At 64.3% G+C, this 55262-nt stretch carries 55 protein-coding genes, 1 tRNA gene and 1 pseudogene (1 of these 57 running past the window's edge); 22 read left to right on the forward strand and 35 right to left on the reverse strand.

The window, feature by feature from the left end:
* Positions 1-144 precede the first annotated feature (144 nt).
* Complete coding sequence (locus AC0L3S_RS21440) at positions 145-2010, forward strand: alkaline phosphatase family protein (RefSeq protein ID WP_473281130.1); 1866 nt, start codon at positions 145-147, stop codon at positions 2008-2010.
* Between the two features lie 56 nt (positions 2011-2066).
* Here AC0L3S_RS21440 and AC0L3S_RS21445 read toward each other — a convergent pair whose 3' ends face one another.
* Entirely contained in the window at positions 2067-2639 is a 573-nt protein-coding gene (locus tag AC0L3S_RS21445; RefSeq protein WP_473281132.1) for a hypothetical protein, read from the reverse strand.
* Between the two features lie 391 nt (positions 2640-3030).
* Between AC0L3S_RS21445 and AC0L3S_RS21450 the strand changes: the two genes are divergently transcribed.
* A complete protein-coding gene (locus AC0L3S_RS21450) occupies positions 3031-3690 on the forward strand; it encodes a peroxiredoxin (protein WP_473281134.1) in 660 nt (219 codons plus the stop codon).
* A 56-nt stretch (positions 3691-3746) separates the two neighbouring features.
* On the opposite strand, the gene AC0L3S_RS21455 is transcribed toward AC0L3S_RS21450, so the two are convergent.
* Positions 3747-5477: a methyl-accepting chemotaxis protein gene (locus AC0L3S_RS21455; RefSeq protein WP_473281136.1), complete on the reverse strand. Its 1731-nt coding sequence runs from the start codon at positions 5475-5477 to the stop codon at positions 3747-3749.
* A 193-nt stretch (positions 5478-5670) separates the two neighbouring features.
* Between AC0L3S_RS21455 and AC0L3S_RS21460 the strand changes: the two genes are divergently transcribed.
* Together AC0L3S_RS21460 and AC0L3S_RS21465 are read left to right on the forward strand one after the other, a co-directional pair.
* Entirely contained in the window at positions 5671-7074 is a 1404-nt protein-coding gene (locus AC0L3S_RS21460; RefSeq protein WP_473281211.1) for a cryptochrome/photolyase family protein, read from the forward strand.
* A 66-nt stretch (positions 7075-7140) separates the two neighbouring features.
* Entirely contained in the window at positions 7141-7461 is a 321-nt protein-coding gene (locus AC0L3S_RS21465; protein ID WP_473263917.1) for a histone, read from the forward strand.
* Between the two features lie 56 nt (positions 7462-7517).
* Here the strand turns inward: AC0L3S_RS21465 and AC0L3S_RS21470 are convergent.
* The 3 genes and pseudogenes from AC0L3S_RS21470 to AC0L3S_RS21480 form a co-directional block, all read right to left on the reverse strand.
* Positions 7518-8260: pseudogene (locus tag AC0L3S_RS21470) on the reverse strand (hypothetical protein).
* Positions 8261-8357: 97 nt separating this feature from the next.
* Positions 8358-9230, reverse strand: a complete 873-nt coding sequence (locus AC0L3S_RS21475; protein ID WP_473263918.1) for a DMT family transporter — start codon at positions 9228-9230, stop codon at positions 8358-8360.
* Positions 9231-9332: 102 nt separating this feature from the next.
* Positions 9333-9779, reverse strand: coding sequence for a hypothetical protein (locus AC0L3S_RS21480; RefSeq protein ID WP_007603109.1), 447 nt, complete (start codon positions 9777-9779; stop codon positions 9333-9335).
* A 289-nt stretch (positions 9780-10068) separates the two neighbouring features.
* Here AC0L3S_RS21480 and AC0L3S_RS21485 point away from each other — a divergent pair, with 289 nt between their 5' ends.
* Positions 10069-10332, forward strand: coding sequence for a hypothetical protein (locus AC0L3S_RS21485; RefSeq protein ID WP_473263920.1), 264 nt, complete (start codon positions 10069-10071; stop codon positions 10330-10332).
* Positions 10333-10365: 33 nt separating this feature from the next.
* Here the strand turns inward: AC0L3S_RS21485 and AC0L3S_RS21490 are convergent, their stop codons facing one another.
* On the reverse strand, positions 10366-10824 hold the full coding sequence (locus AC0L3S_RS21490) for a host attachment protein (protein WP_473281138.1): 459 nt from the start codon (positions 10822-10824) through the stop codon (positions 10366-10368).
* A 312-nt stretch (positions 10825-11136) separates the two neighbouring features.
* Between AC0L3S_RS21490 and AC0L3S_RS21495 the strand changes: the two genes are divergently transcribed.
* Complete coding sequence (locus AC0L3S_RS21495) at positions 11137-11409, forward strand: hypothetical protein (protein ID WP_473281140.1); 273 nt, start codon at positions 11137-11139, stop codon at positions 11407-11409.
* Between the two features lie 438 nt (positions 11410-11847).
* Positions 11848-12813 carry an AraC family transcriptional regulator gene (locus tag AC0L3S_RS21500; RefSeq protein ID WP_473281142.1) on the forward strand — a complete coding sequence of 322 codons (966 nt, stop codon included), beginning with the start codon at positions 11848-11850 and terminating at the stop codon, positions 12811-12813.
* Positions 12814-12865: 52 nt separating this feature from the next.
* Here AC0L3S_RS21500 and AC0L3S_RS21505 read toward each other — a convergent pair.
* The 3 genes from AC0L3S_RS21505 to AC0L3S_RS21515 all read right to left on the reverse strand — a co-directional run bounded on the left by AC0L3S_RS21505 (position 12866) and on the right by AC0L3S_RS21515 (position 14359).
* A tRNA-Arg gene (locus AC0L3S_RS21505) sits at positions 12866-12942 on the reverse strand.
* Positions 12943-13095: 153 nt separating this feature from the next.
* The gene (locus tag AC0L3S_RS21510) at positions 13096-13629 is read right to left on the reverse strand and encodes a hypothetical protein (protein ID WP_473281144.1); all 534 of its coding nucleotides are present in this window, start codon (positions 13627-13629) and stop codon (positions 13096-13098) included.
* A gap of 160 nt (positions 13630-13789) precedes the next feature.
* Positions 13790-14359, reverse strand: coding sequence for a hypothetical protein (locus AC0L3S_RS21515; RefSeq protein WP_473264022.1), 570 nt, complete (start codon positions 14357-14359; stop codon positions 13790-13792).
* 179 nt (positions 14360-14538) lie between these two features.
* Here AC0L3S_RS21515 and AC0L3S_RS21520 point away from each other — a divergent pair, with 179 nt between their 5' ends.
* Positions 14539-14922: a VOC family protein gene (locus AC0L3S_RS21520; RefSeq protein WP_007603095.1), complete on the forward strand. Its 384-nt coding sequence runs from the start codon at positions 14539-14541 to the stop codon at positions 14920-14922.
* A 48-nt stretch (positions 14923-14970) separates the two neighbouring features.
* On the opposite strand, the gene AC0L3S_RS21525 is transcribed toward AC0L3S_RS21520, so the two are convergent.
* Complete coding sequence (locus AC0L3S_RS21525; RefSeq protein ID WP_473281146.1) at positions 14971-15468, reverse strand: hypothetical protein; 498 nt, start codon at positions 15466-15468, stop codon at positions 14971-14973.
* A gap of 257 nt (positions 15469-15725) precedes the next feature.
* On the opposite strand from AC0L3S_RS21525, the gene AC0L3S_RS21530 reads away from it, so the two are divergent.
* Positions 15726-16076, forward strand: coding sequence for a GrlR family regulatory protein (locus AC0L3S_RS21530; protein ID WP_007603093.1), 351 nt, complete (start codon positions 15726-15728; stop codon positions 16074-16076).
* 100 nt (positions 16077-16176) lie between these two features.
* Here AC0L3S_RS21530 and AC0L3S_RS21535 read toward each other — a convergent pair whose 3' ends face one another.
* The 9 genes from AC0L3S_RS21535 to AC0L3S_RS21575 all read right to left on the reverse strand — a co-directional run bounded on the left by AC0L3S_RS21535 (position 16177) and on the right by AC0L3S_RS21575 (position 29474).
* Positions 16177-18864, reverse strand: coding sequence for a PAS domain S-box protein (locus AC0L3S_RS21535; protein ID WP_473281148.1), 2688 nt, complete (start codon positions 18862-18864; stop codon positions 16177-16179).
* A gap of 124 nt (positions 18865-18988) precedes the next feature.
* On the reverse strand, positions 18989-19915 hold the full coding sequence (locus AC0L3S_RS21540; RefSeq protein WP_473281150.1) for a DMT family transporter: 927 nt from the start codon (positions 19913-19915) through the stop codon (positions 18989-18991).
* An 80-nt stretch (positions 19916-19995) separates the two neighbouring features.
* A complete protein-coding gene (locus AC0L3S_RS21545) occupies positions 19996-20811 on the reverse strand; it encodes an NUDIX hydrolase (protein WP_473281152.1) in 816 nt (271 codons plus the stop codon).
* Positions 20812-20815: 4 nt separating this feature from the next.
* Complete coding sequence (locus AC0L3S_RS21550; RefSeq protein ID WP_473263928.1) at positions 20816-21769, reverse strand: dihydrodipicolinate synthase family protein; 954 nt, start codon at positions 21767-21769, stop codon at positions 20816-20818.
* 124 nt (positions 21770-21893) lie between these two features.
* A complete protein-coding gene (locus AC0L3S_RS21555; RefSeq protein WP_473263929.1) occupies positions 21894-22772 on the reverse strand; it encodes an SDR family oxidoreductase in 879 nt (292 codons plus the stop codon).
* Between the two features lie 181 nt (positions 22773-22953).
* Positions 22954-23814: a MaoC family dehydratase gene (locus tag AC0L3S_RS21560; RefSeq protein ID WP_473263930.1), complete on the reverse strand. Its 861-nt coding sequence runs from the start codon at positions 23812-23814 to the stop codon at positions 22954-22956.
* A 231-nt stretch (positions 23815-24045) separates the two neighbouring features.
* Positions 24046-24435 (reverse strand): Zn-ribbon domain-containing OB-fold protein, encoded by a 390-nt coding sequence (locus tag AC0L3S_RS21565; RefSeq protein WP_007611535.1) that lies wholly within the window; start codon positions 24433-24435, stop codon positions 24046-24048.
* The gene (locus AC0L3S_RS21570; RefSeq protein ID WP_473250638.1) at positions 24435-25592 is read right to left on the reverse strand and encodes a thiolase domain-containing protein; all 1158 of its coding nucleotides are present in this window, start codon (positions 25590-25592) and stop codon (positions 24435-24437) included. Before AC0L3S_RS21570 ends, AC0L3S_RS21565 begins: the two co-directional genes overlap by 1 nt.
* Before the next feature lie 390 nt (positions 25593-25982).
* A complete protein-coding gene (locus AC0L3S_RS21575) occupies positions 25983-29474 on the reverse strand; it encodes an indolepyruvate ferredoxin oxidoreductase family protein (RefSeq protein WP_473281154.1) in 3492 nt (1163 codons plus the stop codon).
* A gap of 280 nt (positions 29475-29754) precedes the next feature.
* Between AC0L3S_RS21575 and AC0L3S_RS21580 the strand changes: the two genes are divergently transcribed.
* On the forward strand, positions 29755-30981 hold the full coding sequence (locus tag AC0L3S_RS21580; RefSeq protein ID WP_473281156.1) for a cytochrome c: 1227 nt from the start codon (positions 29755-29757) through the stop codon (positions 30979-30981).
* 1 nt (position 30982) lies between these two features.
* Here the strand turns inward: AC0L3S_RS21580 and AC0L3S_RS21585 are convergent, their stop codons facing one another.
* Positions 30983-31633, reverse strand: a complete 651-nt coding sequence (locus AC0L3S_RS21585) for a trimeric intracellular cation channel family protein (RefSeq protein WP_473263935.1) — start codon at positions 31631-31633, stop codon at positions 30983-30985.
* A 163-nt stretch (positions 31634-31796) separates the two neighbouring features.
* Between AC0L3S_RS21585 and AC0L3S_RS21590 the strand changes: the two genes are divergently transcribed.
* On the forward strand, positions 31797-32189 hold the full coding sequence (locus AC0L3S_RS21590) for a hypothetical protein (RefSeq protein ID WP_473281158.1): 393 nt from the start codon (positions 31797-31799) through the stop codon (positions 32187-32189).
* 59 nt (positions 32190-32248) lie between these two features.
* Here AC0L3S_RS21590 and AC0L3S_RS21595 read toward each other — a convergent pair whose 3' ends face one another.
* From AC0L3S_RS21595 to AC0L3S_RS21605, 3 genes are read right to left on the reverse strand one after another with little or no spacing between them, the layout of a single operon-like run.
* Complete coding sequence (locus tag AC0L3S_RS21595) at positions 32249-33058, reverse strand: isocitrate lyase/PEP mutase family protein (RefSeq protein WP_473263938.1); 810 nt, start codon at positions 33056-33058, stop codon at positions 32249-32251.
* 51 nt (positions 33059-33109) lie between these two features.
* Positions 33110-33460: an antibiotic biosynthesis monooxygenase family protein gene (locus tag AC0L3S_RS21600; RefSeq protein WP_473281160.1), complete on the reverse strand. Its 351-nt coding sequence runs from the start codon at positions 33458-33460 to the stop codon at positions 33110-33112.
* A 37-nt stretch (positions 33461-33497) separates the two neighbouring features.
* On the reverse strand, positions 33498-33806 hold the full coding sequence (locus AC0L3S_RS21605; RefSeq protein WP_063995954.1) for an NIPSNAP family protein: 309 nt from the start codon (positions 33804-33806) through the stop codon (positions 33498-33500).
* Between the two features lie 147 nt (positions 33807-33953).
* Between AC0L3S_RS21605 and AC0L3S_RS21610 the strand changes: the two genes are divergently transcribed.
* From AC0L3S_RS21610 to AC0L3S_RS21620, 3 genes are all read left to right on the forward strand, one after another.
* A complete protein-coding gene (locus AC0L3S_RS21610; protein WP_473281162.1) occupies positions 33954-34652 on the forward strand; it encodes an ArsR/SmtB family transcription factor in 699 nt (232 codons plus the stop codon).
* A gap of 158 nt (positions 34653-34810) precedes the next feature.
* The gene (locus AC0L3S_RS21615; protein WP_473263944.1) at positions 34811-35818 is read left to right on the forward strand and encodes an alpha/beta fold hydrolase; all 1008 of its coding nucleotides are present in this window, start codon (positions 34811-34813) and stop codon (positions 35816-35818) included.
* A gap of 230 nt (positions 35819-36048) precedes the next feature.
* Entirely contained in the window at positions 36049-36300 is a 252-nt protein-coding gene (locus tag AC0L3S_RS21620; RefSeq protein ID WP_007603074.1) for a GCG_CRPN prefix-to-repeats domain-containing protein, read from the forward strand.
* Between the two features lie 144 nt (positions 36301-36444).
* Here the strand turns inward: AC0L3S_RS21620 and AC0L3S_RS21625 are convergent, their stop codons facing one another.
* Complete coding sequence (locus tag AC0L3S_RS21625) at positions 36445-36723, reverse strand: twin-arginine translocation signal domain-containing protein (protein WP_473281164.1); 279 nt, start codon at positions 36721-36723, stop codon at positions 36445-36447.
* 137 nt (positions 36724-36860) lie between these two features.
* Positions 36861-37175, reverse strand: coding sequence for a hypothetical protein (locus AC0L3S_RS21630; RefSeq protein WP_473263947.1), 315 nt, complete (start codon positions 37173-37175; stop codon positions 36861-36863).
* 128 nt (positions 37176-37303) lie between these two features.
* Between AC0L3S_RS21630 and AC0L3S_RS21635 the strand changes: the two genes are divergently transcribed.
* Positions 37304-37951 carry a glutathione S-transferase family protein gene (locus AC0L3S_RS21635; RefSeq protein ID WP_473263948.1) on the forward strand — a complete coding sequence of 216 codons (648 nt, stop codon included), beginning with the start codon at positions 37304-37306 and terminating at the stop codon, positions 37949-37951.
* 91 nt (positions 37952-38042) lie between these two features.
* Positions 38043-38195, forward strand: a complete 153-nt coding sequence (locus tag AC0L3S_RS21640; protein WP_473263950.1) for a hypothetical protein — start codon at positions 38043-38045, stop codon at positions 38193-38195.
* Between the two features lie 10 nt (positions 38196-38205).
* Here the strand turns inward: AC0L3S_RS21640 and AC0L3S_RS21645 are convergent, their stop codons facing one another.
* On the reverse strand, positions 38206-38553 hold the full coding sequence (locus AC0L3S_RS21645; protein ID WP_473263951.1) for a hypothetical protein: 348 nt from the start codon (positions 38551-38553) through the stop codon (positions 38206-38208).
* A 120-nt stretch (positions 38554-38673) separates the two neighbouring features.
* Positions 38674-40206: an acyl-CoA carboxylase subunit beta gene (locus AC0L3S_RS21650; RefSeq protein WP_007603066.1), complete on the reverse strand. Its 1533-nt coding sequence runs from the start codon at positions 40204-40206 to the stop codon at positions 38674-38676.
* 148 nt (positions 40207-40354) lie between these two features.
* Between AC0L3S_RS21650 and AC0L3S_RS21655 the strand changes: the two genes are divergently transcribed.
* From AC0L3S_RS21655 to AC0L3S_RS21665, 3 genes are all read left to right on the forward strand, one after another.
* Positions 40355-40759 (forward strand): DUF4260 domain-containing protein, encoded by a 405-nt coding sequence (locus AC0L3S_RS21655; RefSeq protein ID WP_473263953.1) that lies wholly within the window; start codon positions 40355-40357, stop codon positions 40757-40759.
* 151 nt (positions 40760-40910) lie between these two features.
* Positions 40911-41504 carry a hypothetical protein gene (locus AC0L3S_RS21660; protein ID WP_473263954.1) on the forward strand — a complete coding sequence of 198 codons (594 nt, stop codon included), beginning with the start codon at positions 40911-40913 and terminating at the stop codon, positions 41502-41504.
* A 79-nt stretch (positions 41505-41583) separates the two neighbouring features.
* The gene (locus tag AC0L3S_RS21665) at positions 41584-42579 is read left to right on the forward strand and encodes a dienelactone hydrolase family protein (RefSeq protein WP_473263955.1); all 996 of its coding nucleotides are present in this window, start codon (positions 41584-41586) and stop codon (positions 42577-42579) included.
* 144 nt (positions 42580-42723) lie between these two features.
* On the opposite strand, the gene AC0L3S_RS21670 is transcribed toward AC0L3S_RS21665, so the two are convergent.
* The 5 genes from AC0L3S_RS21670 to AC0L3S_RS21690 form a co-directional block, all read right to left on the reverse strand.
* On the reverse strand, positions 42724-43380 hold the full coding sequence (locus AC0L3S_RS21670) for a carboxymuconolactone decarboxylase family protein (RefSeq protein ID WP_473263956.1): 657 nt from the start codon (positions 43378-43380) through the stop codon (positions 42724-42726).
* A gap of 63 nt (positions 43381-43443) precedes the next feature.
* Positions 43444-44262, reverse strand: coding sequence for a penicillin-binding transpeptidase domain-containing protein (locus tag AC0L3S_RS21675; protein ID WP_473263958.1), 819 nt, complete (start codon positions 44260-44262; stop codon positions 43444-43446).
* Positions 44263-44330: 68 nt separating this feature from the next.
* Positions 44331-44591, reverse strand: a complete 261-nt coding sequence (locus tag AC0L3S_RS21680; RefSeq protein WP_007603059.1) for an EscU/YscU/HrcU family type III secretion system export apparatus switch protein — start codon at positions 44589-44591, stop codon at positions 44331-44333.
* Positions 44588-46195 (reverse strand): flagellar hook-length control protein FliK, encoded by a 1608-nt coding sequence (gene fliK, locus AC0L3S_RS21685; protein WP_473263960.1) that lies wholly within the window; start codon positions 46193-46195, stop codon positions 44588-44590. Before fliK ends, AC0L3S_RS21680 begins: the two co-directional genes overlap by 4 nt.
* Before the next feature lie 56 nt (positions 46196-46251).
* Positions 46252-47046, reverse strand: a complete 795-nt coding sequence (locus AC0L3S_RS21690; RefSeq protein ID WP_473263962.1) for an ATP12 family chaperone protein — start codon at positions 47044-47046, stop codon at positions 46252-46254.
* Between the two features lie 74 nt (positions 47047-47120).
* Here AC0L3S_RS21690 and AC0L3S_RS21695 point away from each other — a divergent pair, with 74 nt between their 5' ends.
* Positions 47121-47567 (forward strand): hypothetical protein, encoded by a 447-nt coding sequence (locus tag AC0L3S_RS21695; protein ID WP_473263964.1) that lies wholly within the window; start codon positions 47121-47123, stop codon positions 47565-47567.
* A 375-nt stretch (positions 47568-47942) separates the two neighbouring features.
* Complete coding sequence (locus AC0L3S_RS21700) at positions 47943-49265, forward strand: collagen-like triple helix repeat-containing protein (protein ID WP_473281166.1); 1323 nt, start codon at positions 47943-47945, stop codon at positions 49263-49265.
* Between the two features lie 71 nt (positions 49266-49336).
* Here the strand turns inward: AC0L3S_RS21700 and AC0L3S_RS21705 are convergent, their stop codons facing one another.
* Genes AC0L3S_RS21705 through AC0L3S_RS21715 form a run of 3 tightly spaced genes read right to left on the reverse strand, consistent with a single transcriptional unit; the run spans position 49337 to position 53342 of the window.
* Positions 49337-50551, reverse strand: a complete 1215-nt coding sequence (locus tag AC0L3S_RS21705; protein ID WP_473263968.1) for an RluA family pseudouridine synthase — start codon at positions 50549-50551, stop codon at positions 49337-49339.
* A gap of 56 nt (positions 50552-50607) precedes the next feature.
* Positions 50608-51939, reverse strand: a complete 1332-nt coding sequence (locus AC0L3S_RS21710) for a replication-associated recombination protein A (protein WP_473263971.1) — start codon at positions 51937-51939, stop codon at positions 50608-50610.
* The gene (locus AC0L3S_RS21715) at positions 51936-53342 is read right to left on the reverse strand and encodes a DegQ family serine endoprotease (RefSeq protein WP_473263973.1); all 1407 of its coding nucleotides are present in this window, start codon (positions 53340-53342) and stop codon (positions 51936-51938) included. The genes AC0L3S_RS21710 and AC0L3S_RS21715 overlap by 4 nt, the downstream gene beginning before the upstream one ends.
* Before the next feature lie 310 nt (positions 53343-53652).
* Here AC0L3S_RS21715 and AC0L3S_RS21720 point away from each other — a divergent pair, with 310 nt between their 5' ends.
* A protein-coding gene (locus AC0L3S_RS21720; RefSeq protein ID WP_473281168.1) for an OprO/OprP family phosphate-selective porin crosses the window boundary here: on the forward strand, positions 53653-55262 show its 5' portion. The gene runs 4 nt beyond the window's last position; 1610 of the gene's 1614 nt are visible here — the first part of the coding sequence; the start codon lies at positions 53653-53655; the stop codon falls past the right edge of the window.

Raw genomic sequence — 55262 nt, forward strand, 5'->3', positions numbered from 1 at the left:
GCTGCAGCGCGTCCGGGACACGCGAGCGGCCGCCACCCTTCTTTGCGTGCCGCTCCGCTCTTGTAACAAAACCGTCATGCAGCGAAACTAAACGAACCGGGGGCCGCGGTTGGCGGCCAAGCCGCCTCGCAGGGAGAGATTTTGATGCGCCGTTCACTGGTGTTGCTGTCAGCCGGACTGACAGTGTTGTCCGCCGGACTTTCGACCGGACCTGCCTCCGCCGAGAACAACACGCCCCGTAACCTGATCCTGTTCATTCCGGACGGTCTACGCGCGCTGAAGGTCACACCCGAGACTGCCCCCGCAATGGCCGAAATCCGCGACAAGGGCGTCAATTTCAAGAATTCGCACTCGCTATTCCCGACCTTCACCATGGCCAACGGCTCGGCGATGTCGACCGGCCATTATCTCGGCGACACCGGCGTGTTCTCCAACACGATCTGGACCAACTATACCTCGGTGCCCGCCGGCGAGACCGTCGTCCCCTTCATCGAGAACGACGCCGTGCTCGGCGACATCGACGAGCATTTCAAGGGCGACTATCTCAATGAAGACACGATCCTGAAGCTGGCCCGCGACAAGGGCTACAGCACCGCCGCGCTCGGCAAGCATGGGCCGACCTATCAGTTCGACCACACCGACAAGCCCGAAAAGGCCGGCCTGCATTCGGTCGTGTTCGACGATGCCACCGGCGGCAAAAATGGCGTGGCGCTGTCGGACGAGGTCAAGGCCGCTCTCACCAAGGCCGGCCTGCCCCTCGCAACGCCGCCGCGCGGCGACAACTCCAAGGCGGGCGATGCCAAGACGCCGGGCACCACGGTCGCCAATGTCGCGCAGCAGGCCTATTTCGCCGACGTCGCGGCCAAGGTCGTGCTGCCGATGTTCAAGGCGCGCAACAAGCCGTTCGTGCTGGTGTTCTGGTCGCGCGACCCGGACGGCAGTCAGCACAACACCGGCGACAGCCTCAACCAGATCATGCCCGGCATCAACGGGCCGACCTCGATGGCCGGCATCAAGAATGCCGACAACAACCTCGCCCAGCTCCGCAAGGCGCTGGACGAGCTCGGCCTTGCCGCCAACACCAACATCATGGTCCAGGCCGACCACGGCTTCTCGACCATCTCCAAGGAAAGCAAAACCAGCCCCTCGGCCAAGCTCAGCTATGACGACACGCCGAAGGACTTTTTGCCAATGGGCTTTCTGGCGCTCGACCTTGCCAAGGCGCTCGACCTGCCGCTGTTCGATCCCAACGACAAGAACGCCAAGGTCGAGGGCAACAAGCATCCCAAGGCCGGCAACGGCGTGCTCGGCAAGGATCCGGAAAAGCCCGATCTCGTCGTCGCCACCAATGGCGGCTCCGACCTGATCTATTTGCCGAACAAGGACAAGAAGCTGGCGGCCAGGACCATCAAGACGCTGCTCGAGCAAGACTACGTCTCGGGCCTGTTCGTCGACGACTCGCTAGGCCGCTTCCCCGGCACCCTGCCGCTGTCGAGCATCAATCTGCGCGGCAAGGCGGCGACGCCGACGCCGGCGATCGTCGTCAACTTCCGCTCCTACGCCAGCGATTGCGGCGAGGCGCCGACCAACTGCTCGGTGCAGGTCGCCGACTCCGTGCTGCGCCAGGGCCAGGGCATGCATGGCAGCTTCAGCCGCGGCGACACCATGAACTTCATGGCCGCGATCGGGCCGGACTTCAAAGCCGGCTATGTCAGCGATATTCCGGTCAGCAATGCCGATGTCGGCATGACCGCCGCCCAGCTGCTCGGCCTGCGCGCATCGCAGAACGGCGGCCTCCTCGGCCGCGTGATGTCGGAAGCGTTGCCCAATGGCATCGTGCCGAAGGCGTACAAGGGGGTCGAGAAGTCGAAGAAGTCCGAGAACGGCCTGCAGACCGTGCTGAACTTCCAGCGCGTCGGCAGCCAGCGCTATTTCGACACTGCCGGCTTCCCGGGCCGCACGCTTGGGCTGGAGCCGGACGCCGGCAAACAAAAAACGGCGGGGAAATAACCCCGCCGTTCAAATGCGTCCTCGTGAGAGGCGCAGAATCTTACATGCCCAAAATCTTACATGCCTATGTCGAACACGTTCGGCAGCTGGCCCGCCAGAGGCAGCGCGGTGGCGCCCAGGAAGGTCGCCACCATCGCCATCAGGCGACGGTTGTTGTGGCGTTTGCCGCGCATCTGGCCGGCGATCCACTCGAGCATTTCGCTGTTGACCTTGGAGGCATAGGACGGCGCCCAGCTCTCGATGTCGGACTCGGCCGACAGCGCCACGCTACGCGGCGGCACCTTCAGGCCAGACGCGCTGGCGGCATAGTGGGCCACAGCCTTAGCAAGCAAATCGTCGAACCGGCCGCCATCGGTGCGCTCGGTTGCGGCTTCATTGATCTCGAACAGCACTTCGGCCTCAGTGCGGCTGATCGGCTGGTCGTTGACGGCTGTGGCGGTCAGGATGCGGGCGCACCAGGCGGTGTCATCGGCATCGAGCGAGCGGGAGAAGTGCACCCTTCCCTTGGTGGTCGGGCCTTCGCCCGTGATCACGCCGTCGCGCACGATGGTCAGTGCATGGGCCGAGGTATCGCGGCAGGACGGTTCGAGGGACGGCGACTCAACAGACTTATGCGCAGCGGCAGACATAGTTCACTTCCAGATTTCTTCTGATCGGCCAGCATTTTCATGCCGGCGTAAAGGGGTGGTTAATGATTCGGTACGGGGATCGCGACTTTTCTCAATGGTTGCCAATTGGTCGCTGTCAGGACCAGTTTGGTTCTGGCAAGCGCCGGGCGAGCGTGATGGGAGTCATAAAAGGCTTTCTCGGGGCAATCGCGCCCGTATAGCCCGGTGGAGATGTTTCGCCGCAGGCGCGGCTGTAACAAAAAGGTGCTAGGAAATCAGGCCTTCGAAGAAGGAATTCACATTTTACTTGAAGCGGTTCAGTTAGCGTTCACTTGAGGTCGTGGAGCCCCTATACTGGCCCCGACGGTCAAAGATGAATTCATAAGCAAATTCAATAGCATGAGGTAGAACCATGACGCTTCCGATCGGCACCACCGCCCCCGACTTCGAAGCCGAGACCACCGAAGGGAAGATCAAGTTCCACGACTGGATCGGCAATAGCTGGGCGCTGCTGTTCTCGCACCCCAAGGACTTCACGCCGGTTTGCACGACCGAGCTCGGCGCGCTCGCCAAGCTGAAGCCGGAATTCGACAAGCGTGGCGTCAAGCTGATGGGCCTCTCGGTTGATCCGGTCGACCGCCATGCCAAATGGTCCGAGGACATCAAGGAGACGCAAGGCGCGGCCCCGAACTATCCGATGATCGGCGACACCGATTACAACGTCTCCAAGCTGTACGGCATGCTGCCGGCCGCCATCTCAGGCGATCCCCTTGTCCGCACCGCCGCCGACAACCAGACTGTTCGGAATGTCTTCGTCATCGGGCCGGACAAGAAGATCAAGCTGGTGCTGGTCTATCCGATGACGACGGGCCGGAACTTCCAGGAGATCCTCCGCGTGATCGACTCGCTCCAGCTCACCGCCAAGCACCGCGTCGCGACCCCGGCCGACTGGTCGCAGGGTGACGACGTCATCATCGCGGGCTCGGTCTCCAATGACGAGGCCAAGACGATCTACCCGCAAGGCTGGAAGGAGCCGAAGCCCTACATCCGGATCGTGCCGCAGCCGAAATAACCCAACTGTCATTCCGGGCGATGCGTCAGCGCCGCCCGGGATGACGATGTTAGCTCTTACGCCGCGCGCACGCGTTCGAGGAAGCCCTCGACCTCGGCCTTCAGATGCAGGCTCTCGCCCGACAACGCCTGGGCGGAGGCAAACATCCGGCTGGACGTCTCACCCGTCTCGTTCGCACCCTCGGCGGCCTGACGGACGTTGACGGCGACATCGGCCGTGCCCGATACCGCCGCGCGAACACTGGCGACGATGTTTTGGGTCGCGCTCTTCTGCTGCTCGACCGCAGCCGAAATCGAGCCGGCGATGCCGCTGATGCGCTCGATGGTCTGGCTGATCGCCTTGATGGCGACAACCGATTCCTCGGTCGCAAGCTGCATGCTGGCGATCTGGTTCGAGATCTCGTCGGTCGCCTTGGCGGTCTGGCCGGCGAGCGTCTTGACCTCCTGGGCCACCACCGCAAAACCGCGGCCGGCATCGCCCGCGCGCGCGGCCTCGATGGTCGCGTTCAGTGCCAGCAGGTTGGTCTGCTCGGCGATCGAGGTGATCAGCTTGACGACATCGCCGATGCGCGCGCCCGCCTCGGAGAGCTGCGCGATGCGCTGATCGGTCGCCTCGGCCTGCCGCACGGCCTCAGCGGAAATGACGTTCGATTCCTGCACGCGCCGGGTGATTTCAGAGATCGATTGAGACAGCTCGTCCGAGGCCGACGCCGCCGAACGCACGTGCTCGGAGGCGTTTTCGGAAGCTCCGGCCGAGCGCGCCGACAGATCGGCGGTCGAGCGCGCGGTGTCGGTGAGCTGCCGCGCAGTCCGCTCGAATTCGCCTGACGATGTCAGCACCTTGTCGAGAATGCCGCCGACACCGCCGCGGAACTCTTCGACGAAATTGCGCAGGTCGGATTTGCGCTGCTCGGCGGCTGCAGCCGAAGCGGCCGCCTGCTCGCCGCGCATCCGCGCCCGCTCCTGCGAATTGCTCCTGAACACCGCGACCGTGCGGGCGATCTCGCCGATCTCGTCGCCTCGATCCTCGCAATCGATCTCGACGTCGCTCTGGCCTTCGGCGAGCGCGGTCAGCGAGCGCGTCACGGAGGTGAGCGGCTTGGTGACGCGGCGGACGACCAGCAAGGTCAGGACCAGCACCAGCAGCGCGGCGAGCCCGGCGGCGATCGCCATGCTTTCGATCGTGTGGGCCAGCATGCTCTCGAACTGGGCCATCGGGATGCCGACATAGAGGATGCCGGCGACCTTGCCGCTGGCGTCGGCGATCGGGAAATAGGCGGTCATGAAGGTCTTGCCGAACAGCGTGGCCGGGCCCTTGTAGGCCTCGCCACGACGCAGCAGCGCCTGCGCCGGATGATCGGCGGCAAGCTGGGTCCCGACGGCGCGGTCGCCATTTTCCTTCTTCACGTTGGTCGAGCGCCGCACGAACTGCCCGCTCGCATCGTCGAATACGAACAGGGTGGCGTTGCCGCCGACATAGGACACCGCGCGATCGACGATGGCGTGATCCCTAAATTCCGGCATCTTGGGAATCTCGGCGCGCGCGACCGCGCCATCCCGCATCGTGATCTTCGCATCCGGAACGATTTCGGCAAAGGCCAGCGCCAGCGTGCGCAAACTCACTTCGATGTCGCGGAGCGCACGATCGTTGAAAGCGGAGCTGAGCGACCAATAGCCGGCGCCGACCACGAGCGCCGTATTCATGGCGATCAGCAGCACCGCGCAGAGGAGCGCCTTGGTGCCAAGTTTGAATTGCGGCAGAAACTTTGCCGTTGCAAGGTCGGACATGAATGGAATGACTCCTGTAATTCCTGCATATTCATGCAATCGGCTTACGGTCACATTAACGGCGGTTCCAATCGACGCCCCGCGACATGCTTTCGAAATTGTTAACGAGGACATCCTGACCACGCCCAGAACTACGCAAAGGACTACGCCAAGCGCTCCGCCCATCATCGTCTGGTTTCGCGATGACCTCCGCCTGTCCGACCATCCCGCTCTCCACGCTGCCGCCAAGGCGGCTCTGAAGACCGGCGCGCCGGTGATCTGCCTCTATGTGCTGGACGACGCGGCCGGGCGAGCGCCGGGCGCCGCGGCTCGCTGGTGGCTGGCGCAGTCGCTGCGGGCGCTCGGCGCCGAGATTGCTACCCGCGGCGGATCTCTGATCCTGCGCAAGGGGCCGGCGGTCAGGGTGATCGCGGAGGTGGTCCGCGACAGCGAAGCCCGCACCGTCTACTGGAACGGCATCGCACAGGCGCCGCATCAGGCGATCGAGCGGCAGCTCGAAGCAGCGCTGGCAAAGCTCGGCGTGGACTCGCAAAGTTTCCCGGGCGACTTGCTCGTCCCGCCCGCGGCAATCCGCAACAAGGAAGGCCGCGGCTTGCGCGTGTTCACACCATTCTGGCGGCGCGTGCTGGCGCTCGGCGATCCGCCGAAGCCCCTGCCGGCGCCGAAGGAGCTGCGTCCGGCGCCGACGGTCGCCAGCGACGCGCTGGAGACCTGGAAGCTCGAGCCCGGCAAGCCCGACTGGGCCGGCGGCCTGCGCGAGACATGGACCCCCGGCGAAGCCTCCGCCCGCGCCCGCCTGCGCGACTTCCTCAAGCACACCGCACGCGGCTATGTCGGCGACCGCGACCACCCGGACCGGGAGGGCACCTCACATTTGTCACCGCATTTGAGGTTCGGCGAGCTCAGCCCGCGCCAGGTCTGGCACGCCGCGCGGTTCGCCGCGGCAGAAAATCCCGCGATCGGATCCGGCATCGACAAGTTCCTGAGCGAGCTCGGCTGGCGTGAGTTCTGCCGGCACCTGCTGCACGACCATCCCAACCTTGCCACCGAAAACCTGCAAACGAATTTCGACGGCTTCCCATGGAAGCCCGACGCCAAGGCGCTCGCCGCCTGGCAGCACGGCCGCACCGGCTATCCCATCGTCGACGCCGGCCTGCGCGAGCTCTGGCACACTGGCGTGATGCACAACCGGGTGCGAATGGTCGTCGCCTCGTTCCTGGTCAAGCACCTCCTGATCGACTGGCGCGCCGGCGAGAGCTGGTTTTGGGACACGCTGGTCGATGCGGATGCCGGCAGCAATCCCGCCAACTGGCAGTGGGTCGCCGGCTGCGGCGCCGACGCGGCGCCCTATTTCCGCGTGTTCAATCCGGTGCTCCAGGGCGAGAAGTTCGACCCGGATGGAGCCTATGTGCGACGGTGGGTGCCCGAGTTGAAGGATGCGCCAGCCAAGCTCATCCACCAGCCCTGGCAGACGACGCCGATCGAGCTTGCGAGCGCCGGCGTCACGCTCGGCAAGAGCTATCCGCAGCCGATCGTCGATCATTCCAAGGGACGAGAGCGCGCGCTCGCCGCCTACGCAAAGATCCGCAAAGGTTGAGCGTTGCTTTGACACAATTATGAAACGCGCTATCGTCATCGCTCCATGCAAACCGTGGGGGACGATATGGACGACGACAAGCCGATCACCGAACAGGCGATGGACACGATCACCACCGCCGTGGAAGCGACCAAGGACGCCGCTGTCACTGCGGTGAAGAAGGTCAGGAAAGCCGCCAAGAAGGCTGCGAAGAAAGTAGCGCCGAAGAAGGCTTCCAAGAAGAAAGCCAAAAAGGCTGCGAAGAAGGCTCCGAAGAAAACTTCGAAGAAGGCGGCCAAGAAGAGTTCGAAGAAAGCTGCAAAGAAGTCGTCGAAGAAGGCGGCCAAGAAGACAGCAAAGAAGGCCACCAAGAAAGCTGCCAAGTCGAAAAAGAAGGCCAAGCGCTGATCGCAACGCTGAAGTCTCCGGGGGCGGACGCGCCCGGAGACGGCTCCAGCGATACCCTACCCTCGCCGCTTGGCTGCGCGCCGGCCCGGGTGATGCTCGCCTTGCGGATCGCGAAATTCGCTGCGATGGCCGCGCCGGTCCTCGGCGTTGAAGCGCCGCCGTTTCTCGGGTGAGCCGAACTGCTTGATCAATCTCCTGCCGTTCACCTTCTTGATGACGTGGCCGCCCTCGGTCATCGAGAACGGCTCCTTGAGCGATCCCATGTGGTCGAACTCGTGCCGCGGGGATGCTTGAAGGGTACGAACCAGGAGGGATAGACGAAGTTCGACATCGGGAAGCCGATGACGACGAAGGCGTCCTCTTCGACTGCGTCGCAGACCTCGTAGGCATATTGGGTGTGCCGGGTCTTGTCGGCCCACAGATTGGCCATGGGGTCGAGCACCGTCTCGAACAGCTCATGCGAGGCTGCCACGCTGACGGGCTCGTCGCCCAGCGCCTTGACGAAGATCTTCGAGATCGGCTGTCCCCGATGCGTCAATTCATGCCGCCCGAGGAAATTCTTGTGGGTCGCATCGTTGAAATAGACCAGCTGCCAGTCGGCGGGCTTCGGCTTGCGGGTAACGTCGAGATCGACGGGGTAGGCCCAGACCGGCAGGAAGTGCTCGTCATAGCATTTCTACAGCGCGGCCGTGAGCCGCGCCATCATCCGCTCGCTCATCATCTCCTATGCATAATTGATGCAGGCAATGCGGACTGGCTTCAGAGATCTGCCGAGCGGTGCACGACGCGCATTCTTCATGGAAATCACCGCGTGAAAGGAGGCTGAAATGCCCCAAGCCTAACACGAACGCACCCCACACGTCAGGGATGTATTCCGGCGGCCCGGCTCGCCGGTCCTAAAAGCGTCGGTTGACCACGAACACCGCGGCTGCGCACATCACCATGCCCGTGATCGCCAGCGCATCGAGCATTTCTCCGAACAGCAGATAAGCCATCAGCGCCGTCACGGCGGGCACCAGATAGAACAGGCTTGCAACAGACGTGGCGGCGGCGTGGCGGATCAGCCAGTACAGCAGCCCGATCGACCCGATCGAAAGCGCCACGGCGAGCCAGGCCAGCGCGAGCATGAACTCGCGCGTCCAGTGCACCACGCGGTCCTCGAACAGGAACGCGCCGATCGCGAAGAAGATCGTGACGGACACGTACTGCACGAGATTGCCGGCGCGCCAGTCGATGTGGTTGCAGTAGCGGCGCTGATAGAGCGTGCCGAGCGTGATGCTGATCAGCGAGACCACGGAGGCGAGCCAGCCGAGCCCGGCTTCGCCGGTCATGGGACGGCCGTGCAGGATCAGCACCACGCCGCCGAGGCCAAGCACGAGCCCCGCCCATTGCACCGGCGTCACCTTCTCCCCGAGCCATCGGTTGGCGATGGTCGAGGTCAGGATCGGCTGGAGGCCCGGAATGAGCGCGGAGAGCCCGGCCGGAATCGAGTGAGCAATCGCGATTGCGGTGCCGCCGAGATAGAAGCCATGGACGAGAATGCCGGCGACCGCGCTGTGCGCGATGCCGATACGGTCCGGCCATTTCGGTCGCGCAATCGCGACGATGATTGCCATCAGACCAACCACGAACGCCATGCGGATGGCGAGGTAGGTCAAGGGATCGGCATTGTTGACGACGTATTTGGTGCCGATGAAGCCCGTGCTCCAGAGCAGGACGAACAGGATCGGCGCGGCACGGGCGGTCAGGGCTTCTTGATTATGGTTCATTGCCGCCCTCATTGCCCCACCGGGGGCCAATGCGGCAATGCGAATTTCGGCCAGTGCCGTCCGGACGATGCTGCGCTGCGATGGACCGGACGGCTCAGCCGCTCACCATTCGTCCGGACAGGGATCGATGATCTTCCAGAGCTCGACGCCGTTCTTGATCTTTTTCATGTCGGTGGTGAGCCCGCCATTGCGGCGGATCCAGTCCTTCACCGTGTCGGGGTAATAGGCCATCAGGTCGGACGTCCCCTCCGCGCTGGTGACCTTGATGCCGAAGGTGAAGGCCTTGTCGTAGTAGGCCTGGTGGAAGCCGAGGCTGGCGCGCGGCGTCACGCAGATCTTGTTCATCGGCACGATGCCGAGCACCAGGGTGCAGGCCGAGTTGCAGATGCCGTCGATGATGACGCGCTCGCCCTTCTCGCGGACGCGCTTGTACTTGGCCTTGTACTCCTCGACATAGCCGCCGTGGTCGCGGGTGATGTGCAGTTCGGCCCGCGCCGGCGTGGCGGCGACGACCGAGAGCAACAGCAGGCTCAGAAGCGTGATGCGCATGGCGAGGTGACGGCGAAAGCCTTCAGGAATGGACCGGCCTATGGACCCCACGAAGCCGGCAACAGGAGTCTTGAGCTAATTCTCTTTGGTCACACTTGTGTGGGGAATTCGTTAAGCATCTCGAAAAGGCCAAAAATGGGCAAGTCTGGGCCACAGAACCGGCAATTCTGTCACACCCACCCGGAAATCTGCGGGATTGGCCCCGATTTCCGGGCTGCAGACGGGTGTTCCGGCCGCTCGAACTGGCTATAAACGGCTGACCTATTCGTGCGGGTTCCGGAGATTCGAGATGAGCAAGTTGAAGCTTGTAGCCGCGATTGCTGCCCTGTCGGCCGCAATCCTTGCCCCTAGCCTCGCAGAGGCGCGGGGACATCACCGGTATCACCGCCACTACACGAACCCGCTGCCCTACCCGATCAGCTATCTGCACAATTACGGGCCCGGCATCACGCCCGGGACGTTCGCCTTTTACGACGGCCCATCGACCAACCATTGCTACCAGAGCGCAGCCGCCTATGTCGGCCAGGACCGCCGCCGGCACCCCTGCTTCTGAGGGGCGCAGGCGCGTCCTCTGCGGGAGGGGCGGCTATTTGGCGGTGCCCGACAGCAGCAATTGCTTCTCGATCTCGTAGACCGGCAGTTTGACGAGGTCCTTGCCGACCTCGCCCTGGAGAGCCTTGCGCACCACGTCCGAATAATCGGCGCGAATCATCCCGAGGGCTCGCGGCGAGGCCACCATGGTCAAGGCCGAGGTCTCGCCTGAGCTGACGGCGGCATCGAGCCGTCCGGCCAGGCCGCGCAGGAAGGCGCGCTCGGCCTCGTCGTGCCAATCCGTCTGCTCCACCGAGCTGCGCGTGCCGGCCGCGCCATGAAGCCTGCCCGGCGCGTCGGTCCCTTGTGCACCGGTCGAGGGATTGGGCTGCTCGTGCACCTCCCTGATGTGGAGGTTCGGAAACATCCCGTCGCCGAGGTTTTCCAGAATGAGCGCCTTGCGCCCGTCGCACACGACCAGCCAGTCACCCTTGTCGATTCTCATTTTGTCCATTGCACAGCTCCAAAGCGACCTCGCGAGCCTGCTCTTCGAAATGCTCGAAAGGCTGGCCACGACGCCAAGCTTAGGGACGAAGCTGCACCGATGAGTTGCGCGCGATCAAGGATGGCGGCCATGTCCTGCGGAGCGCAACGCAAGCACAGCATTGGTCAAGAGCGCGAACCTGCGATAGTCTGGCGGAGCTAAAGGTCAGGCCTGCGGCGGGCTGGCTGAAGACCTGTTCATCAGCATTACATTTCGGTCCCGCCACAATTTGATCAGAACAAACTTCGATATCCCTGTATTGCGTAAGCGGAGAAAGACATCATGAAGCTTAGAATTGGCCTCGTCGCCGCGACCCTGCTGGGTGCGATGGTCGCATCACCGGCGGCGTCCGCCATGCCCATCGCGCCTGCTCCTGCGACGCCGCAGGTTTCCGACGTCGAGCAGGTCCGCATGGTCTGTGACGCCTGGGGACGCTGTTTCTGGCGTCCGAACTACTATGGATATTACGCGCCGCGGCCCTACTACGGTCCCCGATATGCACCGCGCTTTTATGGCGGCCCTCGCTATTACGGACCTCGCTACCGCCGCTGGTGATTCTAAAGGGGCCCTCCGGGGCCCCTTCGCTTTTTGCGAGATCAAGGATGCTGGTCTGGAGTCATTCCAAAACTGATCTAGATCAAAGACGAAATCCGCGACGCCGTCATTCTCCGACGATGGTCGATTTGATCGTTTTTCGATGTCCCCAGACGGGCATGAACGTGCAGACACATCTTGAGAAGCAACAGAGACAGGAGGCCCAGAGCTTTGCCTCCTTCGCCTGTCCCGCCTGCACGCGGCTGCATTTCATCGACCTCGCTTCCGGCCAGCCGATGACTCGGGACCGTTGACGGCGACATCGATCCGCCGGGCTCATGCCATGATGTCCGCAATACTACGGCCTGGAATCCGGTTTACTGAAGCGCGATGTTTCGCCATTGATGGCGATGTACTGACGTTCATTTGATTGTCACATTGCGACAGCGGGCCATACGCATGTTGTTCGACGCCCTCGCCCCATCCTCGGCGCTTCAATTGATTGGCTTTGCCGACGTCGATGCGTTTCGGCCGGTCGAGTCGATGGAGGATGCGAGAAGCATTCCGCTCGACGTTCGGAGTTTCGCAGCGGCTCGCGCTGTCGTCTCCCTGCCCGGCTGCCGCATCGTCATGATGCGCTCGTTCGCGCGCATCCTCGACGCCGCCTATCGGATGCCCGGCGGGATGGTGATCCTGCCCATGACGGACGACCTTCAGGTCAATTCCAAGGGCATGGATCTGGACGCGCGTTTCTTCATCGCGCTCCGAGGCAGCGATGAATGCCATTTCGTCGAGCGCCGGACCAATCATCATGCGATGATCATCTTCTCACTCGGCCTGAGTGACCGGGGCTGGTTCGATCAGGCGGACGAGTTGCGGGCCTATAGCGCGAACCGCCCCGCTTTGCTTCACATACGCCAGCTCCTGTTCGACATTCTGCGTACCGCGTCGGTGCAGCCGGCCCTGTTCGAAACGACCGAGGTCGCCGCCCATCTCCAGGAAGGCCTGCTGCTCGCGCTCGACGATCTGTTTCGCATCGATTCGCTCTCGGACCGGAGTGCCTCCGTCCAGGGCGAGCGGTCGATCAAACTTGTGCAACGGATCGACGACTACGTCGCAGCACATCCGACTGCTCCGATCTATACCGCCGATCTCGCCGGCGAGTTTGGCGTCTCGATCCGGACGCTCGGCGGCGCCGTCAGCAAAGTGCGTGGCATGAGCCTGCACCAGTACATTCGCCTGAAAAAATTGTGGGCGACCCGGTCTCGCCTTCTCAAGGGCAGCGGCGCCACCGTCGCCACATGCGCGCGCGCCCAAGGCTTTCACCATTTGGGGGAGTTTTCCGCAGCTTACCGCGCGATCTTCCACGAAGCGCCGTCCGACACGCTGGCACGAGGCCGGCAAGCCGGTCCGACGGCTGGCTGACGGGGGCAGGCCGCCGCGGCGGTCGTCGTTGTGAGCGGAACATATCCGGAAGTGGCGCGCTCGGAGAGATTCGAACTCCCGACCCTCGGAATCGAAATCCGATGCTCTATCCAGCTGAGCTACGAGCGCCCTGGCCCCGACATTGGGCCGCAGCCGACACGCCTCAGATCGCTGCTGGCGAGCCAGCAGGCCGGACGACGTTCGGATGGGTTCGAATTAGCAGAGAGACCGGCCAATAAAAAGCCCTTCCCGCCCCGATTCGAGAGGGGGGCGGACCTGATCTTACCAAGTGCTGTTGAAGAAGCCGAAATGCGGCTGCTGGGCCATCACCATCATCGGGCGACCTTGCTGCGGCACCGGATGCGTCCTGGCGAGCTTGCGCTTGGGCTGCTGCGCCTGGCTCTGAGGGGGCTGAGCCTGAGGAAGCTGGGCCTGCGCCTGAATCTGCGTCTTGGCTTCGGTCTTCTTGGCCGCAGCGGTATCGGCCTTCGCGGCCGGCGTGAATTGAGCGAACGTCTCGCGGACCGGCGCCTTGGCTGATATCTCGGCCAAAGCCGGTGACATGCCCTCCACGGCCGGCTGGGGAGCCGCGACTGCGGCGATCCTCACCGCAGGGGCGGCAAGCGTCGGCTGACTGGTGTCGAGCACAATTCGCTCCGGCAGGTGGCGATCGGACCGGATCCGGATCAACGGCTGCTCGTTGCTTGCTGTTGCGATAGCCTGCGTCACAGGCGAAGTCGGCAGAACGTAGTTCGCCGCGAACAGCAGTGCCAGCAAGGCTCCACCGACAAAGAAGAAATACCGAAAGATGGGCATTGGCCACGCTCCGCCCCCCGCATCCCCGCGTGGGCTCTCCACCTTAACAGGCGATCATTTAATTGGTTCCTGGCCCAGCCGTTCGGTTCAAATGGCGACGCCAAGTTTCTTGGCCAAGTCCCCGGGACAGTAACTTTTCCGCTATCAGGCAATGCCGGCCTTATGTCCGACGTGCTGCCACAAGCGAACACTTTGCCTGATCGGCATTCACGTTGACGAAGCCGACGGGAATGCGCGCAAAAGTCTTGCGGCTCTTCATGCCGACCGTATCAGCCAGAACGCGGCTGCGGTCGGTGAGATGACTACCATCGCGCCGCGCAAAAGCGCAGACGATCTCGACATCCTTGACGGCATAGTCGTTGTCGTTGCGCAGCGTGAGCGTCACCAGCGCCTTGGAGCCAAGGCCGCCGCGGCGCCAGGTCTGGGATGAAATCCTGATCCGACCGAGTTCTGCCATTGTCGGAATCTGAGCTTCGGATGGCGACGACACGGCGGCCACATCGCGCGAAGGAGCCGTCTCGACGGCTGCCACGTCAGACCTCACCGGTTCGGCACTGTTGCCTCTGGAAACAGGGAGCAGCATCCAGGTGCCGCAACCGACGATGATGGCCGCCAACAGCCACAGCAGGCCTCGCCCAAATGAAACGCTCGCGATCGTCACCGCCCACACCAGTCGTTCGCCGGTCCCGGCGAAACGCCCTAACCCGATGCGGTCAAACCCAGCGTTCATGGCTGCCTCACCGATCCCCGCGGAAACACGTTCGACAACGGATTCGGCCACTGCTTACCTTAATCCGGAAGACGAACTAAGGTTCCCGCGCAGCTGTCGAGTCGGCAAGAGCGGTGGCGGTCACCGGCCGAGGCCGCTAACATGCGCTGCAACATCAAGACCCGTCGGGAGAACATGAAATGCCAGTCGTCACTTGGGACCACGTCCATCTGCGCAGCCCTGATCCGGAGGCCACGGCGGCCTGGCTGCGGGACATCCTTGGTGGCGAGATCGTGCAAGCACCCGGGCGGATCGACGTGAACCTTGGAGGCGCAAGGATCTTCATCGCGCCACTCGAGGGCGACAACGCGGTCAACCCGCCGCCGCCGCACCCGCATCAGGGCCTCGACCATTTCGGTCTCACGGTGAAGGACATCGACGCCGTCGCCGCCGAGATCAAGGCCAAGGGCGTCACCTTCACGCGCGAACCGACCACGATCCGCCCCGGCGTGCGCATCTGCTTCATCCGCGGCCCCGAAGGCATCTCCATCGAGCTGCTCGAGCGCGACAAGAAATATACCTGATACCGCGCGAGCCGCATCGGCTCACCGGTCATGTGCCGCCCGGTGCGCCTAAGTCATGCTACCGGGCATGAAGCAGCGAATGGCGACGCCCATGTAGCCGTAGATCGGCCAGACCATGGTGCGCCCCACCCGGTTCGGCTCCGAGATCACGGCCTCCTCGGGCACCTCGACCCAGACGAGCTCCTGCGGCCGGCCGTCGATCACGTAGCCATAGCGCGGGACGCGGACCCGATAGTGCCCGTCCTTGCTGTCCCAGTCGGTATCCGAGAGCGCCGAGCCGTCTGCGTCGGAGCAGCACGGCCCCTTGCCGCTTCGCAGTCCGTCGAACCAGGCCTTCAATTCGGCATTGGTGTTGACGAATTGGCCGCGGTCGCGCGCGTGCCCGATCGGGGCTGCGAGTGCTATCAGGGCCAGGACGCAAGCGAGGCTCGCCACGCTTCGCCAGCGTGCCGCGCCGCCAATCCGCCGTTGTCGTGTTTCGCAAATCGTGGGACGCACACTGTACAGACGCGGCTTCTCGCCGCCGGAATCGATCCAGTTGCTCACGTTTGTCTTGCTCCAGCACCCCGCGGCCAGTGCAACAATGGTTATGCATTTCGCGGGCCAACTTGATTCGCAACGACTGGCCTCGCTTCATGATCAGACGGTCATGGCGGTGTCATAGACAAGTCGGGACAACTACGGCTCACGGGCAGGCTCGCAAGGCCGGCGGCCAAACTCCCGCGTTGCGTGGGCGCATGCCCTTTGGCATAAATGCCCTACCGGTTACGCCATTGGGCGATGGCGGCCGGCCTCGGGACGTTATGAAGAACGGCCTCTATTCGATTCACGTGAACCTGCTCGATGGTCGGGTCGGCAAGGGCAGCGGCGTGATTCTTTTTCGCGACGGCAAGATTCTTGGCGGCGATGCCTACCTCTATTACACCGGCAGCTACACGGTGAAGGACAACACCTTCAAGGGCGAGGTGCTGGTCCAGCGTCACACCTCGCCGCGGGGTGACGACAATCCGCTGTTCGGCGGGCCTGCCGCGGTCGGCATCGGCGTCAGCGGCACCTTCACAGAGACGCGCGGGGACATGACGGGCACCGCGCTGGTCGGCAAGGCCAGCCAGATTTTCGGCGCAACGCTGCACAAGCTTGCGGAGGCCGACTAGAGCTTCGGTTCTGATTGAATCAGAACTGAATCTCTCAATTGTTGTTTCGACGGGTTTTCTTCACGCGGACCGGCATCTAGTTCGCTCGAAAATGCTCGAGCTATTCCGCGGCCTGCTCGAGCGGCGCCACGCGCGGCAGGATGATCTGGATGCGTGTGCCGCTGCCCGGTTCGGAATCCAGATCGAGCCGTCCGCCGAGCCTGTTCGTGACGATGCTGTAGACGATGTGCAGCCCGAGACCGGTGCCGCCCTGGTCGCGGCGCGTCGTGAAGAACGGATCGAAGGCACGGCGACGGACGTCGAGCGACATGCCGCAACCATTGTCAGAGAAGATGATCTCGACATTGTCCTTGCCGGACTCGCGCACCTGGATGTCGATGGTCCCCGGCCGGCCGTCCGGGAAGGCGTGCGCCACCGCGTTGAGAAACAGATTGGTCAGCACCTGGCCGTACGGTCCGGGATAGCTGTTCATGGTCAGATCAGGCTGGCACTCGACGTTGAGTGTCAGATTGTGCTTGCGCAGGCCCGGCCGCAGACTCATCACCACCTGCTCGGTGAGGTCACCGAGATCGAAGCTGCGCTGGTCCGAATAGTTGCGGTCGGCGGCGACCTGCTTGAACGACTGGATCAGCTCGGCGGCGCGGTTGAGATTGGAGACGAGCTGCGAGGACGCATCGCGGCTGGTGTGGAGGAAGTCGTTGAGCGCGGAGCGGCGCAGCTCGCCACGCTCGACCTCGGCGGTGAACATCGCGGTCTTGCGCTCCAGCGCGGAGGCGACCGTGAGGCTGATGCCGACGGGATTGTTGACTTCGTGCGCGACGCCGGCGACGAGGCGCCCGAGCGCCGCCAGCTTCTCCGCCTCGATCAGCGAGGCCTGGGTCTCGCGCAGATTGCGCAGCGCGGTCTCGGCGGATTCCTTGGCTTTCCGCATCTCCTGCTCGCCGCGCTTGCGCTCGCCGATGTCGAGCGCCACGGTGACGATCCGCTCGATCTCGCCTTCGGCATCGAGCAGCGGCAGCTTGTTGACGAGCCATTGCCGCATGTGGCCGGAAGAATCAATGTACTCCTCTTCGTAGAAGCCGAGACCTTTTCGCAGCGTCAGCACGCGCTTGTCGCTCTCGTCGGACTTGGCCGCGCCGTAGCGAGACATCAGGTCGGCCGTGGTGCGGCCGAGCGCATCGCCGGGCTCGATTCCGAAGATGCCGGCCATGTAGCGGTTCATCAGCACGTAGCGCAGGTCGCGGTCCTTGACGTTGATGACCGCGGGCACGGTGTCGATGACCTGCTGGAGCAGGCGCCGTCCTTCAGCGATGGCGTCTTCCGCGCGCTTCTGGTCGGTGATGTCGCGCAGCGTGCCCTCGTAGCGGACGATGTTGCCGGCGTCGTCGCGGACGCCGGTGGCACTGTCGGACAGCCACAGGATGTCGCCGCCGCGCTGACGCACCTGGTACTCGAACTCGCGCACCATGCCGTCGCGTGCCATCAACCGCTGATATTCGACGCGCGCCTCGGGATGGACGTAGATGGTGTGGGCGATGTCGTTGATGCTGTCGATCAGCTGCTGCGGGCTATCGTAGCCCATCATCCGCGCCAGCGCCGGATTGGCGTTGAGGAGGTCGCCGGCAGGCGTCGTGACATAGATGCCATCGACCGAGCCCTCGAACAGTTTCCGATAGCTCTCTTCGGCGAGGCGCTGCTCGGTCAGTGCGCGCACCGCCGCCTCGCGCGCCGTGTCGGCCTCTTCCAGCGCGCGGCGGAACACTTCGGCTGCCCGCGCAATGTCGCCGATCTCATTGTCGAGGTCGGCGGACGGGATCGAGGTGTTCTTCTCGCCAGCTGCGAGCGCGCGGATCGACCGCGCGATCTGGGCGAGCGGACGGACCGTCCGCCGCACCACGAAACCGGCCGCGAGAATGCCGATCAGCACGCCGATGGTACCGAGCACGATGCTCTGCCAGCGCGCCTCCGTCAGCGTGCGGGCGAAGTCGCGCGACAGCACGTGGCCGCGCCGGGCGCTGACCTCGCGCAGCAATTCGGTGACGCGGCCGATCAGCCGGCCCTCGGTTCCCAGCACCTCGCGGTCAATGTCGGCGATCTGCCGTTCGCGGACCGCGACCGCGATGATCGCCTCGGCGTAGTCGTTGACGGCCGATCTGAGCTTGGGATCAGCGACGCCCATCGCGCGCATGCTCTGCGCCGCCTGCTCGGCCGCGGACGGGTTGCGCGCAAGCAAACCGAGCGCGATCCGGCTCTGCGCTTCCGACAGGCGGGACGCCAGCTCCCGGTCCCCAGTGCCGGAGACAGCCGCGTCGAACTGATCGCGGAGCGGCGGCAGGCCGGCGAGCAGCTGGGCGCGGCGGTCGATCAAGGTCGAGATCCGCTCCAGGCCGCTGCGATAGGTCGCAAGCCGCTCGCTGACCCCGTCGATCATGTCCTGCTGCTCGGGCACGAGCTCGATGCGGGTCTTCTTCAGGATGTCACTGAGCGTCGAGGCCGCCTCGCCCACCTGCTTGAACTGGATGCCGGCGCCGGGATCGGTGACGAAGTCGCGCGCGGCGAGCCGCAGCTCGTTCATGCGGCGGTCGATGTCCTCGGCGAGATCGCCGACGCTCTGCAGCCGCTGCAGCTCGGCAAAGGTCGTGTCGATGTGCCGGATCGCGATCACGCTCGCGGTCGAGGTGACGATGATCACCGCCAGCACCAGAAGGAAGCTGCCGAAGGTAAGCTGGCCGATGGAGAGCGAGAATGTTCGCTTTTTCTCAGGGGTCGGCGTCAATTCGGCGGACATTGGTGATGTGAGGACCGGGCTATTGGAGCTCCAATATACGACGTATTGCGGTCCCGGGGGAACATGCGTCTGGCCGCCGAATATCCTTAATATTGAAGCCCTGCCGCCCTCCTTGGCCCCGGCTTTATGACGTTTTGACGCCGGCCGGCCGCCGGGCCGGGATGGTCATGGCGGCGACGCCGAGGATGACGCAGGCAAGGCCGATCCAGGCGGTCCGGCTCAGGCTCTCGCCGAGGAAGGCGACGCTGATGGCAACCCCGATCGGCACGCGGAGATAGGCCTGCGCGGTGGTGCCGACCGAGCCCAGGGTCTGGATCAGGCGGAAATAGATCGCGAAGGCCGCGGCGGTCGAGAAGGTCGCCAGCGCGACCAGCGCCAGCACGGAACTCAGCGAGGGCGACAGCGTCCAGGGCTGCTCGACGATCAGCGAAGCCGGGATCAGCGCCGCCGCCCCCGCCAGCAGCGAGCCGGCCGCGGGCGCCATGGGATCGAGGCCCTTGAAGCCGCGACCGAAGATGGCGGCGCAGGCGTAGCAGATGGTGGCGGCAACGATGGCGGCCTCCGCGACGAGGCCGCTTCCGACATCATGGAAGGCATCGACGCCGACGATCAGCAGGATGCCGGCCATGCCGGCAACGACGCCGACCAGCTTGCGCGGTGTCGTCGCCTCGTGACGCGTCACGACCGCCGTGAGCAGGAAGGTGAAGATCGGGCCTGCCGAGTTGAGAATGGTCGCAAGCGCGGCATCGACGTGGCGCTCGCCCCAAGCGATCAACGTCCAGGGGATCACGCTGTTGAGCACGGCCTGGAAGGCAAAGCGTTGCCAGGTCGCGGCATCCGTCGGCATCCTGATGCCCCGCGCCCACATGATCGCGAGCAGCAGCAGGCCCGCAATCGTGGTGCGCGCCGCGATCAGCGTGATCGGCGGAATGGTGGCGACGCCGAGCTTGATGAAGGTGTAGGAGCCGCCCCAGAGCGTCGCGAGCGCGAGCAGCAGCGCCAGCTCGACGGCGATGTTGTTGTTCTGCCGATTGTCCTGCCGGTTGGCCATATCGCGCGTCCCGTCCCGTTGTCAGGGACGCAACCTAGCGCGTCTGCCCTCGCCGATACTTCGCTTGGTGTCGAAGTGTCTTAGCCGATCGCCCCGACCTCGAACACCTCGCCGTCATAGCCGGCCTCGCGGGGAATGCGGAGCTGACGGCCGGTATCGGTCTTGGTCATGACAGGCATCACCGTCACGACAGACATCCCGCGGGCGTGCTCGAGCGCGGCGCTCACGCTGCCCTGTTTGGCGAGCCGGATCAAATTGCGCGTGGTCGGGAACGGCAGCTTGAAGCGGCCGCTCTCGCCGCCCTCCACCGCCTCCCGCGGCGAGACCCAGATCGAATCGGTCGACTCCCGGCCGTCATGCGCGCCGAGCTGGTCGGGCGGTGCCGCCGCAAGGAAGAACCAGGTGTCGAAACGTTTTGGCATGCCCTCGGGCGTGATCCAGTGCGCGTAAGGCACGAGCGTATCGAGAGCGAGCTGAAGTCCGTTGTCGGCCAGTATGCTCAGGAAGCTGATCTTGTGCTCGTTGAGCGCGACGCGATGCGCATCGGCGATCTCGCCGGCGCGCTTGGCGTCAACAGGTGTACCCGAGTCTTTCGAGCGCGCCAGCAGGATGCCGCTTTCCTCAAAGGTCTCGCGGATCGCGGCGATCCGAAAACCGCGGTCTGCTTCGTTCAAGCCCTCGCCGCCCGAATACAGGTCGGAGCGCTTGACGATCTCCTGATCGCCGGCATCGACGCTGCCGCCGGGAAACACCAGCGCGCCCGAATTGAACTCGATCTGATGATGGCGGACCATCATGAAGACTTCAATTTCGTCGCGGCTCTTGCCGTCGACCTTCACGCCGTCGCGCAGCAGGAGGATCGTCGACGCAGGGCGTGATGCTGATGCCTCGGCCATTCGACTAACCTGCCGCGCTGGATTGCGGACCGAGATTGGCGCGCTTGTCGATTCGGGCGACGCGCGACAGCAGGTACTCGACCTCTGCCTTCGCCGCAGGCGTAATGGTGGCGCCGGGCTTGCGCTGGGCGCTGGAGGCGATGATGCCGCGCTTCTGCAGCACGTATTTGCGCACGGCGAGGCCCGCGCCCGGCTGCTGCTCGTAGCGGATCAGCGGCAGATGTGCGTCGAACAGATCATGGGCGGCGTCGCGCTTGCCTTCCTTCGAAAGGCGCACGACGTCGATCAGAAGCTCGGGAAAAGCGTAGCCCGTCATGGCGCCGTCGGCGCCGCGCTCCATCTCGAAGTCGAGAAAGAGCCCGCCATTGCCGCAGAGGATCGAGAGCGGCCGCAGCGAGCCGTCCTTCTGGAAATTGCGCAGCGTCGAGATCTTTTCCAGCCCCGGCCAGTCCTCGTGCTTGAGCATGACGCAGTTCGGATTGTCCATGACGATCTTGCGGATCACGGCAGGGGTGAACACCACCGACAAGGTCAGCGGATAGTCCTGGAGCACCCAGGGCACGTCGGGGCCGATCGCCTCGGCCGCCTGCTTGTAATAACCGATGATCTGGTCGTCGGTCCTCAACGACGGCGGCGGCGCGATCATCACACCGGCTGCACCGGCCTCCATCGATGCCTTCGCCAGCGAGCGCATGGTGGCAAAACCCGGCGCGGAGACGCCGACGATCACCTGCATTGTCTTGGCGCGCTTGACGAAGCGTACCGCTACCCGCTCGGCCTCGGCGGCATCGAGCTTCGGCGCCTCACCGAGGATGCCCAGCACCGTGACGCCGTCGCAGCCGACCTCCTCGTAGAAATCGGTCAGGCGGTCGATGGAGCGCTCGTCGATCCGGCCGTCATCGTGGAACGGCGTCGGCGCGATTGCGAAGGTGCCCTTGGCGTCGGCGGTGAGTTTCATTGGGTCTCTCTTCCTCGGTCATTCCGGGGCGTGCAAAGCACGAGCCCGGAATCCATTTATCTGCTGCGCGTGCTGTACCATGGATCCCGGGCTCACGCTTCGTGTGCCCCGGGATGACGGCCTGTCAAAACCGCCGCGCCCCCATCTTGATCTGCTCTTCGGAGAAGAAGATCTCCTTGGCATGATCGGCGATGTCCTGGGCCTTCCAGGCCGTGTGCGGCGGCTTCCAGCCGTCCATTTCCATCATCCGCATTTCGCGCACGCCGCGGGGCCCGGACACGCCCAGCACCTTGCCGGTCTGGTCGCCCGACAAGTCGCTGACCATGTATAGCACGGCCGGCGCGATGCCGTCCGGCCCCAGCGCCGCACCGGGGTTCTCCTTATAGCGGGGCAGGTCTGCGGTCATGCGGGTCAGCGCGCCCGGCGCAAGCGTCCAGATCCGGATGTTGTATTTGCGCCCCTCGATCGCCAGCACGTTGGACAGGCCCCAGATGCCGCCCTTGGCCGCGCCGTAATTGCTCTGGCCGAAATTGCCGATCAGGCCCGAGGTCGAGGAGGTGTTGACGATGACGCCGCCGCCGTTTTCCCGCATCCAGCGAAACACCGGCATGGTGCAACAAAAGGTGCCCTTCAGATGCACCTTGATGACCTTGTCCCAGTCGGACTCAGAGGCCTTGGCGAAGGTCTGGTCGCGCAGAATGCCGGCATTGTTGACGAGGATGTCGGCACGGCCGAAATGCTTGATGGCGTCGTCGAACACCGACTGGCCGCCTTCCATGGTGGAGATGTCGGCGCCGTTGGCGACCGCCTTGCCGCCCTCGGCCTTGATCGCGTCTACCACGAGCTGCGCCATCGATGTGTCGGCGCCGGTGCCGTCACGAGGTCCGCCGAGGTCGTTGACGACGACGGAGGCCCCTTCCCGCGCGAACAGCTTTGCGTAGGCCTCACCGAGCCCCCCGCCCGCGCCGGTGATCAGCGCAACCTTGCCGTCGAGTAATCCCATGGTGGCGTCTCCCTGGTTTTGTTTTTCTTACCTCGCCCCGCTTGCGGGGAGAGGTCGGATCGCCCTTGCGATCCGGGTGAGGGGGTACAGGTCTCAACACCGTCTTGGCTCGCGGTGAGAGCCCCTCACCCCACCCTCTCCCCGCAAGAGCGGGGCGAGGGAGTGAAACGCCGGTGCCCGACTAACCCAGCACCGTCTTGCCGTTCTTGATCACGGTGACGCCGCGCGACTTCACCTTGGCTTCGAACGAGATCACGCTGCCGTCCTTCCAGAGGTCCATGGTCACGGTCTCGCCGGGATAGACCGGCGAGGAGAACCGCGCGACGTGCTGGCGGAAGGCGGAGGCGTCGTAGTCGGCATAGGTCTGCAGCACGCCGCGGCAGGTGATGCCGTAGGTGCACATGCCGTGCAGGATCGGACGCGGGAAGCCGGCCTTCTTTGCGAACTCGGGATCGGAGTGCAGCGGGTTGCGGTCGCCGCACAGACGATAGACGAGCGCCTGATCGGGGCGCGTGACGATGTCGATGGTCGTGTCGGGCGCGCGCGACGGGATCTTGTGCGGATCGGGCTGGGTCAGGTTCGGCCCGCCAAAGCCGCCATCGCCGCGGGCGAAGCGCGAAGCGACCAGCGTCGCAAGCTTCTCGCCCTTCTCGTTCTTGAGCACGGTCTGGTGGCTGATGACGACGCCCTTGTCCTTGCCCTTGTCGTAGACTTCGACGACGGAGGAGTCGGCGGTGATGTGCGCGGCGACCGGCAGCGGCTGGTGGAAGGTGATATCGCGCTCGCCGTCCACCACCATCACGCGGTTGAGGTTCATCTCGCCGGGCCCCGCGCCCCATGCCGCGACGGAGGCGAAGGTCGGCACCACCTTGAGCGGCCGCGGCGACAGCGTGCCCTCGTTGACGAAGGCGAGCTCGTTTTCGTCCATCGGATCGGCGCCGAGGCCGATACCGTAGGCATAGAGCATCACTTCACGGTCGGTGTAGGCATATTTCTGGCCGAGGTTCTTGAGGCCTTTGAGTTCGTCGTATCTGGCGGACATTTTATTGTTACTCCCCGGATTCTTATGCGCCGCTGCCAGTCGAAGTGCCCTCTCCCCTTGTGGGAGAGGGCTGCACGAGTCGTGCGGCAAACTCGTTTGGGTGAGGGTTGCTTCCGCAGTGAAAGCTTTCTCCGCGGAGCGATACCCCTCATCCGGCGCTTCGCGCCACCTTCTCCCACATCCGCCTTCGCCAAGGCTTCGGCGGACATGAGGGGAGAAGGAAGAAGCAAACTACGCCGGCGTAAAAAACGGCAGCGGCGCGCCATCGGTCGGCTTGAACACCACCTTCACCTTCTGGCCGATCTTCAACGTCGTCAGATCGCAATCGACGAAATTGGTCTGGAGCGATGGGCCTTCCTTCAGCGTGACGTAGCCGATCGCGTAAGGACCGGTCGGCGACTTTCGCATCAAGCTGTACGTGTAGATCGTGCCTTCGCCCGAAGACTCCTCCCACACCGTCTTGTCGGAGTAGCAGAACGGGCAGATCGCGCGCGGGAAGTAATGCGCCTCGCCGCAGGCGGTGCAGCGCTTGATCATGAACTTGCCCTGCTTGGCGGCGTCCCAGAACGCGGCGGTCTCAGGGTTGGTCACCGGCGCCGGATATTTCTTGGCTTCGCTCATCACACGCGCTCCAGAATGGCAGTCGAGGCGGCGTGGCGGACACCGAGCAAGCCGCCGGTGCCGTGGGCGATGGCGAGATCGCAATTCTTGACCTGCACCTTCGGATGCGCCTCGCCGCGCAGCTGCCGCACAGCCTCGAGGATCTTGGTCATGCCGCCGCGGTTGACGGGATGGTTGCTGCAGAGGCCACCGCCATCGGTGTTGAACGGCAACTTGCCCACGCCCGAGATCAAATTGCCGTCGGCGACGAACTTGCCGCCCTCGCCTTTCTTGCAGAAGCCGAGGTCCTCAAGCTGCATCAAGACGGTGATGGTGAAGCTGTCGTAGATCGATGCGTATTTGATGTCCTTCGGCGTGATGCCGGCCTCCTCGAAGGCGCGCGGGCCGGACCAGATTCCGGCGGAGTAAGTGAGGTCGAGATCCTTGCCGCCGCGCGGGCCCTTCATCGCTTCGCCGTGACCGATCAACCGGACCAGCGGCTTCTTCAGGCTTTTTGCGATCTCGGGCGTGGTCACGATCAGCGCGCCGCCGCCGTCGGAGACGACGCAGCAATCCATGCGATGCAAGGGATCGGAGATCATCGGCGAGTTCAGGACGTCCTCGACGGTGACCACATCCTTGAGCATCGCATGCGGATTGTATTGCGCGTGGTGCGAGGCCGCGACCTTGATCCAGGCGAGCTGCTCGCTCGTGGTGCCATAGTCGTGCATGTGGCGCATGGCACACATGCCGTAGGCATTGTGCGTGGTCGCGCCGTATGCCGTCTCGAAATCGGCCTCGGCGCCGGCCGCGCGCGGCGGCATCGCCCCGGTGCGCGGCTTGCCGGCCAACGTGATCAGCGCGATCGAGCACTTGCCCGCGGCGATCGCTTCGGCGGCATGGCCGAGATGGATGATGTAGGAACAGCCGCCGGTCTCGGTGGAATCGACATGACGGAGTTTCTTGGTGTTCAGCCCGAGATAATCGACCATCGGCCAGGCGCCGCCCGGGGCGTCGCCGGCGCAGAAATAGCCGTCGACATCGTCCTTGCTGAGCCCGGCATCCTCGATCGCGCCCTTGGCGACCTCGGCATGGAGCTGCGCGGTGGATTTGTCCGGCGCGTGCCGGGTCGGGTGTTCAAAAATCCCGGCAATGTAGGCCTTGCCCTTGATGGTCAAATAAGGTCTCCGCTGGCGTGTCTCACGTCCGGTTTTTTCTGAACCGCTGCCGCCCTGTTGGCAAGCGCGGAAATATTCCGCCGGGCGAGAGAGCAGCGGGTCCGCGCAAGTGGACGGTCGGTCGGAGCGCCTCTGCTTCCGGAGCAGTCATTGCGAGCGCAGCGAAGCAATCCAGGAATCTTTCCGCGGACGCATTTCTGGATTGCTTCGCTGCGCTCGCAATGACGGGAACGACGGGCAGAACCCTAAAGGTGTTTTGCCCGACGACACAAGCGGTTTCGCTTTATCGAAAAACCCTTTTCCGCGAAAACAACCCCATGCACAGTAGAAAGGAGATTGATTTCAAACAGAAATTTGTGGGGTGGATCAGCGGACCCCACCCAACAAATTCTACTCCGCCGCGATCTGCCTTGGCGCCGGCGGCGGGTTCGCCAAATCGGCGGCGAGCTGGGCGTAGCGGGCCTTGGCGTCTGCGACGGCCTTCTCCTTGACCGGACCGTAGCCGCGGATACGGTCGGGCAACGAGAGCAGCTCCACCGCGGTGTCGATCGTGAGCGGCGACAGCAGGCCGAGCACGGTGGCGACGTCCTTCTCGTAGCCGGCGATCAGATCGCGCTCGAGCTTGCGGTCGGCGCTACGACCGAAGATGTCGAGCGGCGTGCCGCGCAGGAACTTGAATTTTGCGAGCACGCGGAACACCGGAAGCATCCATGGGCCGAAAGCGCGCTTCTTCGGGCGGCCGAGCGCATCGACGCCACGGCTGAGGATCGGCGGCGCCAGGTTGAAGTTGAACTTGAAGTCGCCTTCGAACTGGTCGCGAAGCTGCTTTTCGAACGCGCCGTCGGTGTAAAGCCGCGCGACTTCGTATTCGTCCTTGTAGGCCAGCAGTTTGGCGTAATTGACCGCAACGGCGCGCGTCAGCGCCTCATCATAGCCGCCCTGCCTGACGGCATCGCTGACCTGGTCCACCAGCCTGCGGTAGCGCTTTGCCAGCCGGCCGTTCTGATAGGCGGTGAGATGCTTGGCGCGGTGCTCGAGGAGCTCGTCGAGCGTCATTGCCTCAAGCGTCTTCGGCGCAACGACCTCGTCAGTGCCCTTCAGCATGTCGGCAAGACGTGCCGGATCGGCGACCGCGAGCCGGCCGAGGCGGAAGGCTTCCTTGTTCATCTTGATCGAGACGCCGTTGACCTCGATCGCCTGCTCGATCGCCTCCGCCGACAACGGCAAGAGGCCCTTCTGATAGGCGTAGCCCATCATCATCATGTTGGTGGCGATGCTGTCGCCGAGGAGCTGCTCGGCCGGCTTGGTGAAGTCGAAGAATACCGACTCCTTGTGCAGCGCGGTCTCCAGCAACCCGTTCAGCTTGCGGGTCTGGAAGTTGAAGTCGCGGTTGAGGACGAAGTCGGCGGTGGGAATGACGTGGCTGTTGATGATGCCGCGGGTGCGGCTGCTGTCGCAGAGCGAGATGGTGTCCTTGGCAACCGCGACCACCTCGTCGGCTGCGAGCACGACATCGGCCGTGCCGGTGACGATGCGCGAGCAGGTCACCTCGGCCGGATGGTCGGACAGGCGGACATGGCTCAGCACCGCCCCACCCTTTTGCGCCAGGCCCGACATGTCGAGGATCATCGAGGCCTTGCCCTCGATATGCGCGGCCATGCCGAGCAACGCGCCGATGGTCAGCACGCCGGTCCCGCCGACGCCGCCGACCGCGATGTTGTAGGGCTTGTCCAGGTTGGGGCGTGATGCCGGCTCGGGCAGCGCGCCGATATCGCCGACGCCCGCCGGCGCACGCTTGCGCATCTTGCCGCCGTCGACGGTGACGAAGGACGGGCAAAAGCCTTTGACGCAGGAATAATCCTTGTTGCAGGTCGACTGGTTGATGGCGCGCTTGCGGCCGAACTCGGTCTCCAGCGGCTCGACCGAAATGCAGTTCGATTGCACCGAGCAATCGCCGCAGCCTTCACACACCGCGGGATTGATGAGCACACGGCGCGCCGGATCCTCCATCGTGCCGCGCTTGCGGCGGCGACGCTTCTCGGCGGCGCAAGTCTGCACGAACACGATCGCGGACGCGCCCTTGACCTTGCGCAGCATTTTCTGAACCGCGTCGAGCTCGTCACGATGCGCGGTCTTGACGCCGGGCGCGATCTCGTTCGCCGGATAGGCGTCAGGATTTTCCGAGACCAGATAGATCTCGCGGATGCCTTCGCTGTGAAGCTGGAAGGTGATCTGCTGCGGCGACAATTCGCCGTCGACATGCTGGCCGCCGGTCATCGCGGTCGCGTCGTTATAGAGGATCTTGTAGGTGATGTTGGCGCCGGAGGCGATCGCCTGGCGGATCGCGAGGCTGCCGGAGTGGAAATACGTGCCGTCGCCGAGATTGGCGAACACGTGCTCTTCTTTGGTGAAGGGGGCAACGCCGACCCACGGCACACCCTCTCCGCCCATGTGCGTGAAGGTCTCGGTGGAGCGATCCATCCACAGCGCCATGAAGTGGCAACCGATGCCGGCAAAGGCGCGACTGCCTTCGGGCACCTTGGTCGATGTGTTGTGCGGGCAGCCGGAGCAGAAATACGGGGTGCGGGCGACAGGCGCGGTCGCCTGCATTTGCGAGGCCTGGCGGCCGTTGAACCAATCGGCCTTCGAGCGCAGCATCGTTGCAATTTCGGGATTGAGATCAAGTCGAAGCAGGCGCTCGGTCAGCGAACTCGCCAGTGAGGCGACGCTAAGTTCTTCGGCAAAGGGGAGGAAGCGCTTGTCGTGATCGTCCATCTTGCCGATGATGCGGGGACGGACGTCGTCGCGCCAGTTGAACAGCTCCTGCTTCACTTGATTTTCGACGATCTCGCGGCGCTCTTCGATGATGAAGATTTCCTCCAGGCCCACGGCGAATTGCCTGACGCCTTCCGGCTCCAGAGGCCAGGGCATGCCGATCTTGTACAATCGAAGTCCGATCTTGGCGGCGACCTCGGGCGTGATACCGAGCTCGCGCAGCGCCTGACGGATATCCTCGTAGCTCTTGCCGGACGCCATGATGCCATAGCGGGCATTCGGCGAGTCCATGGTGATCCGATTGACCTTGTTGGCGCGCGCAAAGGCGATCGCGGCAAAGCCCTTGTAGTCCTGCAGGCGGCGGTCCTGGGCGAAGCGGTCGTCGGGCCAGCGCAGATTGAGGCCGCCTTCGGGCATCTCGAAATCGGTCGGGATCACGAACGGCGTCATCTCGTCGGTGAGATCGATCTCGGCGGTGGTCTCCACGGTCTCGGTGATCACCTTCATGCCGACCCAGCAGCCCGAGTAGCGCGACATCGCGATACCGAGAAGACCCATCTCGATCATCTCGTGGACGCTCGAGGGGTAGAGATAGGGCATCAGTGCCGACATGAAGGCGTGGTCGGACTGATGCGGGACGGTGGAGGATTTTGCACCGTGGTCGTCGCCGGCGAGACATAAGACGCCGCCGTTCTTGGCGGAGCCCGCGGCATTGCCGTGACGAAAGACGTCGCCGCAGCGATCGACGCCGGGGCCCTTGCCGTACCAGATGCCGACCACGCCGTCATACTTGGCGCCGGGCGAGAGGTTGAGCTGCTGCGAGCCCCAGACCGCGGTCGCGGCCAGATCCTCGTTCACGCCGGGCTGGAACTTGATGTTGTACTGCTCGAGATGTTTTCGCGCGGCGAAGAGCTGCTGATCGTAGCCGCCGAGCGGCGAGCCGCGATAGCCGGAGATGAAGCCCGCGGTGTTCAGCCCTGCGGCACGGTCGCGCCGGATCTGGGCCATCGGCAGGCGGACCAGGGCCTGAATGCCGGTCGTGAAAATATGTCCGGTGTCCTGGGTGTACTTCTGATCGAGACTGATCGGACCCTGGTTGATGCCCATTATGTCCTCTTCCGCCCTTTTGAGCGCTTGGCTGCTTAAGCCGTTGCCTGCCCGTTGTTTTTAGCTAGGGCGCGCCGACCATTTCCGCCACTCTATGTCGGATATTTCACGCTCCGCATCACAATTCTGGACCAAAGGCAGCGCCGGGTAAAAATCGCAATTTCGTGGCTGCATTGGCATCCGCGATTTTCATTTTGTGTCACCATACCCCCGCCGTCGCGCAACGAATTGACGCCCGGTCATCCGGGACGGCGTCGATGGGTCGCAGGAGAGGCTTTCGATGCGGACGATTCTGGCTGGCCTGGGTCTGGTGGGTCTGGCGTTGTGCAGTGCGGTTGCGAGCGCGTCCATGGCGGCTGAGCCGTCACCGGAGCTGATCGCGTATGGCAAGACGCTGGTGGAGGCCGGCGACTGTGCCGGCTGCCACACCGCCGATCCCGCCAAACCGTTCGCGGGCGGAAAGCGCATCGACACGCCCTTCGGCGCGATCTACGCGCCGAACCTGACGCCGGACCGCGACACCGGCATCGGCGCCTGGACCGATGCCGACTTCACCCGCGCCGTGCGCACCGGCGTCGCGCCCGACGGCTCCAACTATTACCCGGCGTTCCCCTACCCCTATTTCACGCGGATGACGAAGGACGACACGCTGGCGATCCGGGCGTATCTCGGAACGCTCGCGGCCGTCACGAGCCGCAACAAGCCGCCGGAGCTGCGCTGGCCGTTTGGCTATCGCGGCCTGATGCGGATCTGGAACATGATGTATTTCAAGCCGGGCTTGTTCGAGCCGGACCAAAGCCAGAGCGCGGCCTGGAATCGAGGCGGCTATCTCGTCACCGGGCTCGGCCATTGCGGCGCCTGCCATACGCCGAAGAACTATTTTGGCGCGGACAAGCAGGCGCAGGCACTCGCGGGCAACGAGGTCGGCGGCTGGTACGCGCCACGGCTCGATGGCGCCGCCCGCACCGGGCTGAAATCGTGGAGCGTCGAGGACGTCACGGAATATCTCCAGAGTGGGCGCAACGCCAGGAGCCACGCCAGCGGGCTGATGGCAGAGGTGGTCGTAAACTCGACTTCGAAGATGAGCGATGCCGACGTGCGCGCGATCGCGGTTTACCTGAAGGACCTGCCGCCGGCGCGGCGTGAGACGATCGTGACGCCGCCTGACGATCCCGAGATGAAGGCCGGCCAAGCCGTCTACGCCAAGCTCTGCATCGCCTGCCATGAGGCCGACGGATCCGGCGCACCGCGCATCTATCCGCCGCTACCCGCCAACGCGCTGCTGCAATCGGTCAATCCGTCCTCGACCTTGCGCATCATCCTCGACGGCGCTCACACCGTCACGACGCCGCGCGCGCCCAACACCGGCGAGATGCCGGCCTATTCCAACCAGCTCTCCGACGAAGAGGTCGCGGCGGTGACGAACTACATCCGCAATTCCTGGGGCAACGCCGCACCGCTGGTGACGCCGGCGCAGGTGGCGAGGGCGCGGAAGCAGGAGCCGTAGCTCAAGGCCCGCGCTCCTCCTCTTCCGTGAAGACAAATTTCGGCATCTCCCATTTGTAGCGCACCGCGAGGAGACGGAAGCTGATGCCGAGGGCGAACGTCAAAATGGTCCAGAGCTCGGCGTTCAGCTTGAGGCCGAAGGCGGTGGCATAGAACAGCCCCGTCACCACCGAGACGCTGGCATAGAGCTCGGAGCGAAACAGCAGCGGCACGTCGTTGCAGAGCACGTCCCGCAACACGCCGCCGGCGCAACCGGTCACCATGCCGGAGACGATGACGATCGGCAGCGTGGCGTCCATCTGCCAGGCGATGTCGCAGCCGGTCATGGTGAAGACGACGAGGCCGATGGCATCGAGCACGATGAAGGCCAGTTTGAGCCGGTGGACCAGCCGCGCCATCAGGATGGTGAGGAAGGCGGCGCCCCCGGCCATTGCGAGGTAGATGGGGTTTTGCACCCAAGCCAGGGGATAATGGCCGAGAAAGACATCACGCAAGGTGCCGCCGCCGAGCGCGGTGATGCAGCCAAGGAAGCAGACGCCGAGCCAATCCATGCTGCGGCGGCCGGCAGCGAGCGCGGCAGTCATGCCTTGCGCCGCCACCGCGACCAGCGACAACAGATGCAGCACGCTATCGCTCGGCGGCAAGCTCCACATCGTTTGGTTCCTTCCCGCCAGCGGAACTTACGCTTCAGGCACCCAGCGAACAGGTTCCCGATTCCCGCCGCGGGCGCAACATACGACGAAAGCACTAAGGAGGGCGGAACAGAAGCTCGCATCTAAGGGTTGTCCAGCCGCAATAATCGAGGAGAACCAATCGATGGCTGACGACCGTTTTACCAACGATCCGTACCGCCCGAATCTCGCCGATGATGAGTATCGTAGTGCGGCGCGACGGGATGCCCAGCTTCAGGTCGACCCCGAGCTTGGCGAAGGCCCCGCCTCCAGCGGCAAAGTAGCCCTGTTCGCAGTGGCAATCGCCTTGGTGCTGGGTGCCGTATTCTATGGCCTGAACAACACCGGCACGAGCAACCAGGCGAGCACCACGCCGGCAACGCAGACCGCCCAGCAGGCGCCGGCCACCAATCCGGCCGCACCTCCCGGCATGCGTGACGTGACGCCGCGCACCAACACCGGCCCGGGCGTGACCACGGGCGCCGCGCCGAGCAAGCCGGCCCCGGATACGCCCGCACCGGCTGACGGCGCGAAGTAACGATTTGCAACAATATGCGACAGCGGCGGGATTTCAGATCCCGCCGCTTTCGTTTGTCTTTAGCTGAAGATCTTGTTGAGTTCGCCCCCGGGGTAGCCGGTACCGAGTTCGGTGAACGTCCCCTTGTCCGCCATTTCCTTCGCGGCCCGCATGAAGCCGCCCCAGGCGGCGCGAGCGAGTGAACCGCCGACGCTGATCCGGCGCACGCCGAGATCGGCAGCTTCCTGCAATGACAGCCCGGAGCCGCCGATCAGCAGGTTGAACGGTTTGGGAGCGACAGCCTTCACCACCGCGGCGATGTCCTCGCGGCTCTTCAGGCCCGGCGCGTAAAGGCAATCGGCGCCGGCATCGGCGTAAGCAGTGAGCCGGTCGATGACGAGCTTGAGGTCGGTCACGCCCCACAGGTAGGCTTCGCAGCGGCCGACCAGCAGCGCGCCGCTGTCGCCGATCGCCTTGCGCGACGCCTTGATGCGCTCGACTGCGAGCGCGCGATCGTAGATCGGCTTGTCCTTGTCGCCGGTGGAATCCTCGATCGACAGGCCGGCAACGCCGGTGCGCACACAGCGCTCGACATTGTCCGCGACCTTGTCCGGCTCGACCGCAAAGCCGCCCTCGAAATCCGCGTTCACCGGGATATCGACGGACGTGCTCAATGCCGCCAGATGCTGACAGACCTCCTCGACGCTGACATGGTTGTCGGCTTTGCCGATGGTCCAGGCAAAGCCCGCACTCGACGACGCGAGTGCCTTGAAACCGAGATGCTGCAACGCTTTCGCGCTGCCGACGTCGACCGGATTGGGCAGGATGAAGCAGCCGCTCTCGTGCAGCTTCCTGAAGGTCGCGCGCTTGTCAGCAGTTGTCACATGCATGTTTCTCTCCCTTGTTGGCCGCGCAGAGATGGGGACGTGCCGCCGCGCGCGCTAGTGCGCGTCGTGCACCGCGCGGCTGTCCTTTGGCGCCTGCTCGCGATCATTCATGCTGTAGTCGCGGATGACGCTAGCGATCCGCAAATGATAGTCAGTGAAGATTTTTGCGCGGCCCTTGGCCTGGGTGCGGCGGTGCTCCATCGTGTTGCGCCAGGCTTGCACGGCCGCCTCGTCCCGCCAGAACGACAGCGACAAGATCTTGCCCTTATCGGTCAGGCTCTCGAAACGCTCGACCGAGATGAAGCCGTCGATGGTCTGCAGGATCGGCTTCAGGTCGGCCGCAAGCTCGAAATAATCCTGGCGGTGTTCCGGCTTCGGCCAAACCTCGAAGATCACGGCGATCATGGGCATCTCTCCTGTCGTTGATGGCCTACGATACCACTTACAAAACCACTTGGCGCAGAAACGTGCGCTCTTCCGCGAGGATGAATTTGTGCTCCTCGGCGAAGTGGAAGTTCGCCATGCCTTCCGTATCCTGACGCAGCCGGGCGCGATAGGCCTCATACGCAGCCAGACTCTCGAAGGTGATCAGTGCAAACGCGATATTGTTGGTGCCCTCGTGCGGCATGAAATAGCCGATCAGATCGCCGCCGCATTTCGGGATGATGGTGAGCCAGCGCTTCGAGTACTCCTCGAACTGCGCGCGCTTGAACGGATCGAGCTGGTAGCGGATGAAGACGGTGATGGACATGATGGGCTCCTGATTTATCGTGCGAGACACGCGAGCGACATCGTCGCCGCTGAAGCACTGGATTGCTTCGCTTCGCTCGCAATGACGTGTTTGCGGGACACAGGCTACGCGCTTGCCTCCCCGCAATGCTTCGGCTACGATCGAAGCATGAAATCAGGTCCCGACATCGCCATGATCGCCTCGCTCGTCGGCGATCCCGCACGCGCCAACATGCTCACGGCGCTGATGAACGGCCGCGCGCTCACCGCAAGCGAGCTGGCGCAGGAGGCCGGCATCACACCGCAGACTGCGAGCTCGCATCTTTCCAAGCTCGAGGCCGGTGGCCTGATCGAGCCGGAGAAGCAGGGCCGCCACCGCTACTACCGCCTCACCGACGACGACGTCGCCGGCGTGCTGGAGGGCCTTGCGGGCCTTGCCGCGCGGACCGGCCACATGCGCGTGCGCACCGGGCCGAAGGATCCGGCGCTGCGGCGTGCGCGGATCTGCTACGACCATCTCGCCGGTGATCTCGGGGTGCAGATGCTCGACACCCTGCGCGCGCAAAACCTGGTCAGGCAGAAGAAGCAGGAGATCGAGCTGACGGCGGAGGGCGAGCGCTTCCTGGCCAAGCATCTGCAGATCTCGCCCGACATGCTCAGCCATCCCCGCCGCCCCGTGTGCAAGGCCTGCCTCGACTGGAGCGAGCGGCGCCACCATCTCGCCGGCACGCTCGGCGCCGCGATGATGCAGCGTTTCGCCGAGCTGAAATGGGCCGCCCGCGACGCCACGCCCGGCAGCCGCGTGGTGAATTTCACCCGCACCGGCGAGAAGCAGTTTGCCGCGTTGTTCGGGACTGCGAAGGACTGAACACAAGCGCGTGTAAGCGTGTCTCGTCGTCATGGCCGGGCTTGACCCGGCCATCCCAATCTTTAGTGCAGTTTGCGCGGCACGACGTGGATGCCTGGGTCAAGCTCGGGCATGACGGAGAATGTGTCTCCTAGCGCCAACATGACTCAGAGCCTTCAATGATCCGCCTCCTCCCGACCGTGCTTTGCGCGGCTCTTCTCGCCGCTCCTCTTATATCCCGCGCCGCCGACGCCGCCCCGCGCGAGCCTTACGGCATCGCGCTCGAAGGCTTTGCCTATCCCTATCCCGTCCACCTGCTGCCCCTGACCAATGACGGCGAGCAGCTCAGCATGGCCTATATGGACGTGCCGGCTGCGCAGCCGAACGGCCGCACCGTGGTGCTGCTGCACGGGCGCAATTTCCCGTCGAGCTACTGGGCGCCTGTTATCAAGATGCTGAGCGAGGCCGGCTTCCGCGTCGTGGTGCCGGACCAGATCGGCTTCGGCAAATCCTCCAAGCCGATCGGCGAATTGCATTTCGACAATCTGGCGCGCAACACCATCGCACTGCTCGATCACCTCAAGATCGACAAGGCCGAGATCGTCGCCCATTCGCTCGGCGGCATGCTGGGCGTCCGCATCGCGCGCGCCTATCCCGACCGCGTCGCTCATCTTGTTCTGACGGCCCCGATCGGGCTGGAAGACTACCGCCTCTATGTGCCGCCGACGCCGACCGAGAAGATCATCGAGACCGAGGACAAGCTCACCGCCGATGGCTATCGCAAGCAGCTCCAGACCAATTATGCAATCAAGCTACCGGCGGAGGCGATCACGCAGTTCATCGACGCCCGCTTCAACATCAAGGGCAGCCCGGATTATCCGCGCTGGCTGCGCGCCTTCGTCAGTTCCGGCCAGATGATCTATCGCGAGCCGGTGGCGCACGAGATCGCGCTGATCACCGAGCCGACGCTGTTCATCATGGGCGCCGACGACCACAACGCACCGGGCCGACCGAACGCGCCCGAGGCGCTGCGCGCGAAAATGGGGCAGAACGCCGAGCTCGCGAAGGCACTCGCGGCGAAGATGCCGAATGCGCGCGCCGAGGTGATCCCGGACACTGGCCATCTCGTCTTCCTGGAATCACCAGAGAAGTACAAGGAGCTGGTGCTGGGCTTTCTCGGCCGCTAGCGACATTGCTGTCGTCCGGAGCCGCGTGCGGGGAATGTTCATGCCGCATTCAGGTCATGATTGGCAGATTTGGCTGGCGTCGTGTCGGCATGTTGCGATTTTAACGTGTCGAATCGTGTCTTTTGATTCATGGTGCGCCGAAAGCGCCAAGCCCTCCTAGAAGCTGCCCCAATCCTGCCCCCAAAACCTGCCCCCCAAAGCTTGCCCCCAAAGACGAGAAGGAAGATCAAATGAAATACCTGTTCGCCGCCGTGATGCTCGCCAGCGCGGTCGTTGGTTTCAGCGAGGCGGCCAGCGCCGCCGGCGGTTGCGGCCCCGGCTGGTATCGCGGCGCCTATGGCGGCTGCCGCCCGATGCGCGGTCCGGTCGTTGTCCGCCCGGGTCCGATCGTGGTTGCGCCGGCCCCTGTGGTGGTCGTGCCACGGGCGCGTGTGTGCCCCTACGGCTTCCGCTGGTACGCCGGCCGCTGCCGCCCGTTCTGATCTCGTTTTTTGCATAGCTAAATGGCCGCGCGGCGAAAGCCTGCGCGGCCATTTTCTTTTTGAGCGCCTGACGCCGCACCGGGATGTCTCGAATCAAAACGGGGACCGCGATCGCGGTCCCCGTTCAAGCCTGGTGCGCGAAGCTTACCAATGACGGCGGTGCCATCGCCGGCGATGCCAGCCCCAGTGACGGCGGCGCCAACCCCAATGACGGTGGTGGCCGTGCCAGTGCACCTGCTCGGGCTTCAACTGCGCGACCTCTTCGCTGCTGGTGACTGCGGGATGAGCGTCGGGATTGCCTTGCGGCGTGCTGGGATCACCGAGCGACTGCGGCGCCAGCGGCGCAGCCTGCGCGGCGGTCGTGAACGCGGCAGCTCCGGCCGCGACACCGATTGCAAATTTCAAAAACTTCCGGCGCTCCATGACTTCTTTCCTCTTGGATGGTCGTGCCAGTGATGCAGAGGCGAGTGTCGTGGTGACGACATGAACCGAAGCTGAATCGCGCGTTCAGCTTCGTTGCGCAGGTGACAGGAGAATTCGCAGCACCGTAGCCCGATGCTCTATTTCCCGAACTCCTGCGCCAGCACCAGCAACTCGCGCGTGCGCGTCACGTCGGGCCAGTCGCGCTTGAAATCCGCCACCAGCTGCGTCAGCGCATCGCCCTTCAGCATGGCGCGCAGCGCAGCCTCGCTCTCGAACTGATACACCGCCTGATGCAGTGACGGATCGTCGAGGCTCCAGAACCGCCAGGCCTTACTCGCACCGAACGCCTTCATCGCGTCGGGCAGATGTTCCGTCTCGTACCACCTGTCGAAGGCGGCGCGCCTGCCGACATCGGTGATGATGGCGCGGACGACGAAGAAGGCTGACGGCATCGGATTTCCTCCTGTTGTTTGGGATGAGACTAGCCGATGACGTCGGCGACGACAAAAAAGGATTGGCAGCGGTGTCGGACCGCGCGCCCCTCATCCGTCCTATGCGTAAGACAGCACGGAGACGTCCCATGGCCGACCTCACCCTCACCACCTTCAACTGGGTTCCCCAACTGCCCCGCGGCTTCGTCCGCGATCTTCGCGTGCGCTGGGCGCTGGAAGAAGCCGCCTTGCCCTACCGCGTCGCCAGCGCGCCGTTCGACGACCGCGGCGCCGCGCATCTCGCGCACCAGCCGTTCGGCCAGGTGCCGTGGCTGACCGACGGCGATCTCTCGATCTTCGAGAGCGGCGCGATCCTGCTGCATCTTAGCGAGCTCAGCGCGAAGCTGATGCCGACGGATCCACGCGGCCGCGTTGAGGCGAAGGAATGGATATTCGCCGCGCTCAATTCCGTGGAGATGGCGAGCCTGCCCTGGGCGCTTTTCAGGTTCACCGGGAATAACGACGGCTCACCGGCCGTGAAGTTTTTCGACGACTTCCTCAAGCTCCGCCTCAAGCACATGGAGCCGGTGCTGGCCGGCCGTGAATGGCTCACGGTCTCCTTCTCCGTCGCCGACATCCTGATGGCCGACGTGCTGCGCCTCGTCGATCATTTTGACGGGCTCACGGAGCATCCGGCCTGCCGCGCCTACGTCGCGCGCGCCACCGCCCGCCCCGCCTTCGCCAAGGCCCACGCCGACCAGATGGCGCATTTCGCTGCGGCGGACGCGACGCGCTGACGCGGCGTGAGGTGTGACGTGCCTCACATAATTAATTCGGCGACGGCCCTAGGCTCACAGCCATCAAATCAACCCCTGCGGAAGGTGACACATGGCCCGCATCGCATATCTCAGAGACCAGCTTGCCCGCGCCGAACGGCTGGCAAAGGCGATCCTCGACCGGCAAACCGCCGAGCAGCTTCAGGCGTTCGCAGCTGAATGCCGCGAGGAGCTGCAGGTGCTTTCGCGCAAGGCTGCGGCGTAAGGCTGCTCGATTACGCGAGCTTCATCGGCGTGTCGGCGACCACGCGAAGGTCGATGCGGCTGATCAGTTGAGACCGAAGCGCCTCCGCGTCACCGATCGCGCTCTCTGTCTGCCGCAGCGTGCTGACGTTCGAACCAAGCGAGACAATTCCGCCGAGCACAAGGGCGATCGATCCGAGCGCGGCCGTTTGCCCCATCCCGAACAAGCCGAGGATCGTGATCAGCAACAGCGCAGCCCCGCCACCGATCGCGAGCTTGGATGCCAGGATGTACTTACGGCAGCGCTCGGCGACCTCGGCCAAGGCCTCGATACGCGCTTCGATGTCTGAAATCTCGTCGGTCGGATCGTCTTCGGTCATTGGATTTGGATCGAGGATGCCAACTCAGAAACAGAATCGGTAGCCCACATGAGCGAAGCGACATGCGTGACTTGGATAGAAACCCGGATGTAGCTACCCTCATCCGGGCTACAAGTGCCCTCACAACGGCAAATTGTCGTGCTTCTTCGCCGGCGTTTCCACCTTCTTGTCCTTCAGCATCGACAGCGCCCGCGCGATCCGCTTCCGCGTCGAGTGCGGCATGATGACGTCGTCGATGTAGCCGCGCTCGGCGGCGATGAAGGGGGAGAGGAAGCGGTCTTCGTATTCCTTGGTGCGGGCGGCGATCTTGTCGGGGTCGCCGATGTCGGCGCGGAAGATGATTTCGACCGCGCCCTTGGCGCCCATCACCGCGATCTGGGCGGTCGGCCAGGCGTAGTTCATGTCGGCGCCGATCTCCTTGGAGGCCATTACGTCGAAGGCGCCGCCATAAGCCTTGCGGGTGATGATGGTGACCAGCGGCACCGTGCACTGCGAGTACGCGAACAAGAGCTTGGCGCCATGCTTGATCAGGCCGCCATATTCCTGCGCGGTGCCCGGCAGGAAGCCCGGGACGTCGACGAACGTGACGATCGGGATGTTGAAGGCATCGCAGAAGCGAACGAAGCGCGCGGCCTTGCGTGAAGCGTCGGAGTCGAGCACGCCGGCCAGCACCATCGGCTGGTTGGCGACGAAGCCCACCGTGCGGCCCGCGATGCGGCCGAAGCCGGTGACGATGTTCTTGGCAAAGGCATCCGCGATCTCGAAGAAGTCGCCCTCGTCCACGACCTTGAGGATCAGCTCCTTCATGTCGTAGGGCTTGTTCGGATTGTCGGGGATCAGCGTGTCGAGCGACATGTCGACGCGGCCGATGTCGTCGAAGCTCGGCCATTCCGGCACGCCGTCGGTGTTGTTGGACGGCAGGAAGTCGATCAGACGCCGCATCTGCAGAAGCGTCTCGACGTCGTTCTCGAAGGCGCCGTCGGCGATCGAGGAGCGCGTGGCATGCACGGAGGCGCCGCCGAGCTCTTCGGCCGTGACGACCTCGTTGGTGACGGTCTTCACCACGTCGGGACCGGTGACGAACATGTAGCTGGTGTTCTTCACCATGAAGATGAAGTCGGTCATCGCGGGCGAATAGACGTCGCCGCCGGCGCAGGGGCCCATGATGACGGAGATCTGCGGGATCACGCCGGAGGCGAGCACGTTGCGGCGGAACACGTAGGAATAGCCGGCCAAGGCAGCGACGCCCTCCTGGATGCGGGCGCCGCCGGCGTCATAGAGGCCGATGATGGGCGCCCTCGCCTTCATCGCCATGTCCTGAAGCTTTGTGATCTTCAGCGCGTGCGTTTCCGAGAGCGAGCCGCCGAACACGGTGAAGTCCTTGGCAAAGACAAACGTCTTGCGGCCGTTGACGGTGCCCCAGCCGGTGACGACGCCGTCGCCGGGCACCTTGTTCTTCTCCATGCCGAACTCGGTGGAGCGGTGCTCGACGAACATGTCGAATTCCTCGAACGATCCCTTGTCGAGCAAGAGCTCGATACGCTCACGCGCGGTCAGCTTGCCGCGGGCGTGCTGCGCCTCGATGCGCTTCTCCCCGCCGCCGAGCTTTGCGCCGGCGCGACGGTCTTCAAGGGCGTCCAGGATATTCTTCATTTGCTCCCGCCAGTTCTTAGCCTAAATGCGATTGCCGGGGTTCTAACACGGCATTTTGCGGGCCGGGAAGCGGCTTTCGGTCCCGCAGGGCTGCCTTGCCGCAGCGGGAAAGCGCAAGGAATTTCAAAGTTTTGCCTGGGAGACGAGCATGACCGAAGGAACGGCGGAGATTGGCGCTGCGACGGGCGGCGTCAACATCCTGCTGCGGCTGGAGGGCCTGACCCTGTTTGTGGGGATGGTGATGCTCTACTGGGCCTGGGACGGCTCATGGCTGGTGTTCGCCCTGCTGTTCTTCGTCCCCGATCTCAGCTTCCTGGCATACCTGTCGGACGCCAAACTCGGCGCGATGGTCTACAACGCCGCCCACAGCTACATGGCGCCGGTCGCGCTGCTGACGCTCGGCTTCGGCCTCGCCTCGCCGCTCACCCTGTCCATCGCCTTGATCTGGCTCGCCCATATCGGCATCGACCGGGCGCTGGGCTATGGCTTGAAATATTCGGCCGGGTTCGGCTTCACCCATCTCGGCCGGATCGGCCGGCAGAAGGATACCTGACCGCCGCGCGCTGCCCGTAAATTTGGCGGCCCGGCCGGTTGACCGGGCGCGGCGATTCAGGCTTGCTCCAGGCTTGCGATCAGGCGCCGAATGTTGCGTGGGCTCAGTCGGTACGGCGGCGGTCATCATTTCCGGCTGCAAGCATCACCCCATGTCCGCGACGGTCGTTCCCCTGCCGCCGAACTCGTCGTCCGAAACCACCGACTTCCTGCGGCGCATGGCCAGCATGGTGTCGGGGCGGAACGGCGAGATGCTGCTGCGCGCGGCCGTGCTGATCGAGTCGCTGACGCAGCGGGCGATGTCGGCGGAACGCCTCTATCACCGGGAGCACGAGGAGAACACGCGCAACAGCGAGCTTCGCGAGGCCGGTGAGATGACGTCCGACGCCATGGTCAAGCAAATCGACGGGCTGCGCAGCCAGCTTGCCGAAGTCACCGCCGCCGCGGCGGCCGAGCGCGCGGCATTCGATGCCGAGCGCGGCAAGCTGCTCGGCTTGATGCAGCACGCCGAGAGCCATATCGGCCAGCTCACAAGCGAGCTGGAAACGCTGCACGCCTCGGTCGACAGCTTCAACGAGACCGCAATCTCCGTGCCGATCGAGGTGCTGCGGCTGGCGCGCACCCAGTTCGATTTCCTCTCCGCCGGCTTTGCGCGCAAGGGCGACGTCATCTCGCAGGCGATGAGCGAGATTGGCGGTTTTGCCATCGACCAGGCGCTGACGGTGAAGAAGGCCGATCCCGCCTGAGGCGAACCGCCGGCTTGCGTCAATTTGACAGCGCGCAGGCCTGTTGTTCTACTCACTGAAAATCACGGGGGAGGATCCGATGCCGACGGCATTCCGCGCCGCCATGGCGCTCTGCATTTCAACGCTATTCGCCGGCATGGGCGCCAACGCGCAATCGCTTCCCAGGGAAGTCGCCACCCGCGCCGAGATCTACCCGATCCCCTCGCTCACCCTCTCCGACCAGCAATTCCTCAGCGGCGACGCCGCGGCCGGAAGGCCGGTGACGGTCGCCGGCGAACTCCGCGTGGCGCAAGGCAGCGGAAAACTCCCCGTCGTGGTGCTGATGCACGGCTCGAGCGGCGTCGGCGCCACCACCGAAGCCTGGGTGCACGCGTTCAACGCCATGGGCATCTCGACCTTCGTGATCGACGGCTTTACCGGCCGCGGGCTGACGGTGGTGGGGCCGAACCAGGCCCTGCTCGGCCGGCTCAACCTCGTCATCGACATCTATCGCTCGCTGGAGATCCTCGCAAAACATCCCCGCGTCGATCCAGATCGCATCGTGCTGATGGGCTTTTCACGCGGCGGACAAGCGACGCTCTATGCGAGCCTCAACCGCTTCCACAAGCTCTGGAACAAGTCCGGCATCCAGTTCGCCGCCTACATTCCGTTCTATCCGGATTGCTCGACGACCTATCAGAACGACACGGACGTCGCCGCGCGCCCGATCCGCATCTTCCACGGCACCCCCGACGACTACAATCCCGTCAAGAGCTGCAAGGCCTTCGTCGAGCGGCTCAAGACGGGCGGCCGCGACGTGGTGCTGACCGAATATCCCGACAGTGCGCACGGCTTCGACAGTGGGCTGCTCGGCGTCAAGACGGTTGCCGTGTCCACGGGTGCGCAGACCGTGCGCAATTGCCAGATCAAGGAAGGCGATGGTGGCGTGCTGATGAATGCCGATACGAAAGCGCCGTTCACCTACCAGGATTCCTGCGTCGAGCTCAATCCGCATGTCGGCGGCAATCCAGCGACAGCCGCCGAGTCGCGCAAGGCCGTGGAGGGATTTTTGCAGGCGCTGTTCAAGCTGAGCTGAGAAGCAGCTCGGCCTGCATGGTTCGAGACGCCCGCTTTGCGGGCTCCTCACCATGAGGGTCTGACTTCTTGCCGCACAACAAGACCTCATCCCTGAGGAGCCCGCGAAGCAGGCGTCTCGAAGGATAGCCACAACGAACCTTCCCTACGGCTCGCCCGCCTTGAACGGCTCCTGCTTGTCCGGCGGCACGGTCTCCTCCGCCATTGCCAGCAGCATCGCGACCATCACGTAATTGCCGGCGACCGCGGTGAGATCGACGATCTGCTGATCGTTAAACGCCTTCTTCGCCCGCGCGTAGGTCTCGTCAGAAACCTTCCTGGTCGTGGTGAGCTCGGTGACGAAGTCGTAGACGACGGCCTCGTCCTCGGCCATCTTCGCAGGCCGCTTATTGGCCTTCAGCTCCGCGATGATGTCGGGCGACAGGCCCGCCTTCGCGGCGAGCGGCGCATGGGCGTACCACTCCACCTGCGAGCGCCATTGCCGCCCGATGATCAGGATCGCGAACTCGTTGAGTTTTGTCGGGACCGAGGTTTCCCAGCGCAGATAGTGGAACAGGTCGAACAGGCGCTGGCCGAGCACCGGGCTGCGGATCATCGGATTGTAGGGACCGCCGATGCCGACGCTCGAGACCTTCATGATCTGCTCGCCGAGCGGCTTCTGCTTCGCGTCGAGCTGGTCCATCGTGAGTTGCGGAAAGCGCGGCTCCCTGCTGCTGGCGGGGCCGGCAAACATCGTGGCGGCGAGCCAGCCGCCCGTGGCGGCAAGCGTGAGCGACGACAGCCAGAGCGGCGTTGAGTTCATGTTGTCCTCCCGGTTTTTCTTTGACCCGGAGGATGCTAGTCGAGCGGCGCCAGCGCGTGTGCGCTAGACGGCGCCGATCTCGGCAAGGCAGGCTTGCGTCAGCGGCATGCGCTCGCCGACCAGACGCGGCTCCTTGCAGTCCATATTGAGCGCGAACACGGTGTGCGCTTCGCCCTTCTCGGCCCAGCCCACCATCCAGCCAAGCGACGGCTCGCCGCGCTCGGCGCCAAGCAGCCCGGACTTGGCGCGAATGACGCTATCGCCGACCTTGGTCACCGGCAGGATGTCAGCGACGAGATCCTGGCTGCGTTTGGAGATCGGCAGCGCGCGGCGGCGCAGCCGGTCGACGAAATCGACCTGCTCGACCGGATCGATGCGCAAGGCGCCGGTGAGCCAGAACTGGTCGATGCCGTCGCCGATGTCGCGGTTGCCATAGTCGAACAGATCGACGTATTTCTGCATACGCTCTTGCCCGATGCGGCGCGCGATCTCCTGATAGACCGGCACCGCGCTCACGAGAATCGCGCTGCGCAGCGTGTGATCCTTGTTCCAGGCCTCGATCGGACGCTTCACGCCATCCCAGGGAAATACGTCCTTGTCGGGATCGGCGACGACGCCAGTTTCGAGCGCGATTAGCGAGTTCGGTATCTTGAAGGTCGAAGCCGGCAGCTTCGCCTCGCCCGAACGTTCCTTGTCGCTCGCAACGATCAGATAATCCTCGACCTTGTAGCCGACGAACGTCCCGGCCGTGCCGAGGTCGGTGAAGCGCTTTGCGAGGCTGTCACGAATCTCGTTCCGCGGCGGCGCGACATGGGCGAATCCGCGCGATGGCAAAGCGGCAGCTGCAGCGAGAAGGCCGAGGGTGGAACGGCGGGTGAGCACTGGCGTGTCCGTTTACGCGATGAAGAAGGCCCGACCATGCAACCGCTTTCGTGGTGAAACGATGACAGCTACCGCCTCCCCGACAGCCGCAGCACGAACACCAGCACTTCGGCGACGGCCTTGTAGAGGTCGGGCGGGATCTCCTCGCCGAGTTCGACCTTGGAGAGCGCGCCGGCCAGGATCTCGTTCTCCTCGATCGGGATGTCGTTGGCCTTCGCGATCTCGACGATTTTTTCGCCGATCGTGCCCTTGCCCTTGGCGACGACGACGGGCGCGTTGCTGCCCTTCTCGTAATGAAGCGCAATCGCAAGCTTCGACGGGTCGCTCATGTGGCGCGATCCAGGAAGTGGCCAGCGCGGGCCGGAGTGGGCTGTGGCGGGGTGCCATCGCGGACCAGGATGTCGCCGGGCTTGAGCTCGGCTCTGGTCAGGGCCTGGTTGAGCTCACCGATTCCGGCGCGAAGCTGCTGTGCGGTCGTCGGCCGCTCCGCCCACATCCGCACGAAGGTCTTGTCACCGTTGAGCGTGATCAAAGCGTGCACGGGTCCGGCCGGCTCGACGTTGAGTGTGAACCGCGCGCGCCAGGCGCGCCTGGCGGGGTCGGCGGATTCATTGCCGCCGTCGCGCGAGATCTCGAACTGCGCCATTGCCGTCCCCTGCGGCGTAGCGAACGGAATCTCGAAATTCCACTGCGGCACGGTCGGATCAATCCTGTGACCGCTGGCGTCGGTGCGATCGGGGAGCGAAGCAACCTGCAGCAAGGTCTGGCGCGCGATCGCGGCATCGGTGTCGTCGAGCAGGCGACGCACGGTCGCAGCGAGCGGCGTATCTGGTACGAGTGACGGCGAGGCGATGTATTGCGGCGACGGCAACGCTCCGCGAACCGGTGGTGGCGTCGCGCGCGCGGCGGCTTCGAAAAAATGTCCGTCGGGCACGGCTTTGTTCGAGCCCGGCAAATTACCCGTCATGCGCGGCAGGTTTTGCGTGAGTTCTTGCAGGAGGCTCGCGGCAAGGCCTTCGGTCATGGCCCGCGGCACCGCGGGCTGCGGAGCACTGCCAGCGATGTCCGCCAACACAGAGGCCGCGAGATTGACACTGTGCGGCATTTGCGGTGGTTGGGCGATCTCGGGTTCGGTTGTCGGCAATGCGGCCTGCGCGGCCTGCGTCTGCGCGGCAGCAAGCTGCGGTGTCGCCACGGTACCAGCTGGAAGGGCGGCACCTTGCGCCTGTGGCGCGGTCGCCTCGAGCGTCGTCAGCGTCTGGCGCAGCACCAGCAGCGCGGCTTTCAAATCCGGCATCGTTCCGGAGGACGGAGTCACGCCTGCGGCGAGCGAGGCCTCGAGGAGCAGCCCGGACTTCTGGAACGCGGATTCGATGTCGCCGCCGTCGAGCCCGGTGTTGAGCGGCGTCTGCTGCGCCAGCACGCCCAGCATCGCCTGCTTCAGCCCCACTGGAAGATCGCTGCCGGTGACGACCGCGGCCAGATTGGCGAACAGCGGCGCCTGGCTGCCCTGCTTTGTGACCGCCTCGGCCGAGGCCGTCGTGACAGCAGCCTGTTCGGACGGGGTCAGGGTATTGCGGGCCGCGCCCGCTGACGGCGCAATCGGCGGGCTGTCCACCAGGGAGGCCGCAGCCGGCGTCAGCGTGACCTGATCGGCGGTCGCCTCGCCTGCCCCGCCCATGACGGCGAGCCGGATCGTGCCGCCGTTTTGCGACACCGCAAGCTGGAGATTTTGTCCCGGTGTCAGCGCCACCTCGGACATCACATCCATCGAGAGGTTGGCGATCGCGATCCGCACCAGATTATCGGCGAGCACGCTGACGACTCTTGCGTCGACCACGCTGCCGGCCTGCAGCACAAGATCGGGCGTCGCCGCGTCAGCAACAGGGCTGGCGGCACTGACGGGAACGATCGAACTTATCGGCGTCGGCATCGCGAGGGGCCCGGGAAGCGCAGGTCCTACCCTAAGGCCGCCTCGTAAACCTCTCGTTAAGGACCTCCGACCGCTGGCGGCCTCACCGCGGTCAAAACCGCCACGGCAGCCTCGAAATCCCGCAGGCGGGCGGCGCGGCGGCCGGCCGCTTCGTCGTCCACGCCCCATTTCTCGGCATTCCAGTCCTCGTCGACATAAGCCGCCGCCCAGACCTGATTGGCGTCGCGCACGCCATGGGCCAGTGCCAGCGCCAGCAGCGCCGAGCCGGTCAGGGTGGTGATCACGTGGAGGGCGGCGATCGACCAGGCATCTCCCGGCAGCGCCGCACGCGCGGCCTGGAGCGCCTCCTCCGGCTGCGTCACATGCATGACGCCTTCGGACAGGATGAAATGCGCGCCCAGCGTCTCCGCGGCCCAGAACAGCACGGGATCCCAATGCGCGGCCTCCCGGGCGACAAGTCCCTCGGGATGGCCGGCGCGATAGAACAGCAGATCGGACTGAAGATATTTTGCAAGGTCGTCCGTGACGAGATCGACGCGGTCGACGACGCCCTCGACCACGCTGTTGGCGATCCGCGTCAGCGGCATGGTCAACGGATTGATCGTCTCTTTCTGATCCGCCCATTCCGCGGCCACTGCGTGGGCTAGCGCGCGCGAGGGGATCACCACCTGGCGGCCAGAGGGCGTTCGGACCGGCTTGCCATCGAGGGTGATGGCGAAGCCGCCCTCGGCCTCGGTTACCCGAACCTCCTTATAGAAACGCTTGCGCAACGGCACGCGCAAGGCCTGGCGGACCGCCTCTTGCGGATCGAGCGGGGATCGCCCCGCAACTTCATCGAACAATTCGCGCATCTGGTTTTCGGCCCTGATCACTCAATGCTAGGCTTGTAAGGTAAGAGCGGCGACCGATAAAGCGAGCGGCAGGTATGAGGGAACTTGCGGGCATTGTGGCTCTGTTCGCCGGGTTTTGGCCGGCCGCGGCGCAGGCCGGATTTCGGACTCCGGAATCGGTGGTCCGCAATGTCTACGCTCATTACGGCCAGGGCGCGCCGGAGCTCTCAAAAGGCCTGCCGCGGGATGCCGCCACCGCCCGGCAATTCTTCGACCCCTCCTTGCGCAAGGTGTGGTCCGCGCCGCGAGTCGAGCCCTACGATTTCCTGGTGCAGAGCCCGAGCTGGAAGCTCGGCCCGGTCGCGATCGCGGTCGTTCGCAGGCAATACGACAAGACCTATGTCGCGGCGAATTTCGACAACCGCGGCCGGCCGCTCAGGCTGAACTTCATCCTGGTGAACGGCCCGGAGGGCTGGCTGATCACGGATGTCGAGAGCCCGCACGACAGCTTGCGGATGTTTCTCGAGCAGTTTCGGAATTGAGGTAGGTCTATCCGATCTGCCGCTTCGTCGGCTGCTCAGTTGCTTCGATGGAGCGTCTTTGAGGTGCGGCAGGTTGCGTCAGCATGTCCCGGCAGGTAACACACAAGAAGAGACTTCTTCCGCCGAGATCCCGGCCAAGCGCCTCCCGTTCCGTCGGCGGGAACGGCCAAAGTCACGGGACCAAGGCCGTCGATCTGGCCAAGGCAATAGACGTTGCGCGCGAGAGCCACTAAAGGTTGGAAAAGAACTGGTGGACGATCAATGCCGGTGAGTTTCACTGATGGCCGCCACAGTCGACGTCAGACCGGGCTAGTTTTGGTTGCTCCCACCATGTCATGGGCACGAACGAGTCAGCTTTGGATGATTTGCTAGAGGATGGACCAGGAGACATCGAGCAAATGGCTATTGCAGCCGCTAGAGGAATGGTCGGGAAATAAGCAGCCCGTCAGGTCCGTTCTGTTGGGCATTTTGGTGTGTTCCGGCGCCATCATGATCCTCTTGCACGGGATCGGGCTCGGATCGTGGTCAAGCGCCGCGGTGCTAATTTGCCCGCTGGTCGGTCTTGTCGCCATGGGCCACTTCCGGAATACGATCTGGGATTCCGTTTTCCTCCTGTTCGTGCTTTGGCTTGGCATTTCTACCGTCGTCAACGGCCCAGGGCCTCTGAAGGAGGAAGCCCTACTTATCCTCGCCTTGGCGGCTTATCCCGCAGCTCGGTTGTCTGGCACGACCGGGCGGCCATTTTTCGCGGTGCTCGGTCTGGTCGGGTTCCTTGGCCTGGCGTGCATCGTAGTGGCGCTCCGAGATCAATGGAGCGATCTCCACGGGAAACCATTGGTCTTCGGCACTTTTGATGCCGCTCCGGCCCAGATTTCCGTTTGCTTTGCTCTTCTGCTGGCTGGTCTCGTCGCCTCACACCTCAATCGCTTATGGTTGGTTATCGGCTACATATCTGCCGGCGTGGTATTTGCCATCTTGGCGGCGTCACTCCTGCGTTTTTCCATTGTGGCGCTGCTATGCACGTTAGCCTGCGAAGCTGCTATCTCTCGCCGCACGCGAGCTAAGGCACTCGTCGCCATCTTGGTGGTTTCGACCTCCTGGGCCGCCGGGTACTATACTCGCGTCGCTACCGCCGAGCGTCTCGCCGTCGCCATATCGGCGTCTCCTCCTGCTGAGGTGGGCTCTCCTGCTGAGGTGGGCGCTCCGGGCGAGCTCGGTCCTCGGGGTGAGGTTGGTCCTCAGGTTCAGGTCGGTCCTCGGGGTGAGGCCGGTCCTCAGGCTGAGGCCGGTCCTCGAGGTGAGGCCGGCACAGCGGCGTGCGGCGACCTAAAACAATATAATTCTGTCCTGACACGAAAGAAGCTCATCAGCGACGTAGCCAGCGCGATACCTCGCGCGGGGATCTTTGGTCACGGCCTTTCGAGCTTCACCCAGATGACGTGCCTAGGCATGGAAACCCACCTCAGCCTTGCCCAGGTTGTCATTGAGTTCGGATGGCTGGCTGGCGTGCTGCTTGGATTTATAGCGCTTGGAGCGCTTGCCATGACCGCTCGCCTGGAACGAGCCGAGGCCAGATTTGCCTTCATGGGTTTCCTTTTCGTGGCAATGCTAAGCTTTGCTCATGGCGATCTGGCGCGAGACGGGCTGCTTTTCCTGTTCTTGGGCTACCTCGTACGAATTTCGGAGCCGCAACCGTAGCAGTGGCGTCTGACCGGTTTCGCAAGGCGGTACGAATGAACGTAGCCAGCCAACTTGCGCGCCATACTTGATTACTCTTCCGGCGCGTTCTCGATCGGATCAAACCGGCTCGCATCGAGCCCGAGCAGGTTCCATGACTGCTGCATATGCTGCGGCAGCGGCGCGGTGGCATCAATGAAGCCGCCGCGGGGATGCGGGATGACGATGCGGCGCGCCAGCAGGTGCAGCCGGTTTTGCAGGCCGCCCGGCAGTTGCCAGTTCTCGATATTGAAATATTTGGGATCGCCGACGATGGGGTGGCCGATATGTTCCATGTGGGCGCGCAGCTGGTGGGTGCGCCCCGTCACCGGCTTCAGCGACACCCAGGTCAGCTTGTTGCCGGCGGTCTCGACCACCGCATAGTACGTGACCGCGTGGCTTGCGCCCTCGTCGCCATGCTGGGCGATGCGCATGATGGTGTCGTCTTCGCTCTCCTCCTTGGCAAGGAATGTCGAGATGCGGCCCTGCTTCGGTTTCGGTAGCCCCGGCACCAGCGCCCAATAGGTTTTTCGCGCCGACCGCGAACGAAAGGCGCCGGTCAGATGCGAGGCGGCAAAGCGGGTCTTGGCGATCAGGAGACAGCCCGACGTCTCCCTGTCGATGCGGTGCACGAGGCGCGGCTTCTGGCCCTTGGAGTCGCGCATCACCTCGAGCATCTGGTCGATGTGTCGCGTCATGCCCGAGCCGCCCTGCACGGCAAGTCCGGCCGGCTTGTTCAGCACGAGAACGTCGTCGTCCTCGTAAATCGTCATCTCCTTCAGCGCCGCAAGTGTCTTTTGCGCCGCCTCCGACTGCGGGTTGGGTGCCTTCGGCGTGTCGAGCTTCAGCGGCGGAATGCGGACGCTCTGGCCCTCCTCCAGCCGGTCCTTGCTGTCGACGCGCTTGCCGTCGACGCGCAGTTCGCCTTTGCGAACGACGCGCTGAATGTGGGAGAACGACAGGCCGGGAAAGTGCGCTTCAAGGAAGCGATCGACGCGCATGTTGTTCTCGTCGGCCGTCACCTTGACGGTCTGCACCTTGGTCGGCAGCAATGCCTCGACGGGCTTTGCCGGTGCAGCCTTTTCCGGTTCGGCTTTGGGCGCGCGCCGCTCGACGCGCTCGCTGGCAAAGCGCGGCGCCTTCGCGCCCGGCTTGCCGCCCGGCCGCAGCCCAGCAGGCTTCGCGCTGCGCGCCTGGAACGGGCGCGCCTCCTTGCGCTCATCGCGCGAACGGGGCTTTGGATCGGTTCTTTTGATGCGGCGGCTCATGGTGCCTGCCTAGCTCAAAAGCGGCCTCGCGTCACGGCGAAATGGCGATTTTGGCTTCAGCCACCCCGCTCCTTGCGCAACTTGGCCCAATAATCCAGCCGCTTCCTGATCTCCCGCTCGAACCCGCGGTCCGGCGGGTCGTAGAAGGTCTGGCGGCCCAGGGCTTCCGGGAAGTAATCCTGGCCGGAGAAGGCGTCGGGCGTGTCGTGGTCGTATTCGTAAGATGCGCCGTAGCCTTCCGACTTCATCAGCTTGGTCGGCGAGTTGAGGATATGTTTCGGCGGCAGCAGCGAGCCGGCCTGCTTTGCGACCTGCATCGCCTTGCCGAAGGCGGTGTAGACGGCATTCGATTTCGGCGCGGTGGCGAGATAGACCACCGCCTGCGCGATCGCGAGCTCGCCCTCGGGGTGACCGAGGAAGTCGAAAGCGTCCTTGGCTGCGTTGGCGATGACCAGCGCCTGCGGATCGGCAAGCCCGATATCCTCGACCGCCATGCGCACGACACGGCGCGCCAGGAACAGCGGATCCTCGCCGGCGTCCAACATGCGCGCGAGATAATACAGCGCGGCATCGGGATCGGAGCCCCGCACCGACTTATGCAGCGCCGAGATCAAATTGTAATGGCCGTCGGCCGACTTGTCGTAGATGGGCGCGCGGCGCTGCAAAATCTCCTGCAACTGCGCGGCGTCGAAAATCTCGTCCTTGCGCGCGGCGCGCCAGACTTCCTCGACGAGCGTCAGCGACGCGCGGCCGTCGCCATCGGCCATGCGCACCAGCACGGCGCGCGCTTCCTCGTCGAGCGGCAGCTTGCGGCCCTCGATCTCCTCGGCATGCGCAAACAGCTTTTCGATCGCGGCCGCGTCGAGCGAGCGAAACACCAGCACGCGCGCCCGGGACAGAAGCGCCGCGTTGAGCTCGAAGGACGGATTTTCGGTGGTGGCGCCGACCATCACCACCGTGCCGTCTTCCATGACGGGCAGAAACGAATCCTGCTGGGCGCGGTTGAAGCGATGCACCTCGTCGACGAACAGCAGCGTGCCCTTGCCCATCTCGCGGCGTGCGCGCGCGGCCTCAAAGGCCTTCTTCAAATCGGCGACGCCGGAGAACACCGCGGAGATCTGCTCGAAATGCAAATCGGTGGCGTCCGCGAGCAGCCTTGCGACCGTGGTCTTGCCAGTGCCGGGCGGGCCCCAGAACACCAGCGAGCCCAGCGTGCGCGTCTCCAGCATGCGCGTCAGCGCGCCGTCGGGACCCAGGATGTGATCCTGGCCGACGACCTCCGAAAGCGCGCGCGGCCGCAGCCGATCCGGCAGCGGATGCGGAGCCTCGTGATCGAGCCCCGCCGCGGCGAAGAGAGTTGGCGTCTCCTGTGGTCGCTTCGGACTCATCCGCCCAGCGTGACGTTGATCTGCTGGCCGCCACGCACCAGCGTGATGCGCCAGATGCGCTGGCGCTCGGCCGCCGCCTTTTCGAGATCGCTGGTCTTGCTGATCTTCTGGTTGTTGACGGCCAGGATGACATCGCCCTTCTGGAAGCCGACATTCGCGGCCGCGCTGTCGCCGCCGAGATCGGTGACCACGACGCCTTCGGTGTCGGCGTCCAGATGCAGCTCGTCGGCGAGCGCCGGGGTGATGGTCGAGACCTTCGCGCCCTGGAGAGGCGAGCGCGCGGTGATGACGAGCTCGTTGCGGCCGGCATCGGGCGCGGCGTCCAGCGCCACCGTCAACTTGACCGGCTTGCCGCCGCGCTGCACGTCGATCTGCGCCGTGCCGCCGAGCGGCCGTGTGGCGAAGCGATAGTCGAAGGCGTTTGGATCATCCACGGTCTGGCCGTCGATCGAGACGATCAGGTCGGAGGATTTCAGCCCGGCCTTGGCCGCCGGTCCGTTCGGAACGACGCTTGCGACCAGCGCACCGGTCGGCGAACGCAGGCCGAGACTCTCGGCGATCTCCGGCGTCACCGCCTGCAATTTCGCCCCGAGCCAGGGTCGCTTCACCGCCTTGCCGCCGCCCTTCGCGGAGGCGACGACGACGCGCACCATGTTGGCGGGGATCGCGAAGCCGATGCCCTGCGAGCCGCCGGAGCGCGAATAGATCGCGGTGTTGATGCCCGCGAGCCTGCCGTTCATGTCGACCAACGCGCCGCCGGAATTGCCAGGATTAATCGCCGCGTCGGTCTGGATGAAAAACTGGTAGTCGGTGATACCGACCTGCGTGCGCGCCAAGGCCGAGATGATGCCGTGAGTCACGGTCTGGCCGACGCCGAAGGGATTGCCGATCGCCATCACGACGTCGCCGACCATCAGCTCGTCCGAATTGGTGAATTCGAGAGCCGGAAACTTCTCCTTGGTGTCCTTCAGGCGCAGCACCGCGAGATCGCTGCGAGAGTCCTTCAGCACGATCTCGGCCTCGAACTCACGCTTGTCCGACAGCGACACCTTGACCTGGTCGGCGCCTTCGATGACGTGGACGTTGGTGACAACGAGTCCCGACGCATCGACGATCACGCCCGAACCAAGCGAGCGCTGCACCTGTTCCTGTTGCTGGCCGGGCACGCCGAAGAAGCGGCGGAAGATCGGGTCGTCGAGCAGCGGGTTGCGATTCTGCACCACCTTGGCGGCATAGACGTTGACGACCGCCGGCTGCACCCGCTGCACGATCGGCGCATAGGACAGCCGCAGTTCGGCGGGCGAGGACGGCACTCGGCGGTCCTGCGCGGCGGCCGGATTGAAATTGGCCGAAAAGGCTATGCACAGTGCCGTGACGACGGCGCTCCAGGTCGATCGAAACATTCCTACCTCTTGGAAAAGACGCCGGAATATAGGCGCGTTCGCCCGCCAATAGAAGGGCGCCCGGCGCGATATTCGACCCCCTTTTGGTGTGTCCCGCCTGCAAGCTCTGCGTGCGAAATTGCAATTTGCCGGGGCTGCCGATTGGCATGATGTGCGTCATCTTGCATGGTGGTGCTAGGCGGATTCGGTTGCGGCGAATTTACACCAGTGGGAACCGCGCAACCGGGCGCAGCGTCGCGGAGCAGTCATCGATCGTACCTAGGCTCTCCGCCAGCGACTTGGGAAGTTCGTCAACCGATGGAGTCATGACGTGAGCAGGACAAGAATTGCATCCACAGCGATTGGTCTCGCCGCCGCGCTGGCAGCCTCGCAGGCCCAGGCTCAATCGGCGAGCAGCAGCGACCAGGAGATCGCGCTCCTGAAGCAGCAGTTGAAGATGCTGGAGCAGAAGCTCGACAAGCTCCAGAGCCAGACCGCGGCGAACACTGCCGCTGCAGCAAAGGCCAGGACCGAAGCCAAGGCGGATGCGAAAGCTGAGGCGCGGTCCGAAGCGAAGGCCGTCGTCGCCAACGCCAACGCGGCGATCCCGCTCAAGGGACCGGCGCCTGCCTCCGGCGTCCTCGTGACGATGCCGAACAATCGGCCGACCATCTGCACTGCCGATGGGGCAAACTGCGTCGGGATCACAGGTCGAGTGCATTGGGACGCCGGCGGCTACGACTATCGGCCCAACACGGCCGCAACCGTGCCGCAGAAACTCGATAGCGGCGAGAACGTCCGCCGCGCGCGCATCGGTCTCGCCGGCAAGTTCTTCAACGACTGGAATTTCGCGCTGGTCTACGACTTCGGCGGCTCCTCCGACGGGTTTGGCGGCGCAGCTCCGGGTTCGCTGCCCGGCGGCGGCGTCTCCGGCATCGAGAACGCCTATCTCAGCTATACCGGCCTGAAACCGTTCGGCGGCAAGATGGCCATCGAAGGCGGCATCATGGACCTGCCCTACACTCTCGATGAAGCCACGAGCTCCAACGACATCATGTTCATGGAGCGCGCCTCGGCCGGCATCATCGCGACCAGCATCGCCGCGGGCGACTTCCGCTCGGCTGTCGGCACGCGCTGGTACAACGACCAGCTCTGGATCGGCGGCTATGTCACGGGACCCTCGACCGGCGCGATCCATTCGGCGTCGAGCGCAGCACCGAACGGTGCCTCCGAGCAGTATGGCGCCGTCGCCCGCGTTGCCGGCCAGGTCGTCAGCGGCAAGGATTACTCGCTGCATCTTGGCGGAAACGCCGAATGGCTGATCCAGCCGTCGCGCAACATGGTGACGGGTGCGCAGGCGGTCACGCTCAGCGATCGTCCGGAACTGCGCATCGATCCCACGTCACTAGCTACGACCGGCGCAATCGCCAATGCCTCCGGCGCGCAGGTCTACAGCGTCGAAGCGGCCGCCACTTATGGACCACTGATCCTGCAAGGCGAGTATTTCTGGTACAACATCGATCGCAGCGCCAACACCGGCCTGCCGCCGCTGGGTGCGCCGAGCCTCAAATTCCAGGGCGGCTACGCGCAGGCCGGCTACGTGCTGACGGGCGAGGGTCGCAGCTATAATGCGGCGAATGCGGCCTATGGCGGCGTCAAGCCGGCGCACCCGTTCTCGCTCGAGGGCGGCGGCTGGGGCGCGTGGGAAGTCGCGGGACGCTTCTCCACGATCGACCTCAACGATCAGCTCGGGACCGCCACCGGCATCGCGGGCGGCCGGCAGACCGTCTACACGGCGGCGCTGAACTGGTACGTCAACGGCAACGTCCGTTTCATGCTGGACTATCTGCATGGCACGGTGTCAAGGCAGGCCTCGCCGATCTCGACCGCCGATGTCGGCTCGAAGTTCGATGCGGTCGCGATGCGGACGCAGTTCGCGTT

This window comes from Bradyrhizobium sp. Ken01 (genome assembly GCF_055807355.1).

Coding starts and splice junctions, on each gene's coding strand:
- AC0L3S_RS21440 (WP_473281130.1), top strand. CDS start 145: ATGCGCCGTTCACTGGTGTTGCTGTCAGCCGGACTGACAGTGTTGTCC.
- AC0L3S_RS21445 (WP_473281132.1), bottom strand. CDS start 2,639: ATGTCTGCCGCTGCGCATAAGTCTGTTGAGTCGCCGTCCCTCGAACCG.
- AC0L3S_RS21450 (WP_473281134.1), top strand. CDS start 3,031: ATGACGCTTCCGATCGGCACCACCGCCCCCGACTTCGAAGCCGAGACC.
- AC0L3S_RS21455 (WP_473281136.1), bottom strand. CDS start 5,477: ATGTCCGACCTTGCAACGGCAAAGTTTCTGCCGCAATTCAAACTTGGC.
- AC0L3S_RS21465 (WP_473263917.1), top strand. CDS start 7,141: ATGGACGACGACAAGCCGATCACCGAACAGGCGATGGACACGATCACC.
- AC0L3S_RS21475 (WP_473263918.1), bottom strand. CDS start 9,230: ATGAACCATAATCAAGAAGCCCTGACCGCCCGTGCCGCGCCGATCCTG.
- AC0L3S_RS21480 (WP_007603109.1), bottom strand. CDS start 9,779: ATGCGCATCACGCTTCTGAGCCTGCTGTTGCTCTCGGTCGTCGCCGCC.
- AC0L3S_RS21485 (WP_473263920.1), top strand. CDS start 10,069: ATGAGCAAGTTGAAGCTTGTAGCCGCGATTGCTGCCCTGTCGGCCGCA.
- AC0L3S_RS21490 (WP_473281138.1), bottom strand. CDS start 10,824: ATGGACAAAATGAGAATCGACAAGGGTGACTGGCTGGTCGTGTGCGAC.
- AC0L3S_RS21495 (WP_473281140.1), top strand. CDS start 11,137: ATGAAGCTTAGAATTGGCCTCGTCGCCGCGACCCTGCTGGGTGCGATG.
- AC0L3S_RS21500 (WP_473281142.1), top strand. CDS start 11,848: ATGTTGTTCGACGCCCTCGCCCCATCCTCGGCGCTTCAATTGATTGGC.
- AC0L3S_RS21510 (WP_473281144.1), bottom strand. CDS start 13,629: ATGCCCATCTTTCGGTATTTCTTCTTTGTCGGTGGAGCCTTGCTGGCA.
- AC0L3S_RS21515 (WP_473264022.1), bottom strand. CDS start 14,359: ATGAACGCTGGGTTTGACCGCATCGGGTTAGGGCGTTTCGCCGGGACC.
- AC0L3S_RS21520 (WP_007603095.1), top strand. CDS start 14,539: ATGCCAGTCGTCACTTGGGACCACGTCCATCTGCGCAGCCCTGATCCG.
- AC0L3S_RS21530 (WP_007603093.1), top strand. CDS start 15,726: ATGAAGAACGGCCTCTATTCGATTCACGTGAACCTGCTCGATGGTCGG.
- AC0L3S_RS21535 (WP_473281148.1), bottom strand. CDS start 18,864: ATGTCCGCCGAATTGACGCCGACCCCTGAGAAAAAGCGAACATTCTCG.
- AC0L3S_RS21540 (WP_473281150.1), bottom strand. CDS start 19,915: ATGGCCAACCGGCAGGACAATCGGCAGAACAACAACATCGCCGTCGAG.
- AC0L3S_RS21545 (WP_473281152.1), bottom strand. CDS start 20,811: ATGGCCGAGGCATCAGCATCACGCCCTGCGTCGACGATCCTCCTGCTG.
- AC0L3S_RS21550 (WP_473263928.1), bottom strand. CDS start 21,769: ATGAAACTCACCGCCGACGCCAAGGGCACCTTCGCAATCGCGCCGACG.
- AC0L3S_RS21555 (WP_473263929.1), bottom strand. CDS start 22,772: ATGGGATTACTCGACGGCAAGGTTGCGCTGATCACCGGCGCGGGCGGG.
- AC0L3S_RS21560 (WP_473263930.1), bottom strand. CDS start 23,814: ATGTCCGCCAGATACGACGAACTCAAAGGCCTCAAGAACCTCGGCCAG.
- AC0L3S_RS21565 (WP_007611535.1), bottom strand. CDS start 24,435: ATGAGCGAAGCCAAGAAATATCCGGCGCCGGTGACCAACCCTGAGACC.
- AC0L3S_RS21575 (WP_473281154.1), bottom strand. CDS start 29,474: ATGGGCATCAACCAGGGTCCGATCAGTCTCGATCAGAAGTACACCCAG.
- AC0L3S_RS21580 (WP_473281156.1), top strand. CDS start 29,755: ATGCGGACGATTCTGGCTGGCCTGGGTCTGGTGGGTCTGGCGTTGTGC.
- AC0L3S_RS21585 (WP_473263935.1), bottom strand. CDS start 31,633: ATGTGGAGCTTGCCGCCGAGCGATAGCGTGCTGCATCTGTTGTCGCTG.
- AC0L3S_RS21590 (WP_473281158.1), top strand. CDS start 31,797: ATGGCTGACGACCGTTTTACCAACGATCCGTACCGCCCGAATCTCGCC.
- AC0L3S_RS21595 (WP_473263938.1), bottom strand. CDS start 33,058: ATGCATGTGACAACTGCTGACAAGCGCGCGACCTTCAGGAAGCTGCAC.
- AC0L3S_RS21600 (WP_473281160.1), bottom strand. CDS start 33,460: ATGATCGCCGTGATCTTCGAGGTTTGGCCGAAGCCGGAACACCGCCAG.
- AC0L3S_RS21605 (WP_063995954.1), bottom strand. CDS start 33,806: ATGTCCATCACCGTCTTCATCCGCTACCAGCTCGATCCGTTCAAGCGC.
- AC0L3S_RS21610 (WP_473281162.1), top strand. CDS start 33,954: ATGAAATCAGGTCCCGACATCGCCATGATCGCCTCGCTCGTCGGCGAT.
- AC0L3S_RS21615 (WP_473263944.1), top strand. CDS start 34,811: ATGATCCGCCTCCTCCCGACCGTGCTTTGCGCGGCTCTTCTCGCCGCT.
- AC0L3S_RS21620 (WP_007603074.1), top strand. CDS start 36,049: ATGAAATACCTGTTCGCCGCCGTGATGCTCGCCAGCGCGGTCGTTGGT.
- AC0L3S_RS21625 (WP_473281164.1), bottom strand. CDS start 36,723: ATGGAGCGCCGGAAGTTTTTGAAATTTGCAATCGGTGTCGCGGCCGGA.
- AC0L3S_RS21630 (WP_473263947.1), bottom strand. CDS start 37,175: ATGCCGTCAGCCTTCTTCGTCGTCCGCGCCATCATCACCGATGTCGGC.
- AC0L3S_RS21635 (WP_473263948.1), top strand. CDS start 37,304: ATGGCCGACCTCACCCTCACCACCTTCAACTGGGTTCCCCAACTGCCC.
- AC0L3S_RS21640 (WP_473263950.1), top strand. CDS start 38,043: ATGGCCCGCATCGCATATCTCAGAGACCAGCTTGCCCGCGCCGAACGG.
- AC0L3S_RS21645 (WP_473263951.1), bottom strand. CDS start 38,553: ATGACCGAAGACGATCCGACCGACGAGATTTCAGACATCGAAGCGCGT.
- AC0L3S_RS21650 (WP_007603066.1), bottom strand. CDS start 40,206: ATGAAGAATATCCTGGACGCCCTTGAAGACCGTCGCGCCGGCGCAAAG.
- AC0L3S_RS21655 (WP_473263953.1), top strand. CDS start 40,355: ATGACCGAAGGAACGGCGGAGATTGGCGCTGCGACGGGCGGCGTCAAC.
- AC0L3S_RS21660 (WP_473263954.1), top strand. CDS start 40,911: ATGTCCGCGACGGTCGTTCCCCTGCCGCCGAACTCGTCGTCCGAAACC.
- AC0L3S_RS21665 (WP_473263955.1), top strand. CDS start 41,584: ATGCCGACGGCATTCCGCGCCGCCATGGCGCTCTGCATTTCAACGCTA.
- AC0L3S_RS21670 (WP_473263956.1), bottom strand. CDS start 43,380: ATGAACTCAACGCCGCTCTGGCTGTCGTCGCTCACGCTTGCCGCCACG.
- AC0L3S_RS21680 (WP_007603059.1), bottom strand. CDS start 44,591: ATGAGCGACCCGTCGAAGCTTGCGATTGCGCTTCATTACGAGAAGGGC.
- fliK (WP_473263960.1), bottom strand. CDS start 46,195: ATGCCGACGCCGATAAGTTCGATCGTTCCCGTCAGTGCCGCCAGCCCT.
- AC0L3S_RS21690 (WP_473263962.1), bottom strand. CDS start 47,046: ATGCGCGAATTGTTCGATGAAGTTGCGGGGCGATCCCCGCTCGATCCG.
- AC0L3S_RS21695 (WP_473263964.1), top strand. CDS start 47,121: ATGAGGGAACTTGCGGGCATTGTGGCTCTGTTCGCCGGGTTTTGGCCG.
- AC0L3S_RS21700 (WP_473281166.1), top strand. CDS start 47,943: ATGGACCAGGAGACATCGAGCAAATGGCTATTGCAGCCGCTAGAGGAA.
- AC0L3S_RS21705 (WP_473263968.1), bottom strand. CDS start 50,551: ATGAGCCGCCGCATCAAAAGAACCGATCCAAAGCCCCGTTCGCGCGAT.
- AC0L3S_RS21710 (WP_473263971.1), bottom strand. CDS start 51,939: ATGAGTCCGAAGCGACCACAGGAGACGCCAACTCTCTTCGCCGCGGCG.
- AC0L3S_RS21715 (WP_473263973.1), bottom strand. CDS start 53,342: ATGTTTCGATCGACCTGGAGCGCCGTCGTCACGGCACTGTGCATAGCC.